We start from the raw sequence: 57,671 nt of genomic DNA, 5'->3' as shown, positions 1-57,671 counted from the left end.
CTGGTCTTTGACCAGAGTTAAATAACGATGTTGTTGTAAATAATTGACCGTCAGTAATCGAAATTACATTAGTAGGAATATATGCTGAAATATCACCTGCTTGTGTTTCAATAATTGGTAAGGCGGTTATTGATCCAGCTCCTAATTCATCACTTAATTTACCGGCACGTTCAAGTAATCTTGAATGTAAATAAAAAATATCACCAGGATAAGCTTCGCGACCAGGAGGTCTTCTTAATAATAAAGATAACGCTCTATATGCTACTGCATGTTTAGAAAGATCATCATAGACAATTAAAACATCTTTACCTTGACGCATTCATTCTTCAGCAATTGTTACACCAGTGAATGGCGCAATGTATGATAATGCTGCTAATTCACTAGCTGTAGCACTTACGATAGTTGTATAACTCATAGCGCCTGTTTCTTCTAATAAACGATTAATTTGAGCTACAGATGAATTCTTTTGACCGATTGCTACATAAATACAATTAACATTTTTACCTTTTTGATTAATAATTGTATCTAATGCGATTGTTGTTTTACCAGTTTGGCGATCGCCGATTATTAATTCTCTTTGACCTTTACCGATTGGTAACATACTATCAATAGCTAAGATTCCAGTTTCAAGTGGTTGATGAACACTTTTACGTTGCATTACTCCATAAGCTGGACGTTCAATTGGTGAGTAACTTACATTTTTTAATTCACCTTTACCATCAATCGGTAATCCAATTGGATTAATTACTCTTCCAAGTAAACCATCACCTACTGGAGCTTGAATTACTTTACCTGTTCTTTTAACAGATGAACCTTCTTTTAGATCAAAGTAATCAGATAACATTACCACCCCAACTGAGTTAGGTTCTAAATTCAAAGCAATACCATAAGCGCCATTTTCAAACTCAACAAGTTCGTTTAACAAAACATCGTCGAGCCCACTAACTCTTACGATTCCATCACCTATGGTAATAATATAACCCTTCTGATCGCTAACAATCTTGTTTACATATTTCTTAATTTGATCTTTAATTAATAAAGAATATTCATTTAAATTAATCGCCATAATCTAATTTCCTTTAGTTAAGGTTTTTAAACGGTTTTTCAATAACTTCAATTTACCATCAATCGTGTGATCAATTAACAGATCGTTTGATTGAATCCTAATTCCAGCAATCAAGCTTGGATCAACTTGATATAAAATGTTAAGTTCTGAATCAAATTTCTTATGAAGTTTTTCAGCAAGTTGCGCTTTTTCAGAATCACTCATTTCTTGAGCAGATATTACTTTAATAAATAAAGTATGGTTTTCTTCTTCGATCATTCTAAAGAATTTTTTAATAATCGTAAGAATGTTAAAAAATTCATGGTTATCAATAACAACTTTTAAAAAGTTAACTATTGTTTCGTTTAGTTTATCTTTAAAAACAATATCAATGATTTCGTGTTTTTGATTTTTTGATAAAACCTTATTATTTAATAATGACATTAAGTCATTATCTTTCTTAACAAGATTAAATACAATCCTTAAATCGTCATAAAATTGCGAGACTTTGTTTTCTTCATGAGCAAGATCGACTAATGCTCTAGCAAATCCAATTATGTTGGTATCCATAATGTTAATCTAGTTCTTTTAGCAATTCTTGAACTAAACGTTCATGATCTTGTTTGTCTACATTTTTTTTGATTAAGGTTGAAGTAGCTTCTAGAGCTATATCAACGATTCGACCTTCCAGTTCTCGCTTTAGAATTGATTCTTGCTTAATTATTTCAGAATGTGCATTTTCAATAATACGGTTAGCTTTTCTTTTAGCATCGCTTTCAACATCAGCTTTAAGACTATATGCTTGATTAGTCGCTAAATTAATTATTTCTCTTGCTTGAATTTCAGCATTTTGTTTTTCTTTTTTCGCATCATCCAATAAAGCCATTGCTTGTTTTTTTAATTCATTAGCACTATTGATTTCAGCTTGAATCATTTCCGTTCTTTTTGTTAAAAGTCTTTTAGTAGGTTTTCATAAGAAGAAAATACCTAAAAGAATAATTATTATTAATGCGATCGAGTGAGCAATAAATACTCAAAAGTTAGGAAAAAATTGATTAACAATTGTACTTGGTTTTAATTCATCAGGAATTGAACAAGATGAAACAATTGTCGAAATAATTAAGAAGTTGAAACTTAGTAATAAAAGTTTCGTCACTCTTTTAGAATGCATAATTATTTTGCTACGAAAATTAAAATAAAAGCAATAATTAAAGCATAGATCGCACTTGATTCTGAAATCGCCGAACCAACAATTCAGAATAAATTTATTTTAGGCATTAATTCAGGATTTCTTGCTGCAGCCATAGCACATAAACCAGCAGTAACACCTTGACCAGCACCTACCCCGGCAGCTGCTGTCATAGCTAAACCAGCTCCAATGTAACCACCTAATTGATTAGTGAAAGTAGCTTTATCTTCTGCGTGGGTAATTAGGTCGTGAATGATTAAAAAAACGTTCATTGTTATTATTTCCTTGTGTTTATAGTAATGAATTCAATATAATATTTTATAAGTTTTATTTTTATATCCCTTATCTTTAGTAAAGAATATTATTTAACATTAAGTTTTGTTCTTTCTAGTTTCTCAGCTTGTTTTACTTCTTCATTTTTAATTGGTTGAGATCAGTACGTTAGCATTAATGACACAAATACAAATGCTTGTATGATGGCTATCAAAATATCGAAATAGATATGGAAGAATGGCACAATCAATCCACCAGCAATCGTTCCTAAAATTAAACCAACATTAAATGAATCAGTAGATCCTAAGGTAAAGAAGGTTCGAAATACACTATATAATAAAGCAATAAAGATTGAACCAGCTAAGATATTACCTCATAACCGCAATGATATTGATAATAATGGCGATACTCAGCCAATAATATTCAGCGGATTAGGAAACACTGGAATGCTTTTGTTTTTAATTTTTACATTAACAAAAAACTCACTAAAATAGGCTAATTTTTGGTATTTTAAGCCGATAATTACTGATCCTAAAAACGACATTAAACCTAATGAAAATGTTACAGTTGATGATGAAGTCGGTGCTGCAATCCCACCTACTAGCGATACTAAATTACTTACTGTAATATATAAGAATATCACTATAAATAGCGGTGTGATTTTTCGATTTTTTTCACCTAACAACTCAACAGTTAGATTTTCAAATTGCAAGATTAACAACTGCACAACCAATACATATCCTGTAGGTGGTGTTGTTGGATTAAGTTTCTTAATTTTTGAATAATATACAGCGGTTAATATTGCAATCGTAAATAGCACTAAAAAAATGCTTAGAACATGAGCTGTTGGAACAAATGGAGCTCAGTCTATGTTTTGTGATTCAAGAGGTTTAACGTCCAAGAAGTTGATAATACTTTGTGATGTTTGCTCACTAAAAAGCTTCTTGTAAACTATCTCCTGTGGCAACATTTCTATTTAATTCCTTTAGACGATCTTGTTCTTTTATATCTTTATTAATCAATCAATAGTTCACAATAATATGGATAATTACTGATGTAATCGGTCAAATAATTGCTGGAAAAACATTGAAATATTCAGACTCAATTTTCCAACGATTAGTAATACCGATTATGATAATCGGAATTACATACCAAAGAATTCTTGAACAATGTGTTAATAAACCAAACATAAAAAAACCAAAACTAGTTGATTTAACTTGTTGGGTATTTAGCTTACTTACTAATTTATACAGCAAGTTAGGTAAGACTAATGCGATTATTAAACTAATATTAGAAAAGAATATTGTTAATAAAGAACTATAGACTCACGCAATACTAATTATGTTCAATGTCGATAATACAGATATGATTATTAAAGCCAATAATGATATTGCATTAAAAGCGATTAAGTTGTATTTAATAGTTTTTTTATCGACAACCATTTTATATTTAGTTCTTTATTTTATAAAAGAACGCTTAAATTATACGCTTAATAAATTAAAAATTTAAATTTGGTTAATTTATTAGATTAAAAACCATAATAATTTAACGATTTCTTGATAGAATAAAAATTTTCATATATGTTTTTTATTAGTTGCAAAGCAATAAAAAAACTCGTGGTTAGTTATTCAACTAATACGAGTTTGTTTTTTATCTTTTAAAAAAGTTTGATAGATCAGATAATGAAGATCCCGATTTACCATTACCAGCTAGCAATCCTAATAAAGCAGCTATATCAGTAGGATTAAGATTCTCAACTCCAGCAGGAAATGTTCCTGGAGGAATGCCGTTTGGTAAATTATTTAATAAACCTGGGAAAGATCCTGTTGGTAATCCGCTAGGCACTTCAGGAGCTGGTTTATTGCTACCACCATTTGGCTGACTACTTGGTTCATTTGTAGGTTTAGAGTTCGGCTTGCTAGGTACTGGTTTTGGTGAAGTTTGTTTATCATTTCCATTCATGCCAGAAACAGGTCTAGTAGTTCTAGGCGGGTTTTGATTAGAATTATTAGTTCTATCAGGGGTTCTTGATGGATTATTATCTATAGATGGTTTTGAATTTACTGGTTGATTGTTTGGTTGATTTTGTTTTACTGAATCTGGATTTTTACTTGCAGTATTTCTTCAAGCATCAGTATCATTTGCTGATAAATTATTGCTATTTAATTCATTAGCTGCATTATCATTATCATTATTAGGAGTATCTTGATCAGATTCGTAATTACCATCTACCATTTTAGCCAATAATCTAGTGGTAGGTAATTTAAGAGTTTTAACCGAACTGATATATGAACCATAATCACTTTTCATATATTCATTTCCGTAAATTAAATCGTATGGTCTGATTGTATCGTTTTCAAATTGTGTTGGCTTTGTTTGAACACTTACTGTAATATTTCTTGGATTATATAAAGAAGCAACTAAACCAAAATTCGCTTCAGTATTTTGATCAACAGAAACTGTACCAAAATAAATTCCTAAAGCTTTGTTATTAGAAGTTAATGCTAAAGAACCAGATGAGCCAGCTGATAGGTTGGAATCTTTAATTATGTATCCATAACCATATTGCTTGTATTTAATATTACGATAAACTAGCTGGAAATTTTTAGCAATATCAGCGTTATAAATACCACCTCTAATACCACCTGCAACACTTAAATCTGAATGAATCGCAATATTCTTACCAGAAATATCATTTGTATTAGAAGCGTTGATTGTTCATCCAGGTGAACCTTTAGGATCACTGCTAACAGGAAACTTGCGACCATTAGATAAATCAACAGAATACTTAGTATATTGTGGAGTTGATGATCATGAACTGTAGTAAGGATAACCACCTAAATAAACATTTAGTTTAGAAAGATCAGAATTAACACTTGTGTAGTCATTACGATCAAAAAAACCTGTACTGTAATTACCTTCAGGAGTTTCTACACTTTCATTAGTTAATTCATCATTACGCCTATTTGGTGAAGCTGGTTGAGAAAAGTCAGAATTCCCTTTCCAAATTTTTTTAGCAGTATCCATCGCTTTTACAATTCAACGTTCGTATAATTTACGTTCGTCATTGTATTTATAGATTTTTCTTCCATCAGCACTTTTTTCTCAAGAAAGATTTAATGTTATAGAAATAACAGCGAAATCGATATATTCTCTAATCCCTGGAGTTTCTTCTTTAATAGTAGAAATCCAATCAGGTGATTCTTTATAGAATTCAGTAGCCGTATATACAGTTTTAGGTAAAGAGCTTAATGGGGCGTAAGTTAATGTTTTAGCATCATGTTTATTTTTAACCGCTAAATCTTCATCCCATTTACCTAAGTTGAAATATAATGTTTGATCAACACCTGATAGCGGTTGTCTATTCCCGTATCAAGACGGTCTGTAATGTTTGTTATCATTAGGATTTAATAGAGCTTCAGCAACATGTAAATTTGTTGCAAAATACCCAGTTCATTTAGCGTTTGGATCGTTCTCATCCACTGGATTACTTTGTCAGTCAAATAATCATCCTGTACCAAATACTCTGTAAGCACGACTACGTTCAACACCAGTAGTTTCAGGGCTAGATTTTTGTCTAGAAGGATTGTATCCACCTGAGTTGTTAAATTCCAAACTAAAAGTGATGTCGTATATTTTCTTATAATCACCAACAGGTAATGTTGCACTTAGATTCTTATTAGTAGTTTTATCATTAACAGAACCAGACCCATATACGTCATTAAATATATCAAATAACGCACATGAAGAAACAGTTGTTGATAAAGCTGTTAATCCCGCTAATAGAAACGGTCATTTTATGATTTTTTTATTAAAAGCCATTATATTTGAATGATGAAGAGCCTTTTTATAATAAATCTATAAACAAATCAATGAAGTATCTATAATCTCTAAATCGATAATAACTAATAATAACATATTATTATAAAGTTTACCAGATTACTTAGTACCAAAAATTCGGTCACCAGCATCCCCAAGTCCAGGGTAGATGTAGTTATGATCATTTAGTTTTTCATCTAAACAAGCTAAATATACATCAACATCTGGATGTTCATTATTTAGAACTTTCAATCCTTCAGGAGCACCTAATAATCCCATATATTTAATAGATTTAGGTTTAATTTTTTTAATCATTTCAATTGCTTTAACAACTGAAGCGCCTGTTGCTAGCATCGGATCTAAAACAATAACATGCGCATCACTCATTGTTGCAGGAAATTTTGAATAATATTCAACAGGTTTAAATGTTTTTTCATCACGATATAAACCGATATGGCCTACTCTTGCGGTAGGAATAATGTTATGAACACCATCAACCATTCCAAGGCCAGCTCTTAGAATAGGAACAATCACAAAGTTGTGTTTAAGTTTTTTAGCTTGTGTTTTAGTTAAAGGAGTTTCTACAGTAATCTCTTCAAGTTCATAATCCTTACCAACTTCATACATCATTAATGTTGTAATTTCTGTTAGTAGTTGTTTGAAAAAATAGTAATCCGTATTAACATCTCTCATTTTTGATAATTTATCTGAAATTAACGGATGATTAAAAATAAAGTTTTTCATATTTGTTACTCTCTTTTAATTATTATTTATTATTTCTATTCTTAAATAAATCATATTCTTCTAAAATCATTTTTTTTAATTCGTCAACTAAATATTCTTGTTTTACAGATTTTATTACGATTCCTTTTTTAAAAATGATTCCTTCTTCCTTACCACCAGCAATACCAATATCAGCTTCTTTAGCTTCACCTGGGCCATTAACTGAACAACCTAAAATTGATACTTTTAAGGGAAAATTTAAATCTTTTACAAATTTTTCAACCTCGTTTACAACTTTGAATAAGTCAAAGTTTAATCTCCCACAAGTTGGACAAGCAACAACATCAACTAGATTATCATACAAACCGAGCGAATTAAGCATTTTTTTGGCTACTTTGATTTCATCAACTGGATTTGTTGATAAAGAAATTCTAATCGTATCACCAATACCTTTTAATAATAAGGGAGTTAAACCTGCCACTGATTTAATCGTACCATTAATTAAAGTACCAGCTTCAGTTATCCCTAAATGCATTGGATAATTAAATTTTTTAGCACCTAATTCGTACACTTCCATACTTAGCATAGCGCTTGATGTTTTTAATGAAATCACGATATCATCAAAATCAAATCGCTTTAGCATACGAACATATCTTTGAGCTGCTATAATCATTGCTTTAGCGCTAACTCCGTATTCTCTCATCAAATCCGAAGGAATTGAACCAGAGTTAACACCAACTCGAATCGGTACATTATGTTGCTTTGCTAAAACACAAATCTCTTTTAACTTTTCTTTAGATTTAATGTTTCCTGGGTTTAATCTGATTTTTTTGCAACCAGATTTAATCGCAGCTATCGCATAATCTGGGTTGAAGTGAATATCAGCAATGATTGGACAAGGAGATTTTTCAACAACTTTTCTAATCGCTTTTTTATCAGCATCGTCAAACACAGCTATTCTAACTAGATCAGCCCCTTCTTTAACCAAATCATTAATTTCTTTTAAACTTTTTGAAACATTTTTAGTTTTAGCGATAGTCATTGATTGCAAGACAATTTTATCTTGCCCGCCGATCTGAACATTACCTACAAAAACTTTCTTAGTTTTGCTTCGAGTATACATAAAAAAATGCTTACATATAAAAATAAAACCCCATATAAAGGGATTTTATTATCTTAACGTTTAGTAAATTGAGGAGCTCTTCTCGCACCATAAAGACCGAATTTTTTACGTTCTTTAACACGAGCATCACGAGTTACTAGTTTGTGTTGTTTTAATTGTTTTTTAAGATCAGGATTCATGCTAACTAAAGCTCTTGCAATCCCTAAACGAATAGCACCAGCTTGTCCAGTAAATCCACCACCAGAAACTACAACATTGATATCGTATAATTCAGATGTTTTAGTAAGTTCTAATGGTTGACGCATATCTTGAATAACGATCTTATTAGGAAAATATTCTTCTGCTTTTCTATTGTTAATAATTAATTTTCCAGAACCTGGAGTTAATTTAACTATAGCAGTTGAAGATTTTCTTCTACCTAATCCTTTAAAAGTCGTAGTAGCCATTATTTACTCCAATCTAATGTTGTAGGTTGTTGAGCATCGTGCTCATGCTTACCATCTTTGTAAATTTTTAATTTACGAAGCATATCCTTAGCTAAACGGTTCTTAGGAAGCATTTTTCTAATTGCATCATAAACTAATTGGTCAGAATAGTGTTCAACCATTTCACGACCTGTACGTGATTTAATTCCACCCATGTAGTTTGAATGACGGTATCACTTTTCACCATCTAATTTGTTACCAGTCAAAACAACTTTATCACTATTTAATATGATTAAATAATCACCACAATCAACATTAGGAGTGAAATCAGGTTTGTTTTTACCTCTTAGCAAGTTAGCAGCCTTAACTGCTAATCTCCCTAACACTAAACCTGAAGCATCTACCAAATATCACTTACGGTTTTTTGTTGCAACAACTGGCTTTTGCATTGTTGTTTTTTGCATTATTAATTACCTTTTAATATTTAAAAAAAATAAACCTTTGTTTTGAGGTCCCATTGTAAAATATAGTTTAGAAGCCACTAAACTACATAAAGCATAATAATTTTATCACAAATATTCTTTATTTATGAATAAACAATTCTTTATTTATAATAAACAATGTTATTAAATATGCAGGTTGTAAATTATGGATATTATTAATCTTATAAATAAGGAATTACAAAGACAAAAAGACCACATTGAATTGATTGCTTCAGAAAACTATGTTTCTAAAAACGTATTAAAAGCTACTGGATCAATTCTAACTAATAAGTATGCAGAAGGTACACCTAATAAAAGATATTATGGTGGATGTGAATTTGTAGATCAAATTGAATCACTTGCAATCGAAAAGTTAAAAAAATTATTTGGCGCAAAGCATGCTAACGTTCAACCACATTCAGGATCAACAGCTAATTCTGCTGCTTATTTAGCATTATTAAAACCGGGCGATAAGGTGCTTGCTATGGGTCTTAATGATGGCGGTCATTTGACTCACGGTTCTAAAGTAAATTTTTCCGGAAAAATATACGATTTTTATCACTATAATGTAGATAAAAATACGCATTTATTAGATTACAATGAAATATTAAAAAAAGCGCTAGAAATTAAACCAAAATTAATTGTTTGTGGAGCATCTAATTATTCACGTTTTATTGATTTTAAAAAATTTAAAGAAATCGCAGATCAAGTAGGTGCTTACTTAATGGCTGATGTTGCTCATATTGCTGGTTTAATTGTCACAGGTTATCATCAAAATCCGATTCCTTATTGCGATATCGTTACAAGTACAACTCATAAAACTTTAAGAGGACCTAGAGGAGGAGTTATCTTAACCAATAAAGAAGAGTTAATTAAGAAAATTGACAGCGCTGTATTCCCCGGTGAATTAGGTGGACCTTTAGTGCATGTAATTGCTGCTAAAGCAATTGCTTTTGAAGAAGCATTACAACCTGAATTTAAAACATATATTAAGAATGTAATTGATAATAATAAAGCCTTTTGTGATGCTTTTATTAAAAAAGGTTACAAAATAATAGCTAACGGAACAGATAATCATTTATTTACTATTGACCTATTCTCTAAATTTAATTTAACTGGTGATTTAGTAGAAAATTGATTATATGAAGCAGGAATCGTAGTTAATAAAAACACGATTCCATATGATAGCAACAAACCTACTAATCCAAGTGGTATTAGATTAGGAACAGCTGCTATGACTACAAGAAACTTAGATCAAAATGATTTTATTCAAATATCTGATTGAATTGATCAAATCATTAAATCTAAAGGAAATAAAGACATTATTAATAAAATTAAAAAAGAAGTTAAAAAACTACTAGATAAACATCCAATTTACGAAGATTTATCATATTAAAATTAACTTATAGAGTTAATTAAAAAAGTACTAAAACTTTAATAAATCCATTTTTATTAAAAATAAAAATTATCGATAAAATCGAACAAAAACATAAAAATAAATTGCAAAGTTTTTGAATTATTTTAAGAGATAATAATCATCTTTTTTATCGATTAATACAAAACACAATTTAATTAATAATCAAATCTATGGACATCATCGCAGAATTAAAAAAACGAAATATAATAAAACAAATTTCTAATGAAGAAAAACTTAAATTAGCATTAGAACACGAAAAGGGGGTTTATGTTGGTTTTGATCCAAGTGGTCAATCTCTCCATTTAGGAAACTTAATACCGATCATTACTCTTAAATACTTTAAAAAAATTGGATTTAAAACTTACGCCATTTTAGGTGGTGCTACTGGTTTAATTGGTGATCCTAGCGGCAAAGCTTCTGAAAGAAAAATTCAAGATTCTCAAGTAATTGCTGATAATGCTAAGAAAATTCAAGCTCAATTAGAACGTTATACAAACGCAACAATTATTAATAATATCGAATTCTATAAGAATATGAATTTTTTAAGTTTTCTTAGAGATGTAGGGAAATTAATTAATGTTTCATATTTATTAGATAAAGAGTTTATTAGATCAAGAATTGAAAACGGGATTTCATATGCAGAATTTTCTTACAACCTAATTCAAGGTAACGACTTCTTGCATCTATTTGAAAAATACGATGTTCAAGTTCAATGTGGCGGATCAGATCAGTGAGGTAATATAACTACCGGAATTGATCTAATCAAGAAAAAGTATGATGAAGAGCAAACTAAATATCTTTGCGGTTTAACTTTTAATTTATTACTAAATTCTAATGGTAACAAATTCGGTAAATCTGAAAAAGGTGCGCTATATTTAGATGAAAATCTAACTCATCCTTACGAAATTTGACAATACATTTACAACCAAGATGATGAGTTTATTGTTGATTTAATTTACCGATACGCTCTAGAAGAATCACTTGAAAAAATCGAAGAAATCATCAAAGCTCATAAGGAAGATAAAAAAGCAAGAATTGGTCAAAGATATTTAGCTGATTACTTAATTAAATTAATTCATTCTCAAGAACATTTAGATAATGTTTACAAAATGAACAGAGCTTTATTTGAAAACAAAATCAAGGAATTATCTGATCAAGAAAAACTCGTGGTTTTTGCTAACTTTGATAAAGTTGAACTTGATCTTAACCAATCCTATAAAATAATCGATTTATTGTTACAAGCTAAAGTAGCTGATTCTAAACGAATTCTGAGAGAATTAATATCTCAAGGATCAATTCAAATTGATGATATTAAGGTTGATAATCCAGAAACCGTTTATACACCTAGTAAGGATAAAAAACTAACTGTTATTAAAAAAGGTAAAAAAAATTACTTTGTAGTAATTTGAAAATAATAATCAAATATGTTTAAATCAATGATTTCATCTATTGTCGCTAAATCTTTAAAGAAGCGATTAATAGCTCAAACAATAAAAGAAGAAGACCTAACAGAAGTCTTACGCGAGATCCGCATTGCACTATTAGATGCTGACGTTAATATTAACGTTGTTAAGACATTCATCAAATCAATTAAAGAAAAAACAATAGGACAATCAATTGATAAATCAACTGATGTTCAAGCTTATTTTTTAAAAATTATTAAAGATGAATTAGTTAATATCTTAGGTAAATCTAATCAACCATTAAGCATTGATAAGAAATTATCAAAGATTATGATGGTAGGTCTTCAAGGGGCTGGTAAAACTACTACTGTAGCTAAGTTAGCTAAATATATAAACAAACAAAAACAAAAGAATAGCTTATTAGTTGGATTAGACGTTTATCGTCCTGCCGCTATTGATCAATTAAATACTTTAGCCAATCAGATCAGCATGCCTTTTTATAATGAAGGTTTAAGTGATCCAGTTAAGACTGCTAAGAATTCGATTGATGTTGCTAAAGAAAAAAATTGTGACGTTATCATTTATGATACTGCTGGACGATTACAAACTAATGTTGAACTAATGAACGAATTAGTTAATATTCGTAATGCCGTTGATCCTGATGAAATTATCTTAGTAGTTGATGGATTATCTGGTCAAGAAATTATAAATATTGCTACTGAATTTAATAATTATTTAAAGCTAAGCGGGATTATTATTACCAAACTTGATAGTGACGCTAGAGCTGGTGCTGCTTTATCATTAACATCAATTCTTAATGTACCTATTAAGTTATCAACTAGTGGTGAAAAATTAGATGCAATTGAATTATTCCACCCTGAAAGAATAGCTGATAGAATCCTTGGTTTTGGTGACGTCATGACTTTAGCTGAAAAAGCTACCGAAGTATTTGATGAAAAATCAACAATGAAAACATTTGAAAAAATGCTTTCAGGTCGTATGGATTTAGAGGATTTATTACAACAAACTCAATCTATATCTAAAATGGGTGGTTTAGGATCAATTATTAAAATGTTACCTGGTTTTGCTAATAAGATCAGCGATGAAAAAGTAGAAGAAGCAACTTCAAAAATAAGAATTTGAAAAATTTTAATGTCATCTATGACATTAAAAGAAAGAAGAAATCCTAAATTAATAATAAGAGAACCTTCAAGAAAAGCTAGAATCGTCAAAGGATCAGGTCGTAAGGTTGAAGAACTTAATAAGTTATTAAAAGACTGGCAAAACGCATCTAGTAAGATGGAAGAAATGGGTCGTATGATTAAATCAAATAAAAACCCTTTTGGATCACTTTTTTAAAGTATGCTTTAAAAAACTTTTTTTATAAGTATGCTTTATAATTTATCTATAAAAATTAATAACAAGAAAATAAAAATATGTTTAACAAGGTATATGAATCAACTGCTAAAGCTAAAGCTGGACGCGAAGGTTTAGTTCAAACAACTGACGGACAACTTTCTTTAAACCTAGGATTCCCTAAAGCTATGGGTGGTACTCACACTGATAGATACAACCCTGAACAATTATTTGCTGCTGGTTACGCTAGTTGTTATTCTCAAGCAGTTTTTGCTGTTGCTGGTAAATTAGGTCTTGATGTTAAAGAAGCTCCAGTTGAAGTAACTGTTGAATTACACAAACAAGATGAACCTATGGCTTTCGAACTTAGAGTTGGCATCTCTTTAACTGTTGATTTAGAAGAATCTAAAGCTAAAGAATTAATGACTCTAGCTCACCAAACTTGTCCTTATTCTAAATTAGCTAAACCATCTCAAATTATTTGATTAAGAGTTAATGGTATCGACTTACCTCACTAATTCATTAAAATCATATAGTCTAAAAAAACACATCATTTAGCGATGTGTTTTTTTATTTTCTTTTTAAACTTATTTAGTCATTTATGACTAAATTTATATAATTTAATAGTGATAAATAAAACAATGTTCAAAAAATACCCATTAACAGATAAAGAATTAAATTTAATTATTGAGGATATTAAAAATCTTTGCGCAATACCTTCTGTTTCATTTAAATCAAACGACCCTAAACTACCTTATGGAAAAGATCTTGATGATGCTTTAAACTATGTTTTAAATTTAGCTAAATCACTTGACTTTAGAATTTATAAAGATCAAAATAACCGTTATGGTTATTGCGAAATCGGTAATGGCTCTAAATTATTTGGCATCATGTGTCATCTTGATGTGGTATCTGAAGGTTTAGTTGAACAATGAAACACTTCAGCGTTTGAACCGATCATTAAAAACAATAGTATTATTGCTAGAGGAACTCTTGATGACAAAGGACCTAGTATTATCAGTTTATATGTAATGAAATACTTACTTGACCATAATTTAATTGATCCTAATTGAACAATAAGAATAATCTTTGGTCTTAGCGAAGAAACTGATATGGATAGCATGAAGCACTATATCAAAGAACATGGTCAGTTTGATTTCGGATTTACGCCAGATGGTCAATGACCAGTAATAAGCACTGAAAAACTAATCTACGATTTTAGTTTAATTTTCAATTCTGAAAATAAACTAATAATTAATGGAGGAAGTGTAATTAATCAAATTGCTGATTATTGCAAAATCTCAACAAGTGACAATAAAAAATTGATGGATTATCAAGATAATCACAACAAACAATTACTTAACGATGGTGTTGAATATATTGGTGTCGCTTCGCATGGTTCTCAACCAAACAAAGGAATTAATGCGATCGTTAATGCCTTGAAATCATACGGTAAGGTATTTGACGATAATCATGATTTAATTAAGTATATTAATGATAATTACTTTGATAATCATTACGCTCTAAACACTGCGTTAAAAGGTTTTAATGATTTCTCTGGTGAAGTTACTGCTAACATCGGTACAATCTTTACTAAAGATGATATGATTTATGTTAATACGAATTTAAGAGTACCTGTAACTTATACTACTGATGATGTTAAGAATGGTATTATTAACTATCTAAAAGAAAATAAGATTAATGCTAAATTCGAATTAATAGATACTAAACCAGCTAAAAACTTTGATTTGAATTCACCATTATTAAAACTAATGTTAGATTGTTATGAATTTACAACTAATAAAAAAGATCCTCAACCAAAGATAATTGGCGGAGGAACTTATGCTAAATTAGTTGATAACTGCGTAGCTTTTGGTCCAGCAGAAGATTCTGTATTAATGCACGCACCTAATGAATGCATCACGTTTGATGAAATTAAAGTATGTTATGAAGTTTATATCAATGCGATTATCAATTTAATTAAAACATTAAATCAAAACTAAAGCACAAACTCACTCAAAACTTCGTAAGCTTGATTAATCTTTTTAAACATTTCTTCAGCACCTGGATCTTTATTAAGGTCTGGGTGATATTTTTTTGCTAACTTACGATAAGCAGATTTGATCTGATCATTCGAATCGCTACGACTAAGTCCAAGCGTTTTGTAAGCTTCATCAATCTCGCTTTCATTATTATCATCAGCTAAACCACCACCGAAGTCAATGTTTTCTCAATCAACACTTTCATAATCAAAACCGAAATCAACTTTGAACGATTGGGTGTTGTTTTCCATCGCTTTTCTATATCATTCGTTCTCTTCTTGTTGACGACGTTTTTGTTCTTCTTTTTGTCTTCTTTTTTCTTCCTTAGCTTTCCTTTTAGCTTCTTTTTTATCAGCCGTTTTCTTTATAAAGTTCTCAATCTCAACTTCAGCTGTTCTTTCAACTTCTTTAGGATCGATTACACTATCTGAAAATAAGCGTTCTCTTCCATCAGTAAATGATGATACGTGTTGATTATTAATCGGTGTCGCATCATAACTAATAAATGGATCATTATAAATCGAATCATTAAATAAAGGACCTTCATAAGGTTCTGAATTATATGATCCGTTTTTGTTCGTATAATCCTGATTTTGATAAAATTCAGGATTATCATAAAATGCTTGAGCGTGTTGTTGGTAAAATTCTTTTTGACGTTCAGGATTAAAACTAGAAGACTCATCACTCGATGATGAACTATATTGATTTTGTTGATTAATTGAATCGTTATAGTTTTGATAAAAATTATTGTTTATCTCATTAATCGCTTCATAATCATTAAGATAAATCTCTTTGGTATTAGATAACTTAATATCTTTTATTGCGTTTTGATAATACTCATATAATTCAATCGTTTTATCAGAGATCGTCACCGTACTTTCGCTCTCTGCTTTAGATTGTTCGTAATCATCAAAATAAGGAATAACTGCGGTTAAATTAACTTCTAGTTTCTTTTTGTCGTCCATAATAAGTATTAATTAATCAATTTTTTCATCAAAATAGATTCATCCAAATCTTCGTATAATATTTGATAAATCGTTGTAAGCAATTTTAATTCTAAGTTATTAGCTTTAATCAATTCGTACATTGTTTTAGCAGCTACATAACCTTCTACAGTATTGTTATTTTTAGATAAAGCATTTTTTATCCCATATTTAGCGATTAGATTACCAAAACTAAAGTTTCTTGATTGTGGATTAGTACAAGTTAAAATGAAATCACCAATTCCGCTTAATTGATTACAATCTTTAGGATTGTAGTTATCTTTAGCTAAACCTTGGTACATGCTATCCATTTCGTTAAATAGTTTAGTTAAAAAAGCGCATCTTGTGTTAGCTGATTGACTTTGTTCGAAAATAATTCCTGTACCTATCGCACAAACATTTTTAATCGCAGCAAATAGTTGAGCAGATAATTCATTTTGATAAGGAATTAATTCAAAAGTGTCGTTGTTAAATAACTCGCAAACATCTTTGCAAGCATTAATATCGCTTGATACAGCGTTAATTACTGTTGGATGGTTGTTAAATACTTCGATCGCAAATGAAGGACCTAGTAATGAAGTTAATGACAATAGGTTTTTCTCGAATAACTTTCTAATTACATCAGATCAAAATTGCTTAGTATTAGAATCAATCCCTTTTGCTACATTAATTAAATTAATCTTACGATCTTTTAAAACATTAGCAAGTTTATCTAAAACATCTCCAAAGAATTTAGAAGGGATCGCTAATAAAACAAAGTCACAATCACTTACAACTTCTTCTAAATCAGTTGAAGCTAAATCTGGAGCTTTATATAACTTTTTATGACCAAAATATCTAGTATTATAACCATTATTTAGGTCTTTGATCTCATCTAAATCAATCCCCCACATTTTTACAGTATGGTTATTTTTTAATAAAACATTTGCTAGAGCAGTGCCTCATGCCCCTGTTCCCAAGATCGCAACTTTTCTTTTCATAAAACCTTATTACCGTTTGATTACTTTATATTAACAATTTATAAAGATTATTACGAATTATTTATTCGATTCATGTATATTTTTTGGTTTTCAATTGCTTTTTTAGTTACATAAGCAGCATAAAAAACACTAAAGAATAATAAGGAAGTTATTATTCACATCATATTAACTTTCTTGAATTCTGGATTCTTAACACTAAAGTCTCATGATAAATACATATTAAAGAAACTTAATAAAGTTGTTATTCCAAATAAAACTGATACGAATGGATATCAAATCGAACTTAGTATTGGATATACATCAGCAAGAACTGAGTTTTTTTGCAAGAAAGTTAAGATTAAACTAATCATAATACAGATTAGCATTAAATAACTTAATCCTAATTGAATATTGGTAGTTCTTTTGATGATACGAAGGCCACCCTTGATTGTTTTAGTGAATAAAGAATCAGGGTCGTAAATTTGTTTATTTTTTTCTTCTTGAGGCTTATCTTCTGTTTCTAATCGTTCTTGTGTTGATTCTTTTTCTGTTTTTTGTTTAGATTGTTTCTCTTCCTTAATTACTGGTGGAGCAACTTTTTTCTTAACGTTTGTTGGTTCTGGGTTTTTAGCCAATCAAACTTCAAAACTCATAACAGAAGGATTAGTCTGTTTTAAATAAAGATTATACCTAGCCCTTTTATTTGGATCGCTTAATACTTCATAAGCCGCTTCAATTTTACGAAGAGTCTCAGCCGAAAAATTATTTCTTGAAAACACACTTGAGTGTTGCAATCTTACCATTTTGTACTGAATTGTAATCTTATCGATTGAATCAGTTTCAGATACATTAAGGATTTGGTAATAATTTTGATTATTACGGCTTACATTAGTACTAGTTGAATTGCGTTGTTGAAAAAAAGATGCAGCAGATGTTGTTGTTTGACGTCTTTGTTTAAGTCGGCGATCAAAATCAAATCTAGAAGTTTCAGTTCCTAGAATAGTATATGCTCTATTGATCTCTTTAAATTTAGCTTCAGCATCAGGCGATTTATTAACGTCTGGGTGATATTCACGCGCTAGACGTCTAAATGCTCTTTTGATATCTTCTTTAGAAGCAGTTTCAGCTACACCTAATACTTCATAATAATTTGGCTCAATAAAAGGTCGCATAAGCTAAATATTAATTAACACTATATCTTATTAATTATAAACTATTAACCTACACTTCCTTCCATATCCATAGTAATTAATCGATTGAGCTCAATCGCATATTCCATTGGAAGTTCTTTGGTGAAAGGTTCAATAAAACCTAACACAATTAAGTTTTCAGCTACTTCTTTAGATATTCCTTTAGACATCATATAGAACAATTGTTCTTCGCTAATATTAGATACTTTAGCTTCATGTTCTAAAGTAGAATACTTATTCTTAATAATCTCAGTTGGTAGAGTGTCAGTTCTAGAGATATTATCCATTAGCAAGGTATCACATTCCACTTTAGAACTGGAATAATGAGCGTTTTTATCGATTTTAACAAAACCACGATAACAAGTATCTCCTCCGTTGAATGAAACTGATTTAGATACTATTCTAGATTTTGTATGCGGAGCTAAATGAATCATTTTAGCTCCTGCGTCTTGAATAATTCCTTTATTCGCTACTGCTATTGAGATACAATCACTAGAAGCATATTCACCCGCAAGAATTGATGACGGGTACTTCATATTGATTCTTGCTCCAATATTCCCATCAATTCAAGACATCTTAGCATTTTCATAAACAATTGAACGTTTAGTAACTAAGTTTAGAACATTATCAGACCAATTTTGAATCGTTGTATATCGACCAACTGAGTTTTTATGCAAGAAAACTTCAACAACAGCGCAATGTAAGTTATCTTCAGAATATACAGGAGCAGTACATCCTTCAACATAGTGACATTTAGCGCCTTCTTCTAGAATTATAATTGTTCTTTCAAATTGACCAACGTTTTTTCCATTGATTCTAAAATAAGCTTGCAGTGGTTTTCTAATCTCAACACCTTTGGGTACATATACAAATGAACCACCAGATCAAAAAGCTGTGTTTAAAGCCGCGAATTTGTTATCATCTGCAGGGACAATTGATCCAAAGTATTTTTTAACTAATTCAGGATATTTTTGAACTGCTGTATCAGTATCAGTAAAAATAACTCCGTTTTCTTCCAATTCTTTAGCGATATTGTTATATACAGCTTGAGAATCATATTGAGTTGATACACCATTTAGGAATTTCGCTTCAGCTTCCATAATACCTAATTTTTTAAAAGTATTTTTGATCTTTTTAGGTACGTTTTCTCAATCTGTTTGCGGATTATCAATCGCTTTAGAATACATTATGGCATTATCATAATTAATAAATGATAGATCAGGACCAAAACTAGGATTAGGCATTTTAATAAACTTATCAAATGCATCTAATCTAATTTTTAGCATTCATTCTGGTTCATTTTTTAATTTAGAGATCTTTTTAACTATTTCTCTAGAAATTCCTTTATTAGTTTCAAAGATAGCTGTATCTTTATCATAAAATCCATATTGATATTTTTTATTTAAGATTTTTTTTGAAATAGCCATTGATTTACTCCTTATTTAAATAATCAATTAATGCTTTTGCATTAATTGTTGCACATATTGTTCTATTTGATTGCATGTTAACTGAAGAAAAAACTTCAAATTCTTCGGCTAATATTGCATTTTTTTGATCATTAAAAATGAATTCTAAATAAGCATTTAATAATTCTTTAGCTTCATTAATATTCTTGTTAACTAAATATTTAGATAAACAATCAAAAGTGGTTTGGGAAATAATACAACCACTACCACTAAACTTAAGGTCAACTATTACGTTATCTTTAATTAATAGATAAATATCAAATTGATCTGTGCAACTATCTGATTTAGTTTGTATTGTTTGATATTGATCGTTGTTAATAGGTGTTTTTAGGTAGTTTATTGGGTTTTGGTAATAATCTATTATTACTTGTCTTCTTATCAATGGGTTAGAATAGTTCATTTAAAACATCCTTTAATTCAAAGTCTTTGATAACTTCAAAGAAGTAATCAATCTCTTCTTTTGTATTATAAACTGATAATGAAACCCTAACATAACCATCTTTTTGATAATTCTTTAATAAATGAACACAAGATACACCAGCTCTTGTGACAATCTTCTTAGTTGAAAGATACCAAGCAAGATCTTGTGAATGAATGTTAGGTATCTGAACTAAGAAAATTGGAAAACTACAATCTTGATTGATAAGAATTAGTTTATCTTGTTCTTTAACTTTTTTCTTGAAGTAATTAACTAATTCTTGTTCGTAATCATACCAACCATTTTCATGAATATCATTAATAAAATCTAATGATTTAGATCAAGCATAGATTGATGCGATATTATTAGTTCCAGCTTCGTATTTAAGTGGGTTATCTTTGAATGAGATTGTTTTATTATTGATATTAAAATCATAATACATATCCCCGCCATATTTAAGTGGTTTTAATGTTTTTTGTAACGCTTTTTTGATGTATCCAATTCCTAAACCAGTTGGTCCAAAAATTTTATGAGCTGAAAAGCATAATCCATCAATATCTTCGGTAATTTCAATCTTTTTATGCGCAGCTAATTGTGTTGCATCAATAAAAACTAAACAATCTTTATTTTTAGTTTTTATTGTTTTTGCATAATTTAGATAATCAACTTCATAACCAAAAACATTTGATAACGCAGAAAAAGAAACAACCTTAGTTTTATTATTAACTTTATCTTTAATTTCATCTAAAGATTTAACTAAAACAAGGTTAAGACTATTTCTTTTAGCTAATTCTATTCAATTAACTAGATTACTTGCGTGTTCTAATTCATTAACTATGATTTCATCACCAGATTTAAGATAAGAACTTAAACCAAAACTAAATAGATTTAGAATTTCTGTAGCTGAACTATTAAAAATTATTTCATTTGCATTAATACCTAAATATTTAGCTGTTTTTTCTCTAGTCTCATTAATTATTACGTTTAATTTATTAGATATATCCGTATCTTTATTATGCGGATTTAGCGATCAATTTTGATAATAATCAGATATTGAATTTATTACGACATCAGGCTTTAAACTTGTAGCCGAATTGTCAAAATAAATTCAATCTTTATTATTTTTTAATCAACTAAATTGCTCTCTAATTAATTGAACTTTCATAATTAACTTTTAAGAATAAATCTTCAATCTGCTTAATTATTTCTTTTCTCTTTTCTTCTTCATCTATTATTCCGATTGTTTTAATGAAGTAACCCATCAAGATTAGTTTGATAGCCTCTGATTTAGGAACACCTTTAGACATTAAATAAAACAAGTGACCTTGATTTAATCTACCCACAGCCATAGCGTGTTTAGCTTTAACATTATTATCATCAATGATCAATTGCGGTTCACCTTTAACGGTTGCATCATCACTTAATAATACACCTCTGATTTCTTGAATCGTATCATTGTGATAGGTGTTATTTTTTATAATGCTAGTTATTGTTGAAGACACACTCGAAGAATCAGTCGCTACAACATAGTTTTGATAAACGCTTTTTGCGTTGTTTGATAAGTGGTTTAATTTAATGTTATATTTCTTATTATTTTCATTTATACCAAATGTAGAAATAATAACTTTTGCGGAAGAATTCTCATTTAAGTCAACATTTATATTTAAATTAGAATGGCTATTATTTATATCCAAAAAATGAATAAAGCTATCGACATTTTTAGGTATCTGATAATTAAATTCTGAACTATTAGAATCAACTAAAACAAAATATTTTTTATCCATAATTCATTATTTACCTAATGGATCAATTAGATCAAAATCTTGATTTTTGTTTTCTTTGAAGTCAATATTGAATTCTTTTCTAATTCAATCATAACCTTCTTTGTCGATTCTTTTAGCTAAACTAGCATCACCTTGAGTAATTATTGTTCCATTTACAACAACAAATACTTTTGTAGGTTTAATTAATTTAAACATTCTTTCATAGTGAGAAACTATGATTAGTGATTTAGTTTTATCTTTAATTCATTCTTGAAGTTCTTTAGTAATTATTTTTAAAGCATCAACATCTAATCCAGAATCAATTTCATCAAGCATAGCAAAATCTGGATTAATAGTCTTCAAAAGAAGGATTTCATTCTTCTTCTTTTCACCACCACTAAAACCTTCATTAATAGAACGATTCAAAAGTTCAAAATTCATTTTAAGTTTTTTAGTGTTAGATTGAACTATTTTATAAAACTCCGGTAAATCAATAGGTTTTTCTCTTCTAGCATTTATCGCTGAACGAATAAATTCAACCAATGAAACACCAGGAATTTCTTCAGGAGATTGACTAGCTAAATATAAACCTAATCTAGCTCTTTCGTCTACTTCCATTTTATTAAGAACTTGATCTTTAAAAACAATTTTACCTCTTACTATTTTCGAATCATAATGACCCATAATAGTTTTTAATAGAGTAGATTTTCCGTGTCCGTTAGGACCCATGATTGCTACAACATCACCTGCTTTAATAGATGCTGTTATATTGGTCAATATTCTTTTTTCACCTATATTAACACTTAAATTGCTTAGTAATAATTCTGACATACACTAAATATTAAAATATTCTATTTTAAATATTTGATTATTACTTAATATAGGCTTGTTTTAGGTAGTTTCAAGAGTTTAATAAATCAATAAAATTTAGGTTGTTAAGTCTTAATTTATATAAATCTATAGATTTTTATTCGTAAAAATCATTTTATTGTTTAACTATATTTAACACATATTTTTGAATAGTATTTAGTTTATATATGAACTAAAGACATATATTAGATGACTAGTTTTAAGTTTGCTTGGTTAAAAAGAATAATCAAGTATTACCTTTAGTATTTTTTAGATAAGTTGTAACTATGAGTAATAAATAACTTTATAAAAAATTCAGGACACAATGCGCAATGATAACTAAAATTTATGAAACATTTTAAAGAATTTGCAATCATCAGAAAATACTGGAGAATCTTATACACCTAGAACATTAACCGATTTTATTTTTCAAGCAGTAAATCCTAAAACAACTGATTAAATTTCGGATTTTGTATATGGAACAAGCGGTTTTTTAATTTCATGTATATAATTGTTTATTACTTAGAATTAAACTTGTTAAAGATCTTGGAATGTTTAAAAGAAATTTATTTGGTATTGTGAAAAACCTTTACCTTATCTTTAGTTATGACTGCCTATTGATTGATGACGTTTATTCCCTAAACATAATAAATGGTAATAGTTCATAAGAAAATCTTTTAAATTAGGTTGAAGAAGAAAGGTTCAACGCAATCTTAATAAATCCTTTCATCTTATACCAGAACACAACTAATGTATTCTTCTTTAATAAGACTAAAAGAACTAAAGACGATTGAGTTTATCGTTTAGATATATCTAAAGGTTATAAAAACTTTTTAAAACAAAACTAATGTTATTAGAAAATTAAACCTAGTTGAAGAATGGTCAAATAACAGAGAAGAGATTACTGACGAAAAGGTTATAAAGATGAAAAATATAATGTTGAAGAATCAACTGAACTTAACTATAATTAGGATCTTTGTGGTTTCTCGAATAATGAAAAAAATCATAGAACCTAGAAAAATTAATTAATAAATATCTAAAAGAAAAATTAGTAAAAAAATTAATGACATTTAATATGAAATTAATAATTTTTTAATAGAAGAAAAAAATAAAAATAATTACTGGTGATCAACTTAAAAATCTATTCTTAAATACGCCGTTAAAGGTGCATTGGTACTGTAATTAAAATGTATTAACTAGTCATCAAATCACTAAATAAAATTAGATAAGAAAATATAAAATAATTTTGAAAAAACACGGTAAAAATTGATAAAATAATAGTTTTATTTATAGAAAAATTGTTCGTTTTTTTTGAATAATAAATGGATAAAAAACATGCGATGATAATAAACTATCATTTATTATTTCCGATAGTTGAGAATGAGTTGAATTAGAACAATTTTAAGTATTTATAGAGGAAATAGTATAAACATAAAAAAGCTAAATATAAAGGCCATATAAATGGCTATAACTATATAACCACAAAAGAGCGGGTTTTTTGATAATTCTATAAACTAAAAAAGGTTGTAAAAATACAATTTAACAATAACCTTAAAATAACTAATACAATTCATCATTGTTATGTGTTGAATTCGGAAACACAGGAAAAAATAGGTTATTTAACAGAAAATGTTTCCTTGTTAATAAATTAACTTGTTTTAAACCAAAGAAGATAAATAGTAAATATTTATTTTATTACTTATCATCACCTGTAATGAGCAATAAATTTCATTCAAAGAAATCAAGTATGATAGGTAGTCTTTCAATAAACTCTATTAAATCAATTTTAATTCCAATTCTCCATTTAAAAAATAAGAAAGAATGGTTTTTATAATTCAATCTCTACCAAAAAAGATTAATGTTATTTAAAAAAATATAACTTTAAAAAATATAAGATATTTGAATGATTTTATAGCGTATATTATTTTGAATTTATGAAAAATAATAATTACATTAATTATTTTGTAAATGAATACTTTAAGAAAGTTTTAATAATATCGGTTATTAATATTCTGATGGTTTAAAATATTACAAATCTTAATTGATAAAATAAATATTTGTTATGAGCATTTTCTTTGATACAAATGATTGGCAAAAAGCATTATCTGCTTGATGATTAAAAAGAAATAAATATTCTAGTTTGAAACTAAATAAATTTTTATTTCTGTATGAAGCAACTATTAATAGTTTAGGTGAAAAAACTAATTTTTCTAATTTATTAGGTTTTAAAAACGGTCCGGTATATGAATACATTTGGAATGAATCACAAGATGTAAGAAAGAAAATTGCTAGAATTAAAGATTTTCAAAATGATTGTGAAAATGTATACAATAACCATATAAATGATGTAAATGAAGAAGTTGCAGAGAGAATATCATTTATCGTTGAATCATTAACAGAAAATGAATTATCAGAAATTACTCATGAATTTAATATTTGAAAAAATAAAGAGAAAGAGATATTAAATAATCCATTTTTAAAATTATCAAAAAATGATTTTAATGATAATGACAAAAAACTGATTAAAGAATTATATGATTTGTACCCTTTAGAATTAGTAAAAAAATCAATGATAATTAATTTTAATAAATCTGAATTTTACTTTATTTTTCCTAGAGATAAATACATTGAAATGTTTATATCTGGAGAACTTCATGATTTTGAAAATAAACTAAAAGAAATTAAATATAACAAGAAAGTTCACAATCCTATTTTTGTTGATATTGACGAAGAAGGGGATATAATTTTTGATTAATTTAAAGGATGTAATAACAATAAAAATACCTTATCCAGATTTAGAAAATGATTTAGCACTTACCGCACATATGTATATTTGTATTAAAAGAAATATCAATACTCTTTATTTTGTTCAATGTCAAAGAGTTAAACTATATATGAAAAAGTCGAATTACAAGGACATTAAGAATTTCATAGACGAAGAACCAAATATACAAAGAAACCCTTTTAAATTTGAAACTAGAATTAACTGTGATAAATTATTTTTTACAAAATCATCTAGGTATGATAATGCGTTAAAAACTAATCCCGGAATATCAAATGAATTGTACGAATCAATAATGGATAAGTTGAATAATAATCAGAACGATATTGAAGAAATTCATTTGGATGAAGAAAAATTATGAGAGATTAATAAAAGATTTACTGCATTGAAAAAAATTAGTACTATTTATACGATAAGACTTATTTATTAACAAGATAAATAAACTAATTTAATCTACGGTTTACTTAATTAATATTATCAACCAATAAACCTTAATATTTCTTCAATAAGTTATAGCATTCTACAACTTTGTAGATTAATTAGGTTCAATAAAACAAAATAATGCAACACATAAAGTGTTGCATTATTTTTCTTTTTATGAAATACCTCTAAAACTAAAGTATATCTTTTTTATAGTTATCTAGTCATTCTTTTCTTTCTTCTACTAAAGAAGTAAGCAATAGCACCAATTATACCTACCGCTCCAACTGTAGGAATTGTAGCAGCTAGAATAGTTGTTAAATTTGATTTATTGTTAGTTGCTGGTTTGTCATCAATAGTTGTATTACCTTTTAATACAAATGAATAACTCTTTTCAACTGCTTTATTTGTTTCTTCATCTACAATCAAGTATTTGATTGTAATTGTTTTATCTTCGGTTGAATCATTAACAATCTCAGTAGGTTCTGTGTACAACGGACTATCAACTGTTGGAGTTTGATCACCAATTGAATAATAAATCTTGTAATTCTTAGGTTTATTAATAAGAATAGTTGCTTTATTAGTATTCTCGGGATCTGGAACAACAACGTTTAATTCAACATCTTTTTTAGACTTATCAAATTGTGGAACTAATCGTTCAGCTGTTACATTTAACGAAATATCGTTTTGATCAATCTTATCATTTAGAATAATATGACCATTAATTGATAAGTTCTTGAATTTTTGACCATCAACTTCCTTGTCACTAGAAGTTATATTATTTAAATCCCAATTAACCGGAAGATTTATAGAACCCGCTGAATCAGTTCAAACTTTAAGTTCATTAGGTAACTTAAGATCGCTGTTAGTCATATCACAATCAGGTTTAACAACCATGACATCAATTCAACTAATTCCAGTTAATTTCGGTTTATTGTTTGAAGATTGGTTTGATGATTCGCTGTTGGTTATATCGTTATTTGTTGGTTGGTTATTTGTTGATTCATTAGAATTATTCGAATCTAAATAATCGCTAGAATTATCGTTGGTGTTAGATTCGGTATTTGAATATTCTCAATCATCAGATTCAATTTCATTTTCTTCAACATATCCTGGTGGTTTTTCGCTTGCAGGTTTTATTAAATAATTAGTAAAACTTTTATTCGAATCAAGAATATATCAAGGCGTTTCTAAATCTTTATTATCGTTGATATATGCTTTTGCGGTATAAAGCCCAGGTTTTTGTTCATCACCATTGTTAACATATAATCTTAATTTATCATTTCCAACTAAATTAGTCGGTCTAGCCTTAACTTTTCTATTATCGTTTTCATAACGTATTTGATTGTTTTTTCATTCAACGTTTAATACTTTTTTATAAACGATTAGATTTTCAAAAAGCGTTACCGATTTATTGTTACTTGAAGTATAAACTATTCTTACGTATTGCCCTGGACCTTCATAATCATTTTTAAATGCTGTAATAATTTTACCTGAAGTATTATAAGTTAAAACAGCTTTACCATCCACTACATCAGCTTCACAAACAAAAGTAGAATCACGGAAAATTCTAACCTTACCGTTAGTAGCATTTTGCTGGTTTTTTTCATTCTTTACTGAAACTGAAATAGAAAGATTTTCTCCGTATACTACATGATCTTTTTTATTTTCTAAAGCAATTGTATAAGATGCATTTTTATTTTCATCAGTAGAATCTGTCGAATATATAGCACTAACTTCAGGAGATTCATTATATAAATTATTACCTAAGAATTTAGCCTTAAAAACATAGTTTGTATCAGGGTTAAGATTATCGAAATTCGGAGAATCTTGTCAAGAATTACCATTAACCTTGTATTGAACCTTTGTATTGTTAGGGCTGGTAATCGGATTTAAGTGGATACTAGTTTTTGAAACTGATGATAATGTTATTTTTAAAGGGGCGTTTTGATTAGATTTACTTATAATCGGAACTATATCTTTTGTAATAACACCAAGATCTTTATCATGATTGCTAGGAACGAATACCGCCTTATATGATTTAGTTTGATTTACTTCTGGTTTTTCATGTAAAGTTGTTAAATTCTTATTACCATCCCATTGTCAATTTCCAGAAACTACTCTACCATTATTTTTAACAACACCACCAGATATAGATATATCTTTTAATTCTGTTCCGTAAGTGGCAGTTGCTGTTGGATCTGTTTCGATTTGAAGATTATTAGAATTATTAGAAGTAGGCAATGTAACGCTTTTACCATCACTAACACCACTTTCTAGATAATAATCATTACCACCATACTTCATATAAACTGTATATTTTTTTCCTGGTGTTAATTCAGTAAATAGCGATGATGGTTGTCAATTGGTTCCATCTAATGAATATAGTGTTTCCGTGCCATTTTTACTTGAATAATCATTAACTTTAATGCTATTTTTTGTGTAATATTCTATATCGATATATAAAGTTCTAATTTGCTTAGCTTTTTCAATATCAACATTAACATCAACTACTAAATCTTTATAAACGTCTGTTTTCTTTGGAACAAAAACAGCCTTATATCTTTTACTGGTTGATGGTGTAGGTTTTTTTAAGAAATCTTGAACAGCCCACTTTCAATTACCTTCAATAACATTATTTTCAGCATCTTTCACAACACCTTTTGAGGTGATAGCTAAATCAGAAAAAGCAACTCCATACTGACTTTTTGCACTTAAATTACCATTGAAATACAGCTGTTTTAAACCATCTTTATTAATACTTAATAATCAGTTAGCAGTTTGAGTTTGTCTTCCGTCATTCGATAAATATTTTATCGTTAAGTTATGATCACCATATCCTAAAAAACTAGATCTATCAAATAAGATTTCAGCCTTACCTTCAATATCTATTGATTGTTCTTTAAGAACATTATTATTAAATAATATCTGAATCTTACCATTAGTTAATGGCACATCATTTTTACTAACTTGGAATTTATATGTGAATGACTCACCCATTAATATCGATTTTTCTTTAGAAGAACCTTCAATCACAATAGCATTGCTATCTTTATTAATAGTGTAAGTTTTTTGTCAATATTCATCAGGAATGCCGCTAGCTAACTTATAATATTTAGCTTTTTCACCGCCAATTCCAGTAATATACGCACTATATTTACCAGCTTTTTGATTTCTAGCATTATTTACTTTTATGAATACTTTATCATCGTCATTATTATAAATTGAATTGCTTACTATTTTAGCTTTAACATATTTACCATCACCTTCTTTCCGGTTTTGATAATCGTCTCAAATAATTTCGTTATTTTCTATTATTGAAGGAGAAAAAGTAATTTTAAGAGGTTTTTTTATGATTTTTGAATTATCATTTCATACTAATTCAAAATCGTTATCACCTAACTCCATTTCTAGTTTTTGACCAATCGGACTGATACCAAAAACTGCATCTCCTTCATCTCAATTAGGAGTAATTTCATGACCTTTAAAAATTAATTTAAGATCTTGATTAGTTTTCTTATCTCCATTTTTATAAAGACTTACACGATATAAACCAGAAGAACCATAAGTTATAGCGTTGGTATTATTTTTAACTGATATTTGATAATCATCTTCTCTTGCTAAAATATGACCATTAGTTGTTATTTCATATTTTGGATTATCACTTACAAATAAACTTGGAATGTTTATACTACCTGTAGTTGTATTATCAACAAAAAGTCCGGTACCTTTCTTTATATAATGAACACCAATTTTATTAGATGAGTTTGTTATGCTTCCGTTATTCTTAAACTTAATTTTTGAAATAGCGCTATCATCATTACTGTACTTTTTGTACTCTAACGCAATATTACTTATAGTATTTCTTGTTTCATCTCGATTGTTAGTAATATTAACAGGACCAGAAATAGTTATAGAGTTTAAAGCATCTTTTATAGCGCCACCATACGCATATTCTCCTTGAACAATATTATTAGAAATATTCCCTCCAGCTAGTTCAATAAATGCTCCGTGTCTAAGAGCTGCAATAGCTCCACCCCCACCGTCTTGGGAATTTGCATCATAATTAACTCTGTTGTTTGATATTTCACCACCAGCTAAAATAAACTTAGCATTAGCATTAACTGCAACAGCTCCACCAACATAATCAGAACTGTTATTTTTTAATTCACCAGAAACTAATTTTGCCGTTCCTTTTTCAACATAAATAGCACCACCGCGACCATAGCTACTAGATATAGAATGATTATTGTTAATCTTAGCTCCATCTATTAATAAAGAACCGCCCTTACTATTCATATAAATAGCACCACCGTTTCTTCCGCTATTATTTGAATAAGTACCGTTTTTAATTAGAACTTTATTATTCTTCCCAGATATTTCGATAGCACCACTTGAAAGAACCATCCCCTTACCACCGAAAATACCTTCGTTAATATTATTAGGATCCTTACCAACAAAACTTACATTATGATTATCACCTGTAACTTTGAAAACTGGACCACCTCTGAAACCATTGATTTTGTGCCCGTTATACAAAATACTTATATCTTTGTTTATTTCGATAGTACTAGTAACATTAATATCGCTAGATAATTCTATTTGCGTAAATCCTTTTGCTAAGGCTGTTTTTAGTTGTTCTTCTGAACTAACTGTTGTTTTATCGCCTGAATTGTTATATTGACTTGGTTCATTATATGTCGGTTCGCTAAAATTGTTAGGCTTATTTCTAGTCATTTCTTCTCATGAATCATTTCTAGCTTTTAAAATAATTATATTTGATATATTCTCATATTTACCAGCACCATTAATAACAGTAGGTTTACCGTCTATGTAATATACTTTCTTATAGTAAATTGCTGAATGTTGGAATACATCATTGTCATTACTATTAGTAAGATAAATGCCATCAACATAACCTTGATCATCATATGTTGCACCAAAAATAGTAAATGCATGGATAGCAAATACAATACTTATTGCTCCACCATTTTCAACAATATAATTGATTCAATCGTTAAACTTTTTTGTATTACTTACATCAGTTTCAACATAATCATTTAATTTTAAATTAAGTGATTTGAAATACCCTCCTGTACCAGGATATTTATCTCAACCATTAAAGAATCAGTTCAATGATCATATTTGTCTACCACCACGGGGATTTGTATTTTGGAAGGTGTCTTTCATCTTTTCAAATAAATTAGAATGATAACCTTTTCTATTTGGAATATTAGCAAATCCGTTAGGTATATTTAAATTATAGTCATCAATATATTCTCTGTTTTGCAACATTCAGTATTCCAACATATTAGAACCTGAAGCCGCTCAACAAAGTGGTAATTCACCTTGAAAAACATCATAGAAACCAAAGTATGGTTCTCATCTAACTTCTTTGGTTCCGTTTCATGGAATAAAATCTTTCTCTTCAGGAGGAACGATACCTCTCGCTCATTTTGTTGAATTCTTATACTTAGGATTATTTCCACCTGTATTAAGATCTTTAATTATTCATCTAGCATAAATTGTCGTATCTGTATCAGGCATAGTGAAACTAGCATAATCGATTCACTTTCTTAAACCTTCTTTAGTATCAGCTCATCCATCAAAGAAACGACCATCAAAAAATAAATTACCTTCTGAACCAGGTAAATTGATTGTTGATCCTGGCTTAACTCAAAGATTTACCAATTCAGAAGAAGCGCCAATTGTATTGAATGTTAATTTTTTAGCATTTGTTGATCAAATTGCATATAAAGTAACGTTCCCGTTACCAAAAAATGCGCCCCTATCAACATATCTAGGATTTTCATCACTAGGATTCGTTCCTCATCCTATGAACTTATATCCGTTTCTAGAAAATTTATTTTTAGGAATAGGGTCACGATCTTTTAATAGAGCGTTATTCATAACCCCAGTACCACCATTAGCGTTAAATGATATCAGATTTTTTCCTGATTCATTTCTAAGTGTAGTGGCTGAATTATTAACTAAATTAGGAGATCAAAATTGATTTTTAATATTACCACTTAATAGTGATATTAAAAATGTGCTAGAAAAAACTGTAGTCGATAATAATTTAGTAATAAAACTTTTCTTTATGCTTTTCATATATATATCTATATATAGATTAGTCTAATCTCTAAAAATATTCATATTTACAAAAATGAATGAATTATAGTTTTAGTCTATAATCATTCATTTATTAGATCAATCTTTTTGATAGTTAATAAGAATACTAATCTTATGTTATCAAACTATATTATAAATTATTATTTTCATTATGTATATACTTGATCGATATGGAAAATAGATTAATAACAATAATCTACTTATCAAATTCGGAAAATAATTTTTAATATTTTAACTACTCTTCAGTAATTTATTAAGTTCTTTTCAATTAGGTAAATAATGTTCTACAATCTTGTAGAACTTTTTTGTATGATTAGTTTCGATTAAATGAACCATTTCATGAACCATGACATACAATAAGCATTCAATTGGTTTCTTAATTAATCTTAAACTAATTCAGATTCGTTTTTTATCAACATTACAAGTACCTCATTTAGTTTTCATATTCTTAACTCGGTATTCATTAGCTTTGATGTTCATTTTTAGTTCAAGTTCATTAATAATCGGTTTCATTGCTTGTAACAAAAGCTTTCTATATCAATTATTAAAGATTTTTTCTCTTTGCATATGGTTTAGGTGTTTATCAACTTTGAAGATAATCTGATTATCTTCAATAGCTATACTTGGTTTGTGCTTAGAATCAATTAGAACTAACTTATGTGGTTTATTTCAAAGATAAATAATTTCATTATCTTGATAGGTATTATTATATAGTTTAGCTACTGCTAACACCTTTTGTTTAGATTTATTAATAAACTCCAGTTTTTTTAATACAAACGAAACAACAAACTGATCCGTACAATTTAAAGGACAACTAACAATAATATCGCCATAAGGAGGTTTGATCTTTAGATAGATATTCTTAATCCCTTTTTTCTTTATGATCTTAATATCATAATTAAGAACTCTTATGATTTTATTATTGCTTGTTAATCTAGCCATATCTTTATTAACTAAATATTGTTATATTACATTTAATTGATTTGCATAAAAAATATAAGTCGCAATAAATGCGACTTATAATAATTAATGCTAAATATAACTATTCTTCGTATTTAACTGGGTACATTTTTTTCATCTTAGCGATGAATTCTTCTTTAGGTAGTGATCCGTAGTTCTTCATTAAAGTTACACAATTCTTGTATTCTTGAATTGCTCATTCAACATCTCTGAAACCTTTAACAACAACTTTTTTGTTTTGTAATAGTTTGTAAGTTTCAAAGAATCCTTTGATTTCTTTAAGGTGGTGATTACCTAAATCGTTTAATGTTTTAATGTTTTCAAAACGTTTATCACAAGAAATAACACCTATTAGCTTGTTGTCGGTTTCACCAGCATCAACCATTCCCATTACACCGATAATTCTTACAGGCACAATAGTTCCCGGCTGAAATGCTTGGTTAGCTATCACTAAACAATCTAATTCATCTCCATCTCAGTCTAAAGCTTCTTTGATGAATCCATAGTTATGTGGGTATACTTCAGATCCATATAAAATACGATCTACAGATATTTGACCTGTTTTACGATCGTATTCATATTTAACGTTTGAACCTTTAGGAATCTCGATTGTTACATTCAGTTCTAATAAATTTGACATTATTAATCTAATTAATTTCTATTAATATAATAATACTTTATTATATTTTATATATAAATAAATTTATATTTATAATAACCACGTGCTAATACAAAAGAAAGATAAGAAAAAGAATAATAATTATAGTTTTAACTTTAAATTATCATTTAACGCTAGTATGCTAGCGTTAGCTATTATATTTGCTTATTTTTCATCTTTAATAAAAATCCCTTTTTTTAGTTCACTCTCTTTAACAATTGACATCTCAATTGTTTTTTTATTGCCCGTTATTTATATTAGCTCTTTAATATCTGCGTTAATGTTGTCATTAACGCTATCTCTCGTTCATTTTATATGAAACCCTAGTAATTGGATAGGAATAATATTTTTAACGATTATTAATGTGTTTGTGATTTTAATTTTTTGTTTTTTAAATTGACTTTTTAATAAAACTAATTTAAAAAACAAAAAAATTAAATGGTTAATTATCTGGATGTTGATTATACCAATATCTATGGTGTTATTTTCAGCTATAAACGGGATACTGATTACTCCATTGTATTGATGGTGGTTTAGAGCTGTTAAAACAATTAATTTTATAGAAATAGCTAATTATTACAATTCAACTAACAATTTAAGGTTCTTTTTATTGTTTATAGATGATTATTGAACCGGAATTTTCGCTTTGTATTCATTCTTTAATTTTGCGAAATTTAGTTTAATTGCTTTTTTTGCTATTCCTTTATTAATTTTCTTTCAACACAATTTATTTACAAAAAATTTATTTTAATGTTTTTTAAGTATTTAGATGATAAATTGTAATTTTTTACATAAATTTTGCTTATGCGCAAAAAAAATTGGCATCAACCAAGGATGCCAAGTTAGTTAGTTTATTAGTTATTAGTTATTGGTCCTGGAGATGAGACTTGAACTCACATAGGATAGATCCTGTCAGATTTTGAGTCTGATGCGTCTGCCATTCCGCCACTCCAGGTTAAAAACTTAACACTATTATTCTAACATAATCATAAAATGTAAAGGTTTTTAGTGTTTTAGTAATTAAATTATTTTCTTTGTTGGTTTTGATAACGATTAGGAGGTATGTTTCTTTGTTGATTCATTAAATTATCAACATAAGCGTTGCTAAATTTAGGGGAATTATAGAAATTTTGATTATTTTTATCATGAACTATTCTTCAAGTAAGAGCATCAATCTTTTTTAACCAATTGATATTAATTCCAAACATACTTGAAATCTCTTCATTTGTCGGATAGCTACCAAAATGTAAAATATCATTATTATCCATAATTACAGGTAACTTGAAATTAGTTTTCTTTAAATGATTTATTAGTTTAGGATTACTCAAGAATATATCCTTATGATCTTTTAAGTTATAACGGTAACAAGCAACACCATTATCAATGAAGTAGCGTTGTAATAGTTGTAGTTTTGTTTTTAACAACCGCATACCTAAATCATCACCTTCTGTTTTAGAAATCACTGAAGATTCAAATAAGTAAACTTTGAGTTTTTCATTAAACTGGCGATGCTGAGCAACATCAATCATCTTCATAAGCTCACCATATTGTTTTTCTATTAACGAACCCTTCTTGCTATCGTTAACAAGATTTTTTTCATAATCATCAATGATTTCTTTGAATGAAGATAACAATTGTTTTTCATTGTGTTTCTTTTTTTCAATTTCAATATAGTCTCGTAAAGAAAAACCATAAAATCTCAAAACAAAGATAATTCCGATTCACACTAACGGAACAAAAAATACGATTGAAGCAATAATAATAAATCTAAACACCCAACTAGGATTAGCTCCAAATCCGTAATAACGATACTTAAAATTTAATCCAGGGATTGATTCATAATAATTTTTGACTAAAGGATTTTGAACAAGAGCTTGCATTTTAAATGATTGATTCATTAGATCCAAATCTTCTTTTTTAATTAAAAGTAGAAGATTTGGTCTACGATTATTAGTCCCTCGGTTGTATTTTATAAATAAATTAATGTACTGATTCTTAATACGATAATCATCTCCATAAGGAGTAATTATTTTTTGTACATTATAAACAAAAAGATCATCATTACCAGGGTTTAGCAATAACTCACCATTACCAAGATAAGCATCTCTTGCTGATATAGTATTTTGATAATTATTATCGATTATTAATTGATCAGTTGCTTCATCGATCGAAAAATTGAATAACGATAATGCATTAAGATTAGAATTATTAGAATCCAAATACACTAAGATATTTTGAATTCCGTTTAACGAAACTACATTCTTAATCGGGTAGATACCAAAATTAGAATCATTCGAAATTTGTTGAGTTTTATCTAAAATATTTTGATTGATTGATGTTATTGGTCTTGAGATGTATCCACCATTTTTTTTCTCAACAACATACACAAGAGCTACTTTATTATTAACATTCTGCTTCTTTTTAGATCAAAAAATAATAATTGTATTGTTTGCAGTATCATCTCTAATTGAAGCATAATTAGCTGAGCTGATCGAATTAACATAATTATCTCAGTTATATTTATCATTTCCTGAACCAAAATGATTCATTAAAGTTGAAGGCGGTTGAATTACATAATATCTATCGTTTGTATCAAAAACAATCGTAAGATCATTAAATTGCATAGTAAAAGCACCGAAATCAAACCCAAAAGAAAAATTCGATACATTGTTATAAAAATAATTTGAAGTTGAAGATAATTTGGATTTTAGTCTTAATTCTTCTTTATTATTAAATAACTCACCATTGTTATTAAAGTTAAAATCTTCATAACCAGAAACGGTTAAAAACATTGGGTTAAGTTTTTTTAGATTCGTATTCGGACTATCTTCTATAGGTGATACAAATGCGCCTAAAGAATCTAAAACTGTTAAATTTAATCTAAATGTCCCTAATAATTGAAGATCAGTGCTATTACTTCTAACAGGTTTTACATCGTTATCCCCAAAATTTAGAACATTATCATCACCAATAGAAAAACTACCACCAATTTGAATCTGTCCAGTATCTGAGATTACTTTAGCTCCTGCTATCGCACCACGAATCACATAACTAAACCGATCATCTTCAAAAATCGGTAAATTGACAGATTTATTGTTATTATTGTGATTTACTCATCCTCCTATCAAAACAGCATAAGGTCATCCGATAACGCTATTAAGATTCTTATCAATTCTGAAAATACCTAATGATTGAAACCTATCACTTATCATTGGATCAATATTTCCATTACCACCAACAATATAGATATTTTGACGATAAATAACCACATTAGCTAAATTGGATAAGTAGTTATTATAAGAAAAAACAAACTGACCGTTATTTGTTAAACCTACAGTATTTTTTAAAAACTCTGGACTGTTATTTCAAGATGAAGGGATATTACTAATTAATGACTGAGGATCAATAAAAATTTCAGCTTGAAAATCAACCCTTTTATTAATATCTCGATCAAGATTTTCTTTTAACTTAGTAATTGAACCAAAACCAGTTGGATCACCATTAGAATAAGCTCTAATAGCAATTTCATCATTATTCTTAGGCGCTGTTAAAACATAAAAAGAACTAGGATCATTAGTATCTTGAATTACTTCAATAACATGGCGACTAACAGAGTTTCTGCTTTCAAAACGATAAATTCATAAAGTGTTATAAAAATAATCTGTGCGATAAATGTCGCTATCATTTTCTCCAGAGATAAAAATATAACCACCATTAGTTAGTTTCAAGCCATTAAAATTGTTATTATGCTCATAACCAGGTTTTTGTGTTGGATCAAATTTTTCAATACTTTTTCTATAAATTGATCCGTTATCATTTATAGTATCTGTAGTGTTGCTAACAGATAATTCTGCTTGATTTTTTAATCGATTTGAGTAAATAAAACCATTATTATTACTAGGTTTTAGCAAACCAAACAGCAATAACAACAGTAAAGATAATAGGAATGTTAGACTGATAAAAATCAGTTTTTTTAGCTTACGTATTAACACTCTATACTATTTTCTTATAATATTTATTTTAAATTTAAAGATTATTGTATTTTAAAATTATAATAACTGCAAAAAATATGAGTTTAATAAATACGAAATTCGTTTATACTGATTTAGACGATACTATCATTACTTCTAAGAAAGAATCTAAGTTCTTATATAAAGGTCAAAGATACAAAGATCTATTCGATGTTCCAGCTGAAGTTGTTGAAGCTTTTCAAAAACTTATTAAAAAAGGAATATACACTGGAATAGCAACTGGTAGAGATTACCGTAAGGTATATCCATTATTAGCTAGCACTGATATGTTTAATTTACCTACGATTACTGACGACGGTGCTTGTGTTTTTATTAACAATAAATGTGTTAAAGCTACATTTATTGATCGTTCAGTAATTAATCGCTTCATAAAATTAGCTAAGAAATTTAAGAACATATCTTATACAATTAATACTCCTTATGGGGTTTATGTTTCTAAGAATAAATCTTGATGAACATTACAAGATGAATTCATTAATGAGAAATATCCTAATGAGATGTTTAAATTAAGATATGTTGATCTGTCTAAAGTAACTAATTTTTACAACGATCAAATCACTGCTATGACAATTAGCACTAAACCAATCGCACTTAAACCATTAACTCAGCGTGAAACTGATTTCTTTATTGATTTAAGTAATTATGGTAATGTTCGCGTTACCAAATACAAACAAGACGTAGTAATTCGTCCAAATGAATCTAAAGCTAGTGGTATTTTCTGAGTAAAGAATAACTTTAATAACAAGATTACTAAAGATAATACAATTTGTTTTGGGGATAATCACAACGATGTAGATATGTTTAAGTGATCGAATTTAAGTGTTGCTGTAAATAATGCTAAAGACGTTTATAAATCATTTGCAAAATATCTAGCTGATGATTGTCAAAACTTTGGTGTTGCTAAATTTATTAACCAACACTTGCTAGAGGACTAATAAAAGAATGTCAAAACAAATTGTTGATCTTCATATTCATAGCCATAATTCGATGTATATAGGAGAAAAACAAGTTCCTAAAACTATTTTTAGCGGTGATAAATACTTATCTACACTAAAAGAAAATAATGTCAGAGCATTTAGTTTTACTGATCATGATACTTTTAGTGATACTTTTTATTTTGAACTGCAAGATTTAATAAGTAAAATCGATGATTATAAGATTTCAATCTTTCCTGGGGTCGAATTTAGAATTAAATCTAAAAATAGAATTAAGGGTGCTGATTGCAACTTTGTTTTTGACAACCAATTATCTAAAGAACGAATTCAAGAACTTTCTAGACTTGTAAGTAAGTTGCAATCTAGAAAACATGGTGCTGATATTAAAACATTAGTTAAGCATTTTAGCAATGCTAACTATGTTTTTTTTATTATCCCAGATGTCGGTAAATCTGGAAGTTGTTCTTATGAGGATTTTCAAGATGTTATTGAATATGTTAAATATGTTGAATGTGATAAGAACAATAGTAATCGCTTATCCAATCTAATTAAACAAGGATTAAATATTGATTACAAGCAAGTATTTTTTAGCGATTGTCATAATATTAATAACTATCATTTGAAGCCTTCAAAAACTTTAATTAACGTAAATGAAAATAAAATTATTGACTTTGAAGATTTAAAAAATCTTCTTTTTATAGAATAAAAACATATATTTATATGAAGGTATATGATTGAACAAAAATACATAAAACAATTGGTATTGAGCAATAGTTCAATAACCCAAACCTTAGAATTTGATAAGGGTGTAAATGTTATTATCGGAACTAAAGGAGGAGGTAAATCTACCTTATTAAAAATCCTTTATGCATTGCATAATAATGTAGCTACTTATGACAAGGAAATTAATGAAATTACCAATCAATTCGGATTCAGTATCAAAAAGTTAGTCTATTCTAACGGCGACACTATTGAGTGATCGAGAGTTAGAAACAAAGAAAAAGATACTGTTAAAAGAGGAGATTTTGTAAAACAAGACGATGATATCAAAACGCAATTTGATATCATCCAAAAATTTAAAAAGGAAAAAAATAAATTCCTATCAAACACCTCTGAGATAGTTGCTAATAATTTAAAACCTTTTTTTGAAAAATATATTGAAGGTATCGATGAAATAGATGATGATTTATCCAAATTAAATAATTTCGCTTTTGGCGACATTTTTAAATTGAATAACGCTAAAAATAGAGTTATTTTAGAACAGTTACAAGATTTTTTAAAAGTTTCAACTAATCAAGAACTTTTAAAAAATAACGAAGTAGCTGCTAAAAAACATGATGAATTATTAAGTATTTTAGATAAATTTAATAATGAGTTAAACCAAAATATTAAGTATTTTGATAGTGATTTTTTTATTGATCAAGAAGGTTATGAAACAGTTGTTAAAGCTCTTGATATAATCCGTGGTATCCACTATAAAAATATTCAAAGTAAGAAATTTGATAACATCAAGTACATAGCATCGCAAAAAGCTTATGAGCATTATCAAAAACTTTTATCTGAATCAGAAGATATTACTAACAGAATAGCATCAGCCCCAAAATTACTGGATGATTATTTTGAAAAGATCGGTAAATCTATCGCTACTAATTTTGCATTTTTTGATGGTTTCAAAAGAGAAAATTTCTACGCAATACCAATTAAAAATAAAACTATCAGCGAAAGCGATCCTGATATTGAATTTGGAATTGATCTTAAGTTTAACATTCATGAAACTAATCAAAATGATGTATTCTTATATGATTTTTTATCTAAATTTTTATATAAACCTAGTGGTAAAGATTCAACTGATAAGGCTGAATGAGTTTCTTATAATATCGGAAAAAACATTAAAAAAAGTATAGATAAAATTTCTGATCAATTAAAAGAAAATTTTACCAAAAATCTATCAGATAATATAACGGTTTTGTTGAATGGTAAGGATTACAAAAAATTGTCATTAGGAACAAGATCTAGTTATGGTGTAAGTAGAGTTATCAGAAATTGTACTTCATCTATCTTATTCTTAGACCAACCTGAAGATAATGTTGATAGTTATACGATTACTAAAACATTAATACCTGAACTTAATAATAATAAGAACATTAACCAAATATTTGTTGTTACCCATAATGCCAATACAGGGGTTTTAACTAATCCATCAACAACTACTGTGTGTTCTTTTACTAATAACGATTTAGCTAATTCTTATCGCCAAACGAGTTTTAGGGATAAAATAGAAATAATCGAAAACGAAATAATTAATACCAATCCTTCAATTCACTATTTAGAAGGCGGTGACAAAGCATTAAATGACAGATATGAAAAATTAATTAAGAATATCAAGGAAGACAGCCAAAATGAATAAATTGTATTTTTATAAAGAAAACGACGATTATATCGTTGAATTAAAAAATGAAGCAGGGAAATCAGTTAATAAATTTATATTTTCTGAAACTAAAGATAAACCTGATTTTCAAAAAGGTTTATTAGAACTAGGTACATACATTCAACCTGAAGTTGCTGAAAGCGATAAATTCAACTTAGAATTAGTAGAATTATCCGATGAGCAAAAAAAGGATAATGTTTTAAAAACATTTTATGATGTATTTGATAAGTTTGTTGTCTCATTTAAGCAACAATATATCGAAACACAAAAAGAAATAAGTAGACGTTTAAAAGAATGAAATAAAGATGAATAAAATAGTTGTTATTTCTTGTTCAAATACCGATATAAAAAAATCAATTAACTATGATTTAGCTAATAAAATAGCTACCATGGGTTCATTTGATTTTATTAACTTGGTAGATTATCAAGTGGATTATTTTTCAAACGACATTATGGATAATGTCCCTGATAAAATCAAAGAACTAAGCGAAAAAATAAATCAATACAATGAATTAATTTTAGTTACACCTGAAATTAATGGTTATTTACCAAGCTTTGCTAAAAATATTTTTGATTGATTATCACTTAATAAGAAGTGATTAACAAATAAAAAAGCTTATGTATTATCAGCTACACCAGGAATGAAGGGCGGCCCTAAAGTAAGAAGATTACTATCCGATTTTTTAGGTTATTTTGGCGCAGAAATTTTTGGATCAGTTGGTTTCAGTGATTACCAATTAAATCAAGACCGTAAAAAGGAGATTCAAGAATTTGTTAACAGCGTTATTTCAAACTCATAATTTTTATAAATTTCAAATTCTTAGATATAAATACCAATTAAAACTTAATCCAAAAGAATGATTAATAAAAAAGACGAGCTAAATTAGCTCGTCTTTTTTATTTTGTTTGTATTAGTTAATTATGAAACCATTTTATACATTCTTTTATTAATTATTCTTGAACATACAAAATATATCGATAATGGGATTAATGTCGAGATAAAAGCACCTGCCGCTCTAACATTAATTAAATCTAACATATCGATCATACCTAATTTAATAAATCATGTACTAATCGTATTAATTGGCATAGAGTCATTATAAACTCTACCAGATAAGATTAATTGTGGTCATAAGAATGAATTTCATCCTTCAATTGTAGTAAAGATAATTAAAAGATAAATTGGTACTTTTAATTTTGGTAAGTAGATATGAAAAAACGCTTGAAAACCGTTAATACGATCAATTCTCATTACATTTTTCTTATTTTCATATTCTTTATTAATAGCGCTATAAAACAACATTAACATAAAGAATGAAAACAGCATTGTTAGACTTAAAACAAAAGCTAATGAGTCATTATTAATTATTCTTGCTTCATTTAATGTTCTGAATAAATAAAGATAAATTGATATTTCGGGAATAAATGAAGTAATCAAGAAAAATATAAATAATATTTTTCTTAAACTTAACGAGACTTTATTCAAGCCAAAAGCAGCTAATAATGTTGATCCTAGTTTTAAGACAATTAGAATTAAAACTGATAAGAATGTTAATAAGAATGAATATCAAAATTCTCTATCAATTAAACCTTTATAGTTTTCATAATGAAATCCATCTGGCAATAAAGAAGCTATATTTTTTAAAATCTGATCGTTAGATGTAAATGAAAGAACGATTAGATAATACAAAGGGAATAGCACTAATAAGATAAGAATAACGATTATTATTGCAAAGAAGATATGCTTAAAGATTTTCATTAGTATTACCCGCTTTTTTCATCTTAACTCTTAGACCATTAATTAACTTAATTAGGTTTATTTTTTTAACAATCATAAAGATAATTGATATGAATGATAAATATAATATGATGACTACATTAGCAGCTGCAGCTAACGGATAATTTAGTTGCGCTGATGAATTTTCATTAGGATTTATATGATCATAAAGATAACTAGCTAATGTATTCCCTTTAGTTAACCTTAGATTGGCATTAACAATTGCTGAAGGATAAAATAATCCAGCATTAGCAAAGTTGACATATAATATTAATCAAAAAACTGTATTAGCATTTTTTAGATATACATATCAAACCTTGTGTCAAAATTTAATTCGATCAATTTGAATTACTCGATTATATTTTTCTAACGAGCTTGAAAAACTGAAACTAATCATTACAACATTAAAAGGCAATAATCTTCAAATATAGTAAATAAAATAAACGATTAAAATTTTTCTGCCTTCATAATCGTTAGTGAATCTAATCTTGGTATCAAACAAGCGATTGAAGCCATCATTGTTAGTTCCGAATAGATAAATAAATGAAACTCCGACAGCAAATGCTGATGTAAAGAATTGCGAAAACAAACAAACAACAGTTATGTTTCTAAATATTTTAGAAGAAATCTCACAAAAGATTAGCGATAAAATGAACGCTAATATAATAACAGACGGAGTACCTAAAAATATCAATAAATTTGTATTAAATAACGCATCTTTAAACTCAGTATCGTTAACTAATTCTTTAAAATTTTTTATACCAAAAGAGTAATTAATCATGCTATGTTTAGCATACACTTTAAAAGACTCTATAAATGACAAAATTATCGGTAAAAATGTAAAAAAAACTAAGAGTAAAATAATTGGTATCAATAAAATTAATCCAATTGTATTACTCTTAATTTTCTCTTTTCTTTTAGCTATTTTATCTATCAACATAACTACTCCAGAACCATAATATCTTTTTCGTTAAATGATATTTTTATACCATCATTAACATTAAATTCATGCGACTTAACTATTACTTTACTTAACCCTTCAAAAAGATCAGATGAAAATTCAATAACATCTTGAGAACCCATACTTTGGATGTTTTGAATTTTGGTTTGTGATTCTGAATCTTTTTCTATCGTTAATTTATTAGGTCTTATATATTTATTTGTTGAATTAGCTATTTTAATGATTTCAGGAAAACCTACAAATTTTGCTGTAGCTAAGTTAATCGGTGAATTATAAATAATTTCTGGTCGATCAAATTGCGCTATAGTGTTATTGTTAATAAACATAATTCGATCGCTTATCAACATTGCATCGTTTTGATCGTGAGTCACTAAAATCATTGATATTCCATATTCTTTTTGAATTTTTCTTAATCAATCTCTAGAACTTTCTTTTATTTTTGCGTCAAGCGAAGCGAATGGTTCATCTAATAAAATAAGTTTAATATGTTTTATTAATGATTTAGCTATCGCTACGCGTTGCTTTTGACCGCCTGATAAATTAGATGATTTTGTATATAAAACATCAATAATATTCAAACGATTAGCAACATCAATAATTTGCTTTTTTATTGACTTTTTTAACTCTTTAAAAAATTGAAAATATTTTTTATTTTTTTTAAAAAACAGCGTAAAATTTAATAAAAATAAATTTGATTTAAATTTTCTTTTTTGCCTTTTATTATTTATTGATAGTTTTAAAAAATTTTTAAATTCTTTATGTTTTTTTTCATCAATTACTCCTATTTTTAAATAGCAATCTAAATATGTAGAGTAAAATTGATTATAAGAGTTGATTAATGATAAATAAATATTTTTATAGACACTTATTTCTTCATATAAAATAGAGTTTTGAAAAACAAATCCTAACTCAATATCACTAACTTTATCATAACCGGTAAATTTAATTAAACCTTTTACAGGTTTTATGAATCCAGCTATAGCATTTAATAAAGTAGTTTTGCCGCAACCACTAGGACCTAATATTGAAACTAATTCACCTTCATAAATCTTAGCGCTGATGTTTTTCAAAACATCTTTATTCTTATATGAAACACTCAGATTCTCGATTGTTAGTATCTCTTTTTCCATTTTCACTTATCATTATTACTTTAATACTAATTATTTATCTAACTCTTTATCAATCAATTCGAATATTTTATCAGGTGTGATCGAATTAGAATTAAATACCGATGTATTTAAAATGTTATCACTAATAAATTTAAACGTCTTTGCTGTTTTAGCATCATTTTTAATATCAACTATAGAAACATTTGTTTTATTGTTATCAAGAAGAACGGCAATTCCGTTTCTTATCGTTAAACCTGATTGCATAAAGTAATAAGAATCTCATTCTTGCGCTTTATTTTTATATAAATCGATTTTTTGTTCATTCGTCAGTTTGGAATAATCAAAACTTTTTTTCAATTCCTTAATTTGATTATTTCTTCTAACGTTTTCTGCTTTTCAGTTACTCTTTAAAGGAACAAAGTATCCACTTCTATCTTCAATAGTTTCAATTATAGGATCGCTAGGATTTATTCAACCAGAATTTTTATATGAATATAAAAATTTAATAAAGTTAATGGTTGCTTTATCGACTTTTTCATCACCTGATGAAATTGGAATTAAATAAGATCCGCCTATTTGGTAAGTATATTTATCTGAATCATCAATTTTAGTTATTTGTGATGTTCAATAAACATCATCTGGTTTAACAAATTTTTGTTCTGCATCTTTAATTATTTCTAGATCTGATTTATTATTTTTATTAGCAATAAAATTATCTATTGAATATTTAGATATTGTTGCTTGGGATATACCTACTGTCGGCCCAATCGCAAATGCAGCATTGCTATTTCTAATATCATTAAAACTAAAATTATCTTTACCGCTATTATTTAATTTAATTGATCTGATATCAAATTTATTTTTTGTTCTAAAAACTTTAATATTATCGTATCAAAATTGAATCGTTTTTTTAGTTATTTCTCTTGTTTGTTCATTCTTAAAATTATCAAAATTTACCGCAAATTCTTTATCATTTTTAGGATTCGCTTTTAAATTTCATAAGAATGTTTCTTCAGAATTACCTAATTTATTTCATAAATGTTTAGTGAATAAATTTCTTTCATAATCAATTTCTAGAATTGAATAATTTGCATCAGGAGTAGCAATTGAAAAATCAATTCCGTTGTATATAATGCTACTAAATTTAAATATTGATTCTAGATTGTCAAAGGTAGAATCATCAATTGTTTTACCTTTAAAAACATCATGAGATTTTGGAGTTAATTTTAATCAAAAACTATCTTCTGGTAACGCAGTTTTAGTGATTAAGTGATTATATATCTTAGATTGTTTAACAACTATTCCGCCACCTGCTTCAAAAATGCTAAATAGTTTTAGCATTACTGGTTTATTAAAATATAAAACATCTAAATCAGTTAAATCGAACGGTAATGCGCTTTGATTTGAATGATTAACACCAACTATTTTTTTAGTAATCTGATTGATTTGTTCAATAAATGGTTGAGACTTAAAGAATTCATCAGAGCTAACATCGAGAATTCTTTGATATTGATTGATTAAACTTGACCCAGAAATACTACCTAAAAACAAATTAGGTACATTATCAGATTTTTGTTTAATTTTATGTGAAATCGTATTAGCTAATTTGAATTCTGAATCAACTTTAGTTATTTCTGAGTTTTGATATACTACTTTTAAAAAATCAGGATTATTCGCGTGATTTTTATTATAAGTTTCCACAAGCGAATGCATTATCCGGTCTAATGGAAATGATTTATTTTGCGCACTCTGAAAAATAATCGTTTTTTTAGGTTCTTGTTCTTTTGATGAAAATGAACAAGAACTAAAAATAATTCCAGACAAACCTATTGAAAATAAAACGCGAGATAGTTTACTTATTAACTTCATAATTGACTATAGAATTATAAAAGAATTCAATAACAGAAGTTAATAATAAGACTTATTTATAGGTAATTACTTAAACCAAAAAACTCCAAGTCTAGTTTTTAATAATTAGGTAAGGAAGTTTTTCTTTAAAGTTTTTTGCTAATTCAATTAAAGAACTATTTTTTAAACGAATTTTAGAAATATCTAAATCCTTAATTTTATGGTTGTTAGCTAAATATTCACCGACAACACGCAAAACAACTTCAGGTAATACTTCTTTTTCAGAAGATACTACTAAGCGCAATTCTCGTTCTTTAGATTCAGTATTTGTTACTGGATTAGTTACCTTTTTAGGTTTCTTATCTTCAATAGACCTATTTGTATTATTATTTTCAATGGTTACATTAACGTTATTTTCTGATCTATTTCAACTATCAGTTTTAAGAATTGAAATCTTATTAGCGTCATTATCACTATATTTAATACTTAAAGCATACACATCAAAGTTTTCGTCTAGATTTTTAACAATGAAGTTGTTGATTGAAGTAATGCCGGTATTACTAAAATCTAATGATGTTATATAACCACCAGAGAATTGCCCTTGAGTATAACGTTCATAAAAACGTCTTACATAAACATCTTGAAAAACACCTAAAGCTTGTTCGTTAGTTAAACTAGTTCCATAAAGATTAATTTCTTGGAACGGTTTAGATAAAGCGGTGTCAAAAATTAAATGCGTATCAGGATTTAGAGCTAAAGGATTGTATTCTGTTAAATAAGGCGTGTATAGTTCTAATTCTTTAATATCATTATTACTTAAATTGAAATCAAATTTACTAAGTAGATTTGATTTTATTGTTAATTTTTTAACTGAACTAGGGAATTCTAGTTGTTTCATTATATTGTTATCAGCATTATCCAAGATAACAAAATCAGGATTATATTTTTTTAGCGTTTCGTTAATAAAGAAACTATTAGCTTGATACAAATTAATGTTCATCGCCATAACTTGAGTTTGACTAGGATTAATTTTTTCAATTAATCTAGAACTAGCTTCATATTTGTAATAAGAAATTTTATTATTAATATTATTGAAATCTGAAGCATTCCAACCTTCGTAACGATTAGAAAATATATCATTATAAGATCTTTCGTTTTTTTGATATATTTGGTTAGAATCTAAGATCGGCATAAACACACGATCGTTGTAATAGTATGGCGATTGATAATGATTGTTATCATCATCAGGATAACCGGAGATAAAATCGCTTGTATGGTTAGTTTTTTGCTTAGCGAAAATTTTTATTGGTGCAGGTTTTTTATTATTATCAGTTTGATTATCGTTCTTATCATCTTCGTCGCTTACAAGTGATACAGAACTTTTAATAGATAAATTATTAACAATTGAACTATATAGATTTTTTTGTAATTCAAATTCTAGATTTTCAATTTTAAACTTTGCAATAGTTTGATAACCAATAAGAATATTAGGTCTGGGTAGGTCATTATTATCCAAGATGTTTGACTTACTGTTAGCATTATATGAGTTAGATATCTTCACAGAAGTATAAACAATCCCGCTGATAAGTAAGGAAAGTGTTACTACTGATGAAAAGATCCAAACTAATGTCTTGTTATATTTTCGCAAAGTATATTTTTTGTGTTTCATATATATATATATATATATAGTAAATATTAGACGTTCTTAACGTCTTTAATAAATCAAACTTTCTAGAATTTTTACAATTTATCTTGTCTTCTTAATTATATCACTATTTAATCATTAAAATCATCTGAATGGTTAATTAAAAAACTCTTGGTAGAATCACTAAAATCAAAAGTGTTTAGATCATTAACAATATTACTAGTATTATCTATTGTTGTTGTATTGTTTAACTTAAAATCTTCAATACCTATTGTTGGCGAGTTAATCATCGAATCATAACTAGTAGTATTGTTTCTTGGTTGGTAATCAAAATCTAAACTATCGTTATTAGCAATATCACTCAGTTCTTTAGTTATCGTTTCATAGTTATTGATCTGTTGATCAATATCAAACATTCTTCGTCTTAATGAATCAATTTCGCTATGCAAACTGCTACTTGATCCTAAATTATTATTCGAATTTATCGAAAAATCGGAATTATCAAAAGCTTTGTTATAACTTTCATTACCATCATAAGAATTTCAAGGTGAAGAATAGCCCAAGAATTGATTATCATATTTATTATTTTGATAACTATAACGATCTTGTTTATATTCTGGTGAATATTTTGTCGCAAATTCATCATTATCAAAATCATACTTTGATTGATAACGATTCATTTCACCTAAACTTGAAAACCTTTGATCTATTGAAGGATATTCTTCTTTTGAAATATTGTTAACGTAGTTATTACTGCCAACAAAATCATCTTGATAATTTTTTTGGTAATCCTGTTTTTTAGATGATGTTGAATCCTTTGTTAAAAGACTAATTACATGTTTTTTAACAAAAGCTTCATATCACGCTGATTGATTTTTGTTTGCTTGATATACTACTTTATCATTAACTATAAATCCAATGTTATCAATTAATGGTTTCTTTTGTTTTCAAATATTCGTAATAAAACTAACATCATCATACAAAGATTCTTCTTTAAGAATAATATAAAACCTATCAACATATGCGTTGATATTATCAATTTCATAAGAACAATTGATTGCTAACTCAAACATTTGTTTGTAATTAGTTACATAGCACATTCCGATTGTTTCGTTATTTTCAATTTTAATAATGTTGTAACGAAACAATTTCTTATTATCGATTGCTAAATCAAAATTGGTTTTGTAAAGGTTATTCATTTTCTTTGTATTTTATTAATGCTTCAAAACGCTTTAAGTCATCTAGTGTAGTTATCTTGAAACAATCAATATTAGCCCTTATCAAATGGGGTTTTATACCCTTTAATTTTAATAAAAAATGAGTTAAATCTAAATAATCTTCATTGATATTAGTTAAATCTTTTATATTTCTTAATCAAGTCCCTTGGGGAGTATAGATCATTTTAGTCTTATTTCGATCAAGAAGATTCTTGAATTGATTATTTTCATCAATCGAGATAACTGTTGAAGAAATGTCATAATATAGAGTAACAACTTCGGATTTATCTAATTCATTGATACAATCGATTAAACATTCCTTATTAATATTGGCTCTAGCACTGTCATGAATAATAAGCTTTGTGTCGCCATCGTACTTATCTTTTATTTTATTTATAGCGTTAATAAAAGATGCATGCCGATTGATTGTTGATCCTTGAATAACATTAACTTCTTTTTGATTAATATGTTTAGCTTGGATTTGTTCTAAATATTCTCGATTAACAACTAAATATATCTCATTAAATAATTTAGATGATAAAAAAAGATCGAGACTGTATTCATAGATCATTTTATTGTCAACTAAATAAAACTGTTTTAGTTGTTTAGTTAAATTCAATCTTCTAGAAGAACCGCTAGCTAAAATAACGCCAACTGTTTTATTTTTTTGTTTCATTAATCAAGATTAATTCTTCCATCAATTTACTTAATAGGATCATGCTTACTGGATGGATATAGTTATCTGATTCGTATTTTGATAAGTCAATTGTATGTTGTATTGTTTTATCTTTAATAATAAAACTAAAGATTAACTCCTTAGTTTTATGTTGATCAAAATGTATAAAGTTAATCAGAACATCAGATTTAAAATATCTATTAGCGATTTGAGATATGTAATCATGTTCATTAATTGACCAGATTTGGTCATTGTTAATTGGTTGGCATTTATTTAATTTAATGAAATTATTAATGCTATTAGAATTTTTAAAAACCATTGAACCATTAAACAACTTATCTAGTTTATTAGAAACTAATAAAGCGTTAGCGATTATTCCGTTGCTATGCGATTCAATTATGGCTATTGTTCAATTATTTTTAATTAAGGCATTAACTATTATATCTTTGTAATCAATCATTTTAATCGCTTTATTTTGTGTTTATATTAATCGTTTTAAATTTCTTAAAGATTTGATAAGAATAAATTCCGCCAGATAATACTGATAAGAAAGTAGCTAAATAATAACCTATATTAAAAACCTGATCAACAATAGTATTTGTTGAAGAAAACTGTCCACGAATAAAGAATGTAACAATGATTGCTAACATCTGAACTGTTGTTTTTAATTTACCAAAAATATTAGCTGGCACAACAATATTTTTAGTCGAAACAAACATTCTTAGACCGTCAATGTAGGTATCTCTAAGGATTAGGATAATTACTAAATAAAAATTAACAACACCAATATAAGCAAAGTAAATTAGTACGCTGTTTACCAATAGTTTATCCGCTATCGGATCAAATACTTTCCCAAATGTTGATACTAATTTATATTTTCTTGCTAAATATCCATCTAAAAAATCAGATATTGACGCAACTACAAATAAGATCCCAATAATCAAGAAATAAAGGTTTATTCTTAGAGTATCTAAAGATGCAAAATCAATCTGATAAACGGTATTTTTATCAGATTGACTAAAATAAAATAATACTAAAATTGGGATTAGTAAAAAAATTCTTAAAGCAGTTAAAAAATTAGGGATGTTTCTAAAAATCAAGTTGCCCATGGAAACGAGGGAAAGGAATTGCGTCACGAATGTTGTCACAACCTGTAACATACATTAATAGACGATCAAACCCTAAACCAAAACCTGCTGAACGGTAGTAACCGTATTTTCTTAGATCTAAATATCATTGCAAGTTATTAAATTCTGGATCTAGATCTAATTCTAAACAACGACTTAATAATTTGTTGTAGCTGTCTTCACGTTGAGAACCACCACAGATTTCACCGATGCCTGGAGCTAGTAAATCAGTAGCAGCAACAGTTAAATTATCATCGTTTTGTTTCATGTAGAAAGCTTTGATTGCTTTTGGATAGTTAACAATGAATACAGGCGCTTTATAAACTTTTTCGCAGATGTATCTTTCATGTTCAGTTTTAAGATCCATTCCAAATTCGATATCTTTAACTTCAAAATTAACACCTTCAGCCACAGCTTTTTTAAGAATTTCGATTGCTTGACGATATTCAACTCTAGCAAATTCGTTATTAACCACATTATTTAATTTTTCAATTAAACCTGGTTCTAGATTTTCATTACATCATTCTAGTTCTGGTCTAGCATATTCAAATAAATAATAAATTGCATGCTTAATGCATTGTTCCATAAGGATTGTTAATTTTTCTAAATCCATTAATGAAACTTCTGGTTCAATCATTCAGAATTCTGATAAATGTTTAGAAGTGTGTGATTTTTCTGCACGGAATGTAGGCCCAAAAGTAAATACACGTTTAAACGCTTGAGAATATGCTTCTGAAGCGAATTGACCACTAACAGTTAAGCTTGCTTTTTTATTGAAATAATTTGGTTCATTAGCACTGATTACTTCGAATGATTCACCAGCACCTTCAGCATCATTAGATGTGATAATAGGTGCATGAACATATAAGAAGTCATTATTTTTGAAAAATTCAAAGAACGCATTCGCTAATTCACTTCTAATCTTCATGATCGCATAAAACTTATTAGTTCTAGGTCTTAAGTGAGCATTTTCACGTAAGAATTCAGGACCATGAGCTTTCTTTTGTAATGGGTATGAAGCGTCTGCTTCTTTTAAAACTAAAATTTTAGAAGCTTGAATTTCAAATGGTTGTTTTTTATCAGGGGTATTTCTAACAATACCTTTAACTAAAATTGTAGACGCTAAATTTAACTTACTGATTTCATCAAAATTAGCGATGCTTTCTTTTTTAAATACGATTTGAATTGTTTCAAGAGAAGTGCCGTCAGAAAAAGCAATAAATCCAATCGCTGCAGATGAACGAATAGATTTAAAACCTCCAACTAATACTACTTCTTCACCTTCTCTTTTCGAGTGAGAACTAAGTAGTTCTTTAATTTCAATAAGTTGCATAATGTTTATTTATCTTAATAATTTTTCTTAAATGTTATGACTTGTAAATTATATTAAAAATAATTTTTAGTTTATCTGCTTAGTGTTTTTGTAATCATCTTGAATCCATTTATAGGTTCTTTTTTGATAGCCACTTTATTTGTAAAAAGCTTATAAATCTCCATTACAGGGACTATACTAAAACTCATTAGAAGACTATAACCAATTAATTCTGGTTTATTAATAAAGTTTTCATCCATTTTAAATACAAAAGATATCTTCCCAATTAACGATACTAATAAAATTAAACTAACTGAGAAGATCGCACTAAGATATACCAATCAATAATGTCTTATTGATGCTTTTAATAAAGTCGAATCTGTCATTAAATTTAAACAATGAATTGAAGCAGATATTCCTAATACTATAAAACTCATTGAAGAACCGATTAAATTAAACGATTTAATTGTTTGGATATCAGTTGAATTTAAAGCATAACTAATCCCGATACTATAAGCAAGCAATGACATTATTGAAATAAAACATGATTGTCATATTAAATCGATGCCCATTCTTCTAGCAAAAATGTTTTCATACTTAAAATAAGGCCTTACATTCATTACTTGATTTCTTGATTTTTGAATTCCTAAAGCAATGGCTGGAAATCCGTGAGTTAAGATATTTATTCACAACAATTGCGCAGCTGAAAACAACGTAAATTTCTCGAATAAATCGTTAATATCAATATTGTTTAACTTAAATTTATTTAATAGTTCGGCATTATTGTTAATAATAGATTTAAATATCGGTAACATAACAATCAAACCAATTAAAACAACTAAGATTTCAGCTATTGATGTAATTAAAAGATTTTGAATAACTTTCTTAATCGTTTGGTAAATTTTTCTACCAGATTCAACCGATTTAATTATTGTCGAGAAATTGTCATCAACAATAATCATATCAGCAGTTTCTTTAGCTACATCAGTCCCTGTAATCCCCATAGCACAACCAATATCTGCTTTCTTAAGTGCAGGAGCATCATTAACTCCGTCACCAGTCATAGCAACTACTTGATCATTAGCTTGTCACGCATCAATAATTCTCATTTTATCTTCTGGCGACATTCTTGCGTATACTGAATATTTTTCAATATCTTTTTTTAAGGTTTGATCATCTATTTCTTTAAGCGTCGCAGATGTAAGAGCTAAATCTTTAGATTCATCAAAAATATTAACTTGTTTAGCGATTGCTTTAGCTGTATTTAGGTCATCACCAGTAATCATAATCGGTTTGATACCAGCAGCTTTAGCAACATTAACTGAATGAACAACTTCCTCTCTTGGAGGATCCATTAAGGCGATTATCCCTTGAAGTTTTAAATTATTTTCAATTTCGTCAAAATTACCGTAAATTTTATCAATTTCTTTATATGCTACTACTAAAGTTCTATAAGCAGAATCTGCATATTTTTTTATTTGTTTTAAGTATGCATCTGAATTATCATTATTCGATATATTAATAATTGATTCAGCAGCCCCCTTAACAATCAACATACCTTTATTTGTTGATTTGTTATAAATTTGAACTGACATCATTTTTTTAACAGAATCAAATGGATTTACTTTAATTTCATAATCACTAAATTGTTTAGCATCATAGAATTTATTTTCGATTCCGTATCTTATTAAAGCAGTTTCAGTAGGATCACCTACTTCAATCATCTTGTTATTTTCATCAAAATTAATTTTAGCCGTAGAGCATAAAATCGAATTAATTAATAAATTTTTATGTTCTTCGCTTAATTCACTTTCAATTTCTTTACCATTTGTTCATAAGCCAACAACAGACATTTGATTTTTCGTAATTGTACCGGTTTTGTCTGAACAAATAATTGCTGCCGACCCTAACGTTTCGATTGAAGCTAGTTTTTTAATTATTGCTTTTTCTTTGGCGATATTTTTAATTCCCAATGCAAGAATAATCGAAACAAATGTACTTAAACCTTCAGGAACTGCTGCTACAGCTAATGAAATGGAAGCAGTTAGTGCTGTTGATCAATTATCTTTAAAGTTATCAACACCACTTAATATGATTTGAATAATAAAAGCGATAAAAAATAAAACTATTCCGCTGTAACCAAAAATTTTAGAAAGTTTTTCTAATTTAATTTGTAATGGCGATAATTGTTTTTTTTGATTATTAACTAAAGAAGAAATTTTTCCAATTTCTGTTTTTATTCCCGTATTAACGATTTCACATAAGGAGTGACCATTGGTTATAGAACAACCTGAAAACAAATAGTCATTTCTTTCAATAGTTGATATATCCTTTGGTTCATCTTTATAAACCATTTTCTTAACCGGCAAGGATTCACCGGTTAATATCGACTGATTCGAATAGAGATTACTAGATTCAATAATCTTGCAATCAGCAGGTATAATATCACCCGACTCTAAAACAATAACATCTCCTACTACTAATTCACTAGAATCGATATTAACTAAATTATTATCACGATATACTTTAGCTTTCGTAACATTTAATTTATTTAAAGATTTAACTGCTTGATCTGATTTTATTTCTTGAACTGTTCCAATTAGCGAATTAACAACTATAACAAACAAGATAATAAAAGGTTGAACAAATTCAATCTTTAAAGCTCCACCATCAAGTTCAAAATCTCATTGATGATTGATCCCTGTGACTATCGCTACTGCAAAAGAAGCGATAACAGCGATTAACAATATAATGATCATTAAATCTTTAAATTGAGAAAGAAAAACTAGAAAATAGTTTTTTTTCTTTTCAATATTGATTTTGTTTGGACCATTTTTTTCGTATAGTTCTTTAGCTTCAGAACTACTTAACCCTATTTTTTTATCTGACATTTATTTATAAATATAACCTTAATATTTTACTTTTTATAGATATTTATATTTATAAATTTATACCCGCCTTAAACATAATCCTTTTTTAAATGCCAGAATTTTTATAAGAATCTTCTATTTTTTAATGATTTACTAAACATGTAACAGCTCTTTTTTTAAAATATTCTTACCAATATATTTTTTGGAAATATTCATTTAATAGCGAATTTTCAATAACATCTGCTAGTTTTCTATTTTTTTCTAAATGAGCTAATTGATAAATTAAATGCATTTTTTCTTGCAGCGATTTATGCTGAGTGAAGATTAATGAAGATAAATTAGCCTTATTTAAATATTTATCAATTTCATGAATAATAAGTATTGTTCTCTTTATTATTTTAGAATCAATCTTTTGAACATCTTGATTAGTTTTATTTTCTTTAATAATATCGCTTATATTTGTAAATAATTCCTTATCATTTTCTAAGTAACTATTAACTATATCAATAGCGTTATTATCACTAAAATCATCGGTATTTTTAACTCTTTTTTTATTTAGATGCTGTTTGTTATCATCGATGTTTCTAGAATTATTTTTAGTTAGTTTTTTATCGTTCTTTTTAAACACAAAATCAACAACAGATTTGTTGTCATAAAATAAATCGATTAATGCTTGTTTTAGATCATCATATTCATAATCATTATTTCATCTCTTTAAACGATTAATAAAATTTTGAACTTTAATGTTATTAAAGAAAATTACCTTGGTTTTAGGTTTGTTACGCAAACTTTTATTAATAGATTTTATGAAATCGATGATTTGTCAAATTTTTTGATCTATATAATTAATTCCATTTAAGTTATCTAAGTAAATTATTAAATAATCTAAATCATTAAGATTAACTTCATCAATTACTAAATCAATGCTTTCTTTTTTGTAAATGTAATCAAAATTAATATAGCTTATTCTGTTATGTCATTTCGCTTTATTGATTAATAAAAATTGAATAAACTCATTTATTTGTTCTTGTTGTTTTTGCGTTAAAACGTTTTGTTTATTAATCGCAAATTCAATTACATTTTGTTTATTTTCATCGATTATTTTTAAATTTTCTATATTTAATGAATTTTGAGAATAATTCAAATAATCTTGATTAATTTTGTTTAATTGTTCTTGATTGTTTTCTCCAAAAATTCATGCATCTTCAATCAAATATTTATATATAATATTTCGATAAAATTTTCTAACTGGCGACTGTTTATAAAATTCACAAAGGTCTTCTATTAAAACAAAATCATCACCCTTTTGTTTAATTTTTTTATGAAGATGGCTGCCATCATAACATTTTGCGTACTCAAATGTTTTTTTATTACCTTCTTCATCGAAATGCAATAAATAACAGTTTTCATAATCAATACAAGAATCTATAAACAATTCTTTAAATTTTTCGTTGTTTAGTAATTCTTTTGAATCTTTATTAAATTCTTTTGAATACAAATCTATTAAATATGAATGACATTTTTTATCAAGAAAATCATTTTTAATTAATTTTGGTGATAGTTCTGTATCTAATCATTCTAAAGTTTTATTTGTATTAAATTTATGTTCTTCTTTAATAAAATCGTCGCGCGTTTTAATTCTAAATATGTAATCGTAATTACTTTTATTTAAATATCGTTTTAGACATTCATTTATCGCATTAATTCTTGGTCTAGTATACTCAGAATAATCAATTCTTTTAATGTTGTTTTCTACTGTTAATTTCGATATTTTTTTATTTTGATCAACTATCATTTTACCGAAATTAAGTGATAATTTATGGATCAATTTTGGGTCAGATAATTTACTGATATTATT

At 27.7% G+C, this 57,671-nt stretch carries 48 protein-coding genes, 1 tRNA gene and 1 pseudogene (2 of these 50 cut by a window edge); 14 read left to right on the top strand and 36 right to left on the bottom strand.

The features are described from left to right. From atpA to rplM, 11 genes are all read right to left on the bottom strand, one after another. Positions 1-1,066: the 5' portion of a F0F1 ATP synthase subunit alpha gene (atpA, locus tag NMG68_RS01420; protein ID WP_255034919.1), read on the bottom strand. It extends 488 nt beyond the left edge of the window; 1,066 of the gene's 1,554 nt are visible here — the first part of the coding sequence; the start codon lies at positions 1,064-1,066; the stop codon falls past the left edge of the window. A gap of 3 nt (positions 1,067-1,069) precedes the next feature. After that, positions 1,070-1,615 carry an ATP synthase F1 subunit delta gene (atpH, locus tag NMG68_RS01415; RefSeq protein ID WP_255034918.1) on the bottom strand — a complete coding sequence of 182 codons (546 nt, stop codon included), beginning with the start codon at positions 1,613-1,615 and terminating at the stop codon, positions 1,070-1,072. Between the two features lie 4 nt (positions 1,616-1,619). Then, a complete protein-coding gene (locus NMG68_RS01410) occupies positions 1,620-2,216 on the bottom strand; it encodes a F0F1 ATP synthase subunit B (protein WP_255034917.1) in 597 nt (198 codons plus the stop codon). Between the two features lie 2 nt (positions 2,217-2,218). Continuing rightward, the gene (locus NMG68_RS01405; RefSeq protein ID WP_255034916.1) at positions 2,219-2,506 is read right to left on the bottom strand and encodes an ATP synthase subunit c family protein; all 288 of its coding nucleotides are present in this window, start codon (positions 2,504-2,506) and stop codon (positions 2,219-2,221) included. Between the two features lie 89 nt (positions 2,507-2,595). Further along, on the bottom strand, positions 2,596-3,477 hold the full coding sequence (locus NMG68_RS01400; RefSeq protein ID WP_255034915.1) for a F0F1 ATP synthase subunit A: 882 nt from the start codon (positions 3,475-3,477) through the stop codon (positions 2,596-2,598). Continuing rightward, on the bottom strand, positions 3,440-3,949 hold the full coding sequence (locus NMG68_RS01395; protein ID WP_255034914.1) for an MG406 family protein: 510 nt from the start codon (positions 3,947-3,949) through the stop codon (positions 3,440-3,442). The genes NMG68_RS01400 and NMG68_RS01395 overlap by 38 nt, the downstream gene beginning before the upstream one ends. A gap of 208 nt (positions 3,950-4,157) precedes the next feature. Beyond that, positions 4,158-6,329, bottom strand: a complete 2,172-nt coding sequence (locus tag NMG68_RS01390; protein ID WP_255034913.1) for an MIP family Ig-specific serine endopeptidase — start codon at positions 6,327-6,329, stop codon at positions 4,158-4,160. Positions 6,330-6,446: 117 nt separating this feature from the next. Beyond that, positions 6,447-7,070, bottom strand: coding sequence for a uracil phosphoribosyltransferase (upp, locus tag NMG68_RS01385; RefSeq protein WP_255034912.1), 624 nt, complete (start codon positions 7,068-7,070; stop codon positions 6,447-6,449). 22 nt (positions 7,071-7,092) lie between these two features. Beyond that, entirely contained in the window at positions 7,093-8,172 is a 1,080-nt protein-coding gene (gene ispG, locus NMG68_RS01380) for a flavodoxin-dependent (E)-4-hydroxy-3-methylbut-2-enyl-diphosphate synthase (RefSeq protein WP_255034911.1), read from the bottom strand. Positions 8,173-8,225: 53 nt separating this feature from the next. After that, positions 8,226-8,618, bottom strand: a complete 393-nt coding sequence (rpsI, locus tag NMG68_RS01375) for a 30S ribosomal protein S9 (RefSeq protein WP_255034910.1) — start codon at positions 8,616-8,618, stop codon at positions 8,226-8,228. Continuing rightward, complete coding sequence (rplM, locus tag NMG68_RS01370; protein ID WP_255034909.1) at positions 8,618-9,061, bottom strand: 50S ribosomal protein L13; 444 nt, start codon at positions 9,059-9,061, stop codon at positions 8,618-8,620. The genes rpsI and rplM overlap by 1 nt, the downstream gene beginning before the upstream one ends. Before the next feature lie 184 nt (positions 9,062-9,245). Between rplM and glyA the strand changes: the two genes are divergently transcribed. The 5 genes from glyA (at position 9,246) to NMG68_RS01345 (ending at position 15,258) form a co-directional block, all read left to right on the top strand. Further along, the gene (gene glyA / locus NMG68_RS01365) at positions 9,246-10,475 is read left to right on the top strand and encodes a serine hydroxymethyltransferase (RefSeq protein ID WP_255034908.1); all 1,230 of its coding nucleotides are present in this window, start codon (positions 9,246-9,248) and stop codon (positions 10,473-10,475) included. 191 nt (positions 10,476-10,666) lie between these two features. After that, on the top strand, positions 10,667-11,911 hold the full coding sequence (gene tyrS, locus NMG68_RS01360; protein ID WP_255034907.1) for a tyrosine--tRNA ligase: 1,245 nt from the start codon (positions 10,667-10,669) through the stop codon (positions 11,909-11,911). A 21-nt stretch (positions 11,912-11,932) separates the two neighbouring features. Beyond that, positions 11,933-13,258 carry a signal recognition particle protein gene (gene ffh / locus NMG68_RS01355; protein ID WP_272416780.1) on the top strand — a complete coding sequence of 442 codons (1,326 nt, stop codon included), beginning with the start codon at positions 11,933-11,935 and terminating at the stop codon, positions 13,256-13,258. 77 nt (positions 13,259-13,335) lie between these two features. Continuing rightward, a complete protein-coding gene (locus tag NMG68_RS01350; RefSeq protein ID WP_255034905.1) occupies positions 13,336-13,773 on the top strand; it encodes an Ohr family peroxiredoxin in 438 nt (145 codons plus the stop codon). Positions 13,774-13,896: 123 nt separating this feature from the next. Further along, complete coding sequence (locus NMG68_RS01345; protein ID WP_255034904.1) at positions 13,897-15,258, top strand: Sapep family Mn(2+)-dependent dipeptidase; 1,362 nt, start codon at positions 13,897-13,899, stop codon at positions 15,256-15,258. 8 nt (positions 15,259-15,266) lie between these two features. Here NMG68_RS01345 and NMG68_RS01340 read toward each other — a convergent pair. From NMG68_RS01340 to sufC, 8 genes and pseudogenes are all read right to left on the bottom strand, one after another. After that, a pseudogene (locus tag NMG68_RS01340) lies at positions 15,267-15,434 on the bottom strand (DnaJ domain-containing protein); the annotation flags it as partial. Between the two features lie 836 nt (positions 15,435-16,270). Further along, positions 16,271-17,260, bottom strand: a complete 990-nt coding sequence (locus tag NMG68_RS01335) for an NAD(P)H-dependent glycerol-3-phosphate dehydrogenase (RefSeq protein WP_255034903.1) — start codon at positions 17,258-17,260, stop codon at positions 16,271-16,273. 50 nt (positions 17,261-17,310) lie between these two features. Continuing rightward, the gene (locus tag NMG68_RS01330; protein ID WP_255034902.1) at positions 17,311-18,411 is read right to left on the bottom strand and encodes a DnaJ domain-containing protein; all 1,101 of its coding nucleotides are present in this window, start codon (positions 18,409-18,411) and stop codon (positions 17,311-17,313) included. Between the two features lie 44 nt (positions 18,412-18,455). Beyond that, positions 18,456-19,856: a Fe-S cluster assembly protein SufB gene (gene sufB, locus NMG68_RS01325; RefSeq protein ID WP_255034901.1), complete on the bottom strand. Its 1,401-nt coding sequence runs from the start codon at positions 19,854-19,856 to the stop codon at positions 18,456-18,458. Between the two features lie 4 nt (positions 19,857-19,860). Beyond that, entirely contained in the window at positions 19,861-20,295 is a 435-nt protein-coding gene (locus NMG68_RS01320) for an iron-sulfur cluster assembly scaffold protein (RefSeq protein ID WP_255034900.1), read from the bottom strand. Further along, complete coding sequence (locus tag NMG68_RS01315; RefSeq protein WP_255034899.1) at positions 20,282-21,478, bottom strand: aminotransferase class V-fold PLP-dependent enzyme; 1,197 nt, start codon at positions 21,476-21,478, stop codon at positions 20,282-20,284. The genes NMG68_RS01320 and NMG68_RS01315 overlap by 14 nt, the downstream gene beginning before the upstream one ends. After that, positions 21,459-22,097: a SufD family Fe-S cluster assembly protein gene (locus NMG68_RS01310; RefSeq protein WP_255034898.1), complete on the bottom strand. Its 639-nt coding sequence runs from the start codon at positions 22,095-22,097 to the stop codon at positions 21,459-21,461. Before NMG68_RS01310 ends, NMG68_RS01315 begins: the two co-directional genes overlap by 20 nt. 6 nt (positions 22,098-22,103) lie before the next feature. Continuing rightward, the gene (gene sufC, locus NMG68_RS01305) at positions 22,104-22,907 is read right to left on the bottom strand and encodes a Fe-S cluster assembly ATPase SufC (RefSeq protein ID WP_255034897.1); all 804 of its coding nucleotides are present in this window, start codon (positions 22,905-22,907) and stop codon (positions 22,104-22,106) included. Between the two features lie 1,594 nt (positions 22,908-24,501). On the opposite strand from sufC, the gene NMG68_RS03925 reads away from it, so the two are divergent. The 3 genes from NMG68_RS03925 to NMG68_RS01295 all read left to right on the top strand — a co-directional run bounded on the left by NMG68_RS03925 (position 24,502) and on the right by NMG68_RS01295 (position 26,137). Then, positions 24,502-24,759 (top strand): restriction endonuclease subunit S, encoded by a 258-nt coding sequence (locus NMG68_RS03925; RefSeq protein ID WP_392391121.1) that lies wholly within the window; start codon positions 24,502-24,504, stop codon positions 24,757-24,759. A gap of 228 nt (positions 24,760-24,987) precedes the next feature. Next, positions 24,988-25,680: a type II toxin-antitoxin system antitoxin SocA domain-containing protein gene (locus tag NMG68_RS01300; protein ID WP_255034896.1), complete on the top strand. Its 693-nt coding sequence runs from the start codon at positions 24,988-24,990 to the stop codon at positions 25,678-25,680. Next, on the top strand, positions 25,673-26,137 hold the full coding sequence (locus NMG68_RS01295; protein WP_255034895.1) for a hypothetical protein: 465 nt from the start codon (positions 25,673-25,675) through the stop codon (positions 26,135-26,137). The genes NMG68_RS01300 and NMG68_RS01295 overlap by 8 nt, the downstream gene beginning before the upstream one ends. Before the next feature lie 206 nt (positions 26,138-26,343). Here the strand turns inward: NMG68_RS01295 and NMG68_RS01290 are convergent, their stop codons facing one another. From NMG68_RS01290 to NMG68_RS01280, 3 genes are all read right to left on the bottom strand, one after another. Continuing rightward, the gene (locus NMG68_RS01290; protein WP_255034893.1) at positions 26,344-32,238 is read right to left on the bottom strand and encodes an InlB B-repeat-containing protein; all 5,895 of its coding nucleotides are present in this window, start codon (positions 32,236-32,238) and stop codon (positions 26,344-26,346) included. A gap of 252 nt (positions 32,239-32,490) precedes the next feature. After that, positions 32,491-33,201 (bottom strand): YgjP family zinc-dependent metalloprotease, encoded by a 711-nt coding sequence (locus tag NMG68_RS01285; RefSeq protein WP_255034892.1) that lies wholly within the window; start codon positions 33,199-33,201, stop codon positions 32,491-32,493. Between the two features lie 100 nt (positions 33,202-33,301). Further along, complete coding sequence (locus NMG68_RS01280; RefSeq protein ID WP_255034891.1) at positions 33,302-33,859, bottom strand: inorganic diphosphatase; 558 nt, start codon at positions 33,857-33,859, stop codon at positions 33,302-33,304. Positions 33,860-33,941: 82 nt separating this feature from the next. Between NMG68_RS01280 and NMG68_RS03920 the strand changes: the two genes are divergently transcribed. Continuing rightward, on the top strand, positions 33,942-34,628 hold the full coding sequence (locus NMG68_RS03920; RefSeq protein ID WP_369127947.1) for an MPN527 family putative ECF transporter permease subunit: 687 nt from the start codon (positions 33,942-33,944) through the stop codon (positions 34,626-34,628). A gap of 118 nt (positions 34,629-34,746) precedes the next feature. Here NMG68_RS03920 and NMG68_RS01275 read toward each other — a convergent pair. Beyond that, a tRNA-Leu gene (locus NMG68_RS01275) sits at positions 34,747-34,832 on the bottom strand. Positions 34,833-34,902: 70 nt separating this feature from the next. Beyond that, entirely contained in the window at positions 34,903-37,788 is a 2,886-nt protein-coding gene (locus NMG68_RS01270; protein WP_255034890.1) for an arsenic metallochaperone ArsD family protein, read from the bottom strand. 158 nt (positions 37,789-37,946) lie between these two features. On the opposite strand from NMG68_RS01270, the gene NMG68_RS01265 reads away from it, so the two are divergent. Genes NMG68_RS01265 through NMG68_RS01245 form a run of 5 tightly spaced genes read left to right on the top strand, consistent with a single transcriptional unit; the run spans position 37,947 to position 42,071 of the window. Continuing rightward, positions 37,947-38,843 carry an HAD-IIB family hydrolase gene (locus NMG68_RS01265; protein ID WP_255034889.1) on the top strand — a complete coding sequence of 299 codons (897 nt, stop codon included), beginning with the start codon at positions 37,947-37,949 and terminating at the stop codon, positions 38,841-38,843. Between the two features lie 7 nt (positions 38,844-38,850). After that, positions 38,851-39,549 (top strand): PHP domain-containing protein, encoded by a 699-nt coding sequence (locus NMG68_RS01260; RefSeq protein WP_255034888.1) that lies wholly within the window; start codon positions 38,851-38,853, stop codon positions 39,547-39,549. 24 nt (positions 39,550-39,573) lie between these two features. Beyond that, positions 39,574-41,250 (top strand): ATP-binding protein, encoded by a 1,677-nt coding sequence (locus NMG68_RS01255; RefSeq protein WP_255034887.1) that lies wholly within the window; start codon positions 39,574-39,576, stop codon positions 41,248-41,250. Continuing rightward, positions 41,243-41,584 (top strand): hypothetical protein, encoded by a 342-nt coding sequence (locus NMG68_RS01250; RefSeq protein ID WP_255034886.1) that lies wholly within the window; start codon positions 41,243-41,245, stop codon positions 41,582-41,584. The genes NMG68_RS01255 and NMG68_RS01250 overlap by 8 nt, the downstream gene beginning before the upstream one ends. Beyond that, positions 41,577-42,071, top strand: coding sequence for an NAD(P)H-dependent oxidoreductase (locus NMG68_RS01245; protein WP_255034885.1), 495 nt, complete (start codon positions 41,577-41,579; stop codon positions 42,069-42,071). The genes NMG68_RS01250 and NMG68_RS01245 overlap by 8 nt, the downstream gene beginning before the upstream one ends. Positions 42,072-42,190: 119 nt before the next feature. Here NMG68_RS01245 and NMG68_RS01240 read toward each other — a convergent pair whose 3' ends face one another. The 12 genes from NMG68_RS01240 to NMG68_RS01185 all read right to left on the bottom strand — a co-directional run. Then, positions 42,191-43,030, bottom strand: coding sequence for an ABC transporter permease subunit (locus NMG68_RS01240; RefSeq protein WP_255034884.1), 840 nt, complete (start codon positions 43,028-43,030; stop codon positions 42,191-42,193). Beyond that, on the bottom strand, positions 43,017-43,988 hold the full coding sequence (locus NMG68_RS01235) for a sugar ABC transporter permease (protein ID WP_255034883.1): 972 nt from the start codon (positions 43,986-43,988) through the stop codon (positions 43,017-43,019). Before NMG68_RS01235 ends, NMG68_RS01240 begins: the two co-directional genes overlap by 14 nt. A 2-nt stretch (positions 43,989-43,990) precedes the next feature. Beyond that, positions 43,991-45,139, bottom strand: coding sequence for an ABC transporter ATP-binding protein (locus tag NMG68_RS01230; RefSeq protein ID WP_255034882.1), 1,149 nt, complete (start codon positions 45,137-45,139; stop codon positions 43,991-43,993). 30 nt (positions 45,140-45,169) lie between these two features. Further along, positions 45,170-46,987, bottom strand: a complete 1,818-nt coding sequence (locus tag NMG68_RS01225; protein WP_255034881.1) for a P68 family surface lipoprotein — start codon at positions 46,985-46,987, stop codon at positions 45,170-45,172. A gap of 91 nt (positions 46,988-47,078) precedes the next feature. Beyond that, a complete protein-coding gene (locus NMG68_RS01220) occupies positions 47,079-48,635 on the bottom strand; it encodes an IgG-blocking protein M (protein ID WP_255034880.1) in 1,557 nt (518 codons plus the stop codon). A gap of 107 nt (positions 48,636-48,742) precedes the next feature. Further along, a complete protein-coding gene (locus NMG68_RS01215; RefSeq protein ID WP_255034879.1) occupies positions 48,743-49,810 on the bottom strand; it encodes a hypothetical protein in 1,068 nt (355 codons plus the stop codon). Continuing rightward, positions 49,803-50,504, bottom strand: coding sequence for a 2-C-methyl-D-erythritol 4-phosphate cytidylyltransferase (locus NMG68_RS01210; RefSeq protein WP_255034878.1), 702 nt, complete (start codon positions 50,502-50,504; stop codon positions 49,803-49,805). Before NMG68_RS01210 ends, NMG68_RS01215 begins: the two co-directional genes overlap by 8 nt. Continuing rightward, complete coding sequence (locus tag NMG68_RS01205) at positions 50,488-50,964, bottom strand: hypothetical protein (protein ID WP_255034877.1); 477 nt, start codon at positions 50,962-50,964, stop codon at positions 50,488-50,490. Before NMG68_RS01205 ends, NMG68_RS01210 begins: the two co-directional genes overlap by 17 nt. A 10-nt stretch (positions 50,965-50,974) precedes the next feature. Continuing rightward, positions 50,975-51,613 (bottom strand): CDP-diacylglycerol--glycerol-3-phosphate 3-phosphatidyltransferase, encoded by a 639-nt coding sequence (gene pgsA / locus NMG68_RS01200; protein WP_255034876.1) that lies wholly within the window; start codon positions 51,611-51,613, stop codon positions 50,975-50,977. Then, on the bottom strand, positions 51,594-52,964 hold the full coding sequence (gene asnS / locus NMG68_RS01195; RefSeq protein WP_255034875.1) for an asparagine--tRNA ligase: 1,371 nt from the start codon (positions 52,962-52,964) through the stop codon (positions 51,594-51,596). Before asnS ends, pgsA begins: the two co-directional genes overlap by 20 nt. A 71-nt stretch (positions 52,965-53,035) precedes the next feature. After that, positions 53,036-55,834, bottom strand: a complete 2,799-nt coding sequence (locus tag NMG68_RS01190) for a cation-translocating P-type ATPase (RefSeq protein ID WP_255034874.1) — start codon at positions 55,832-55,834, stop codon at positions 53,036-53,038. Between the two features lie 166 nt (positions 55,835-56,000). Beyond that, positions 56,001-57,671 carry the 3' portion of a hypothetical protein gene (locus tag NMG68_RS01185; RefSeq protein WP_255034873.1) on the bottom strand. The gene runs 99 nt beyond the window's last position, so only the last 1,671 of its 1,770 coding nucleotides appear in the window; its start codon lies beyond the right edge, outside the window; it ends in the stop codon at positions 56,001-56,003.

The organism is Mycoplasma bradburyae (genome assembly GCF_024338845.1).
In the GTDB taxonomy this organism is placed as follows: domain Bacteria; phylum Bacillota_I; class Bacilli_A; order Mycoplasmatales; family Mycoplasmoidaceae; genus Mycoplasmoides; species Mycoplasmoides bradburyae.
Note: the sequence above shows the minus strand (reverse complement) of the source record. Positions and strands in the feature narration are given on the sequence as shown.